Origin of the sequence: Streptomyces sp. NPDC055962 (genome assembly GCF_042270185.1) — a bacterium.
Taxonomy (GTDB): Bacteria; Actinomycetota; Actinomycetes; order Streptomycetales; family Streptomycetaceae; genus Streptomyces.
In genome coordinates, this window is sequence record NZ_JBHJYN010000002.1 from 574,719 (window position 1) to 632,389 (window position 57,671).

The 57,671-nt window shown below is 71.6% G+C and carries 50 protein-coding genes, 2 tRNA genes and 1 pseudogene (2 of these 53 cut by a window edge); 40 read left to right on the forward strand and 13 right to left on the reverse strand.

Annotation, left to right across the window (positions count from 1 at the left end):
- Positions 1–207: the beginning of a M48 family metallopeptidase gene (locus ACFC51_RS07745; RefSeq protein ID WP_376368594.1), read on the reverse strand. The gene continues 930 nt to the left of window position 1, outside the view; 207 of the gene's 1,137 nt are visible here — the first part of the coding sequence; its start codon is at positions 205–207; its stop codon lies beyond the left edge, outside the window.
- Between the two features lie 111 nt (positions 208–318).
- Between ACFC51_RS07745 and ACFC51_RS07750 the strand changes: the two genes are divergently transcribed.
- From ACFC51_RS07750 to ACFC51_RS07790, 9 genes are all read left to right on the forward strand, one after another.
- Positions 319–471, forward strand: a complete 153-nt coding sequence (locus tag ACFC51_RS07750) for a hypothetical protein (RefSeq protein WP_329228769.1) — start codon at positions 319–321, stop codon at positions 469–471.
- Positions 472–555: 84 nt separating this feature from the next.
- On the forward strand, positions 556–717 hold the full coding sequence (locus tag ACFC51_RS07755; protein ID WP_376368592.1) for a hypothetical protein: 162 nt from the start codon (positions 556–558) through the stop codon (positions 715–717).
- A gap of 38 nt (positions 718–755) precedes the next feature.
- The gene (nadD, locus tag ACFC51_RS07760) at positions 756–1,373 is read left to right on the forward strand and encodes a nicotinate-nucleotide adenylyltransferase (RefSeq protein ID WP_103514616.1); all 618 of its coding nucleotides are present in this window, start codon (positions 756–758) and stop codon (positions 1,371–1,373) included.
- 19 nt (positions 1,374–1,392) lie between these two features.
- Positions 1,393–3,144 (forward strand): LCP family protein, encoded by a 1,752-nt coding sequence (locus tag ACFC51_RS07765; protein WP_376527514.1) that lies wholly within the window; start codon positions 1,393–1,395, stop codon positions 3,142–3,144.
- Between the two features lie 60 nt (positions 3,145–3,204).
- Positions 3,205–3,636, forward strand: a complete 432-nt coding sequence (gene rsfS, locus ACFC51_RS07770; protein WP_376368590.1) for a ribosome silencing factor — start codon at positions 3,205–3,207, stop codon at positions 3,634–3,636.
- A complete protein-coding gene (locus ACFC51_RS07775) occupies positions 3,633–4,286 on the forward strand; it encodes a histidine phosphatase family protein (protein WP_376368610.1) in 654 nt (217 codons plus the stop codon). The genes rsfS and ACFC51_RS07775 overlap by 4 nt, the downstream gene beginning before the upstream one ends.
- A gap of 116 nt (positions 4,287–4,402) precedes the next feature.
- A tRNA-Ala gene (locus tag ACFC51_RS07780) sits at positions 4,403–4,475 on the forward strand.
- A gap of 443 nt (positions 4,476–4,918) precedes the next feature.
- Positions 4,919–5,152 carry a hypothetical protein gene (locus ACFC51_RS07785; RefSeq protein ID WP_033305681.1) on the forward strand — a complete coding sequence of 78 codons (234 nt, stop codon included), beginning with the start codon at positions 4,919–4,921 and terminating at the stop codon, positions 5,150–5,152.
- 156 nt (positions 5,153–5,308) lie between these two features.
- Positions 5,309–5,381 (forward strand) — tRNA-Ala (locus ACFC51_RS07790).
- Between the two features lie 88 nt (positions 5,382–5,469).
- On the opposite strand, the gene ACFC51_RS07795 is transcribed toward ACFC51_RS07790, so the two are convergent.
- Both ACFC51_RS07795 and ACFC51_RS07800 read right to left on the reverse strand, forming a co-directional pair.
- Entirely contained in the window at positions 5,470–7,044 is a 1,575-nt protein-coding gene (locus ACFC51_RS07795; protein ID WP_376527516.1) for an NADH-ubiquinone oxidoreductase-F iron-sulfur binding region domain-containing protein, read from the reverse strand.
- Positions 7,041–8,270, reverse strand: coding sequence for a hypothetical protein (locus tag ACFC51_RS07800; RefSeq protein WP_376527519.1), 1,230 nt, complete (start codon positions 8,268–8,270; stop codon positions 7,041–7,043). Before ACFC51_RS07800 ends, ACFC51_RS07795 begins: the two co-directional genes overlap by 4 nt.
- A gap of 497 nt (positions 8,271–8,767) precedes the next feature.
- On the opposite strand from ACFC51_RS07800, the gene leuS reads away from it, so the two are divergent.
- The 5 genes from leuS (at position 8,768) to ACFC51_RS07825 (ending at position 17,752) form a co-directional block, all read left to right on the forward strand.
- A complete protein-coding gene (leuS, locus tag ACFC51_RS07805) occupies positions 8,768–11,641 on the forward strand; it encodes a leucine--tRNA ligase (RefSeq protein ID WP_376527521.1) in 2,874 nt (957 codons plus the stop codon).
- 182 nt (positions 11,642–11,823) lie between these two features.
- Complete coding sequence (locus ACFC51_RS07810) at positions 11,824–12,519, forward strand: hypothetical protein (protein ID WP_376368586.1); 696 nt, start codon at positions 11,824–11,826, stop codon at positions 12,517–12,519.
- 235 nt (positions 12,520–12,754) lie between these two features.
- The gene (locus ACFC51_RS07815; RefSeq protein WP_376368585.1) at positions 12,755–13,600 is read left to right on the forward strand and encodes a DegV family protein; all 846 of its coding nucleotides are present in this window, start codon (positions 12,755–12,757) and stop codon (positions 13,598–13,600) included.
- 496 nt (positions 13,601–14,096) lie between these two features.
- Positions 14,097–15,179, forward strand: coding sequence for a helix-hairpin-helix domain-containing protein (locus ACFC51_RS07820; protein ID WP_376527522.1), 1,083 nt, complete (start codon positions 14,097–14,099; stop codon positions 15,177–15,179).
- Entirely contained in the window at positions 15,176–17,752 is a 2,577-nt protein-coding gene (locus ACFC51_RS07825; protein ID WP_376527525.1) for a ComEC/Rec2 family competence protein, read from the forward strand. The genes ACFC51_RS07820 and ACFC51_RS07825 overlap by 4 nt, the downstream gene beginning before the upstream one ends.
- A gap of 113 nt (positions 17,753–17,865) precedes the next feature.
- On the opposite strand, the gene ACFC51_RS07830 is transcribed toward ACFC51_RS07825, so the two are convergent.
- Positions 17,866–18,321 (reverse strand): pyridoxamine 5'-phosphate oxidase family protein, encoded by a 456-nt coding sequence (locus ACFC51_RS07830; protein WP_376527527.1) that lies wholly within the window; start codon positions 18,319–18,321, stop codon positions 17,866–17,868.
- 100 nt (positions 18,322–18,421) lie between these two features.
- Here ACFC51_RS07830 and ACFC51_RS07835 point away from each other — a divergent pair, with 100 nt between their 5' ends.
- Entirely contained in the window at positions 18,422–19,246 is an 825-nt protein-coding gene (locus ACFC51_RS07835) for an arylamine N-acetyltransferase (protein ID WP_376527530.1), read from the forward strand.
- A gap of 237 nt (positions 19,247–19,483) precedes the next feature.
- Positions 19,484–20,362, forward strand: a pseudogene (locus ACFC51_RS07840) (YceI family protein).
- Positions 20,363–20,632: 270 nt separating this feature from the next.
- Here ACFC51_RS07840 and ACFC51_RS07845 read toward each other — a convergent pair.
- Positions 20,633–20,878, reverse strand: a complete 246-nt coding sequence (locus ACFC51_RS07845; protein ID WP_376368580.1) for a hypothetical protein — start codon at positions 20,876–20,878, stop codon at positions 20,633–20,635.
- Positions 20,879–20,969: 91 nt separating this feature from the next.
- Between ACFC51_RS07845 and holA the strand changes: the two genes are divergently transcribed.
- Positions 20,970–21,959 carry a DNA polymerase III subunit delta gene (gene holA, locus ACFC51_RS07850; RefSeq protein WP_376527533.1) on the forward strand — a complete coding sequence of 330 codons (990 nt, stop codon included), beginning with the start codon at positions 20,970–20,972 and terminating at the stop codon, positions 21,957–21,959.
- A gap of 621 nt (positions 21,960–22,580) precedes the next feature.
- Here the strand turns inward: holA and rpsT are convergent.
- Complete coding sequence (gene rpsT / locus ACFC51_RS07855) at positions 22,581–22,847, reverse strand: 30S ribosomal protein S20 (RefSeq protein WP_014156344.1); 267 nt, start codon at positions 22,845–22,847, stop codon at positions 22,581–22,583.
- Between the two features lie 215 nt (positions 22,848–23,062).
- Here rpsT and lepA point away from each other — a divergent pair, with 215 nt between their 5' ends.
- From lepA to hemW, 4 genes are all read left to right on the forward strand, one after another.
- Positions 23,063–24,937: a translation elongation factor 4 gene (lepA, locus tag ACFC51_RS07860; RefSeq protein WP_376368578.1), complete on the forward strand. Its 1,875-nt coding sequence runs from the start codon at positions 23,063–23,065 to the stop codon at positions 24,935–24,937.
- 321 nt (positions 24,938–25,258) lie between these two features.
- Positions 25,259–27,148, forward strand: coding sequence for an AMP-dependent synthetase/ligase (locus ACFC51_RS07865; RefSeq protein WP_376368577.1), 1,890 nt, complete (start codon positions 25,259–25,261; stop codon positions 27,146–27,148).
- A 174-nt stretch (positions 27,149–27,322) separates the two neighbouring features.
- Complete coding sequence (locus ACFC51_RS07870; protein WP_376368576.1) at positions 27,323–29,278, forward strand: SpoIIE family protein phosphatase; 1,956 nt, start codon at positions 27,323–27,325, stop codon at positions 29,276–29,278.
- A gap of 11 nt (positions 29,279–29,289) precedes the next feature.
- Entirely contained in the window at positions 29,290–30,522 is a 1,233-nt protein-coding gene (gene hemW / locus ACFC51_RS07875; RefSeq protein ID WP_376527536.1) for a radical SAM family heme chaperone HemW, read from the forward strand.
- 82 nt (positions 30,523–30,604) lie between these two features.
- On the opposite strand, the gene ACFC51_RS07880 is transcribed toward hemW, so the two are convergent.
- From ACFC51_RS07880 to ACFC51_RS07890, 3 genes are all read right to left on the reverse strand, one after another.
- Entirely contained in the window at positions 30,605–33,487 is a 2,883-nt protein-coding gene (locus ACFC51_RS07880; RefSeq protein ID WP_376527538.1) for an ABC transporter substrate-binding protein, read from the reverse strand.
- 120 nt (positions 33,488–33,607) lie between these two features.
- On the reverse strand, positions 33,608–34,426 hold the full coding sequence (locus ACFC51_RS07885; RefSeq protein WP_376368573.1) for a DUF3097 domain-containing protein: 819 nt from the start codon (positions 34,424–34,426) through the stop codon (positions 33,608–33,610).
- Between the two features lie 25 nt (positions 34,427–34,451).
- Complete coding sequence (locus ACFC51_RS07890; protein ID WP_376527541.1) at positions 34,452–35,174, reverse strand: MBL fold metallo-hydrolase; 723 nt, start codon at positions 35,172–35,174, stop codon at positions 34,452–34,454.
- A 165-nt stretch (positions 35,175–35,339) separates the two neighbouring features.
- Here ACFC51_RS07890 and hrcA point away from each other — a divergent pair, with 165 nt between their 5' ends.
- The 7 genes from hrcA to ACFC51_RS07925 all read left to right on the forward strand — a co-directional run bounded on the left by hrcA (position 35,340) and on the right by ACFC51_RS07925 (position 41,852).
- Complete coding sequence (gene hrcA, locus ACFC51_RS07895; RefSeq protein ID WP_376368609.1) at positions 35,340–36,356, forward strand: heat-inducible transcriptional repressor HrcA; 1,017 nt, start codon at positions 35,340–35,342, stop codon at positions 36,354–36,356.
- Entirely contained in the window at positions 36,357–37,496 is a 1,140-nt protein-coding gene (gene dnaJ / locus ACFC51_RS07900) for a molecular chaperone DnaJ (protein WP_376368571.1), read from the forward strand.
- Between the two features lie 144 nt (positions 37,497–37,640).
- On the forward strand, positions 37,641–38,714 hold the full coding sequence (locus tag ACFC51_RS07905; protein ID WP_376368570.1) for a nitronate monooxygenase: 1,074 nt from the start codon (positions 37,641–37,643) through the stop codon (positions 38,712–38,714).
- Positions 38,711–39,457 carry a 16S rRNA (uracil(1498)-N(3))-methyltransferase gene (locus ACFC51_RS07910; RefSeq protein ID WP_376368569.1) on the forward strand — a complete coding sequence of 249 codons (747 nt, stop codon included), beginning with the start codon at positions 38,711–38,713 and terminating at the stop codon, positions 39,455–39,457. The genes ACFC51_RS07905 and ACFC51_RS07910 overlap by 4 nt, the downstream gene beginning before the upstream one ends.
- A 105-nt stretch (positions 39,458–39,562) precedes the next feature.
- The gene (locus ACFC51_RS07915; protein ID WP_376368568.1) at positions 39,563–39,922 is read left to right on the forward strand and encodes a histidine triad nucleotide-binding protein; all 360 of its coding nucleotides are present in this window, start codon (positions 39,563–39,565) and stop codon (positions 39,920–39,922) included.
- Positions 39,923–39,935: 13 nt separating this feature from the next.
- Positions 39,936–40,844, forward strand: a complete 909-nt coding sequence (locus tag ACFC51_RS07920) for a ribonuclease Z (RefSeq protein WP_376368567.1) — start codon at positions 39,936–39,938, stop codon at positions 40,842–40,844.
- Positions 40,845–40,859: 15 nt separating this feature from the next.
- On the forward strand, positions 40,860–41,852 hold the full coding sequence (locus ACFC51_RS07925) for an adenosine deaminase (protein ID WP_376527544.1): 993 nt from the start codon (positions 40,860–40,862) through the stop codon (positions 41,850–41,852).
- Here the strand turns inward: ACFC51_RS07925 and ACFC51_RS07930 are convergent.
- Complete coding sequence (locus tag ACFC51_RS07930) at positions 41,816–43,174, reverse strand: MFS transporter (protein ID WP_376527547.1); 1,359 nt, start codon at positions 43,172–43,174, stop codon at positions 41,816–41,818. The two genes, ACFC51_RS07925 and ACFC51_RS07930, sit on opposite strands and share 37 nt — an antisense overlap.
- Positions 43,175–43,564: 390 nt before the next feature.
- On the opposite strand from ACFC51_RS07930, the gene ACFC51_RS07935 reads away from it, so the two are divergent.
- From ACFC51_RS07935 to ACFC51_RS07955, 5 genes are all read left to right on the forward strand, one after another.
- Positions 43,565–44,668, forward strand: a complete 1,104-nt coding sequence (locus tag ACFC51_RS07935) for a carbohydrate kinase family protein (protein WP_376368564.1) — start codon at positions 43,565–43,567, stop codon at positions 44,666–44,668.
- Between the two features lie 127 nt (positions 44,669–44,795).
- A complete protein-coding gene (locus ACFC51_RS07940; protein ID WP_376368563.1) occupies positions 44,796–45,812 on the forward strand; it encodes a PhoH family protein in 1,017 nt (338 codons plus the stop codon).
- A 12-nt stretch (positions 45,813–45,824) separates the two neighbouring features.
- Complete coding sequence (ybeY, locus tag ACFC51_RS07945) at positions 45,825–46,322, forward strand: rRNA maturation RNase YbeY (protein ID WP_277334053.1); 498 nt, start codon at positions 45,825–45,827, stop codon at positions 46,320–46,322.
- A complete protein-coding gene (locus tag ACFC51_RS07950; protein WP_376368562.1) occupies positions 46,319–47,602 on the forward strand; it encodes a hemolysin family protein in 1,284 nt (427 codons plus the stop codon). The genes ybeY and ACFC51_RS07950 overlap by 4 nt, the downstream gene beginning before the upstream one ends.
- Entirely contained in the window at positions 47,599–47,952 is a 354-nt protein-coding gene (locus ACFC51_RS07955) for an MmcQ/YjbR family DNA-binding protein (protein WP_376368561.1), read from the forward strand. Before ACFC51_RS07950 ends, ACFC51_RS07955 begins: the two co-directional genes overlap by 4 nt.
- 28 nt (positions 47,953–47,980) lie before the next feature.
- On the opposite strand, the gene ACFC51_RS07960 is transcribed toward ACFC51_RS07955, so the two are convergent.
- Entirely contained in the window at positions 47,981–49,399 is a 1,419-nt protein-coding gene (locus ACFC51_RS07960; RefSeq protein ID WP_376527550.1) for an MFS transporter, read from the reverse strand.
- Positions 49,400–49,500: 101 nt separating this feature from the next.
- Here ACFC51_RS07960 and ACFC51_RS07965 point away from each other — a divergent pair, with 101 nt between their 5' ends.
- From ACFC51_RS07965 to era, 3 genes are read left to right on the forward strand one after another with little or no spacing between them, the layout of a single operon-like run.
- Entirely contained in the window at positions 49,501–50,424 is a 924-nt protein-coding gene (locus ACFC51_RS07965) for a helix-turn-helix transcriptional regulator (protein WP_376527553.1), read from the forward strand.
- A 49-nt stretch (positions 50,425–50,473) separates the two neighbouring features.
- A complete protein-coding gene (locus ACFC51_RS07970; RefSeq protein ID WP_376368558.1) occupies positions 50,474–50,827 on the forward strand; it encodes a cytidine deaminase in 354 nt (117 codons plus the stop codon).
- Between the two features lie 51 nt (positions 50,828–50,878).
- Positions 50,879–51,853 carry a GTPase Era gene (gene era / locus ACFC51_RS07975; protein WP_187281951.1) on the forward strand — a complete coding sequence of 325 codons (975 nt, stop codon included), beginning with the start codon at positions 50,879–50,881 and terminating at the stop codon, positions 51,851–51,853.
- Positions 51,854–52,046: 193 nt separating this feature from the next.
- Here the strand turns inward: era and ACFC51_RS07980 are convergent, their stop codons facing one another.
- A complete protein-coding gene (locus ACFC51_RS07980; protein WP_376368557.1) occupies positions 52,047–52,313 on the reverse strand; it encodes a protealysin inhibitor emfourin in 267 nt (88 codons plus the stop codon).
- 55 nt (positions 52,314–52,368) lie between these two features.
- Positions 52,369–53,445, reverse strand: coding sequence for a M4 family metallopeptidase (locus ACFC51_RS07985; RefSeq protein WP_376368556.1), 1,077 nt, complete (start codon positions 53,443–53,445; stop codon positions 52,369–52,371).
- A gap of 292 nt (positions 53,446–53,737) precedes the next feature.
- On the opposite strand from ACFC51_RS07985, the gene leuA reads away from it, so the two are divergent.
- The 4 genes from leuA to ACFC51_RS08005 all read left to right on the forward strand — a co-directional run.
- Entirely contained in the window at positions 53,738–55,531 is a 1,794-nt protein-coding gene (gene leuA, locus ACFC51_RS07990) for a 2-isopropylmalate synthase (RefSeq protein WP_376368555.1), read from the forward strand.
- A 229-nt stretch (positions 55,532–55,760) separates the two neighbouring features.
- Complete coding sequence (locus ACFC51_RS07995; RefSeq protein WP_376368554.1) at positions 55,761–56,435, forward strand: TerB family tellurite resistance protein; 675 nt, start codon at positions 55,761–55,763, stop codon at positions 56,433–56,435.
- A gap of 113 nt (positions 56,436–56,548) precedes the next feature.
- Positions 56,549–57,295 carry a DNA repair protein RecO gene (gene recO, locus ACFC51_RS08000; protein WP_376368553.1) on the forward strand — a complete coding sequence of 249 codons (747 nt, stop codon included), beginning with the start codon at positions 56,549–56,551 and terminating at the stop codon, positions 57,293–57,295.
- Between the two features lie 22 nt (positions 57,296–57,317).
- Positions 57,318–57,671: the beginning of an isoprenyl transferase gene (locus ACFC51_RS08005; RefSeq protein ID WP_376368552.1), read on the forward strand. 480 nt of this gene lie beyond the right edge of the window; 354 of the gene's 834 nt are visible here — the first part of the coding sequence; it begins with the start codon at positions 57,318–57,320; its stop codon lies beyond the right edge, outside the window.

Below are 57,671 nucleotides of genomic sequence, written 5' to 3' on the forward strand. Positions count from 1 at the left end.
CCGGACGGAGTCCGAGAGGAAGAGCAGCCGCAGGCTGCGCTCGGGCAGCAGGCCGCTCAGCGCCTTGAACACCGTGTCGAAACCGCTCAGCTTGCGCAGCGCCACCAGGGCCGAGCGGTCCGCGGGGTGTTCGTAGGCGCGGGAGGAGATACCCGGAAATCGCTTGCGGTGCCTGCTCGGCACGCTCTCGTGACTGGCGTCGGTCATGGATGGCCCCCTGTTCGTACGAGACGTCGCTCGTCCCCCTGGCAAAAGCCAGCGTATGTGCTGGCGCTACGGTGTGCGGGGGGCTGTGGATAACTTTGAGGAGCGCCCGGAATGCCGCATACCGCCGTCATGCTCGCCGCCGTGTCCGAGGACCAGGGGCCGGGCGACACACTTCGCATCGTGCTGCTCGTCTCGCTCGTCGGAGCCGCACTGCTCGCCTGGTTCCTGCTTCGTGGATACCGCAACGACGACAACAACGACTGAGTCGGCGTGAGCGTGCCCACGACGCCCGCATACGATGTGCGCGACGTCTCCCTCCTGATTCCCGATGGATAGGTCCTGCAGAAGATGAGCCTCTCGAGCACCGCGCACCAGCTGGTCACCCTCGCCGCCGAAGGCGAGCAGGGTGGGAACCACGAAAGCCTCAGCCCGTACCTCACCGGTGGTGGCGCGTTCGTCGCGCTGCTGCTCCTGCTGTGGATCACCACCCGCTTCAACCGAGACCGCTGAAGCAGAGACGAACGGTTGTGCCAGTAGGGTCTGCACGCATGGGAGAGCAGGAAGTGCCTACCGGCCGCGCCAAGCGCCGACTCGGCGTGATGGGCGGGACCTTCGACCCGATCCATCACGGACACCTGGTGGCGGCCAGTGAAGTGGCCGCCCACTTCCACCTCGACGAGGTCGTCTTCGTCCCGACCGGGCAGCCGTGGCAGAAGAGTCACAAGCAGGTGTCCCCGGCCGAGGACCGCTATCTGATGACGGTCATCGCCACCGCGTCCAACCCGCAGTTCTCGGTGAGCCGCAGCGACATCGACCGTGGCGGTCCGACCTACACGATCGATACGCTGCGGGACCTGCGCACGGCCCACGGCGACGCGGACCTCTTCTTCATCACCGGCGCCGACGCCCTGTCCCAGATCCTGACCTGGCGGGACGCCGAGGAGCTGTTCTCGCTCTCCCACTTCATCGGTGTGACCCGGCCGGGTCATGTACTGACGGACGACGGGCTGCCCGAGGGCGGCGTCTCGCTCGTGGAGGTGCCCGCGCTGGCCATCTCGTCCACGGACTGCCGTGCCCGGGTCGCGCAGGGGGAGCCGGTCTGGTACCTGGTGCCGGACGGCGTCGTCCGCTACATCGACAAGCGCCAGCTGTACCGCGGCGAATGAGCCACGCAGAGGGGCACCTGTGAACGACCGACAGAACCCGTACGACCCGTACCAGCAGCAGCCGCAGATCATCGGCTACGACGAGTACGGGCAGCCGGTCTATCAGCAGCAGGGGCAGCAGCAGTACGACCCGTACGCCCAGCAGCAGACCCAGCAGACCCAGCAGCAGTCCCAGCAGGACGGGCAAACGCAGCAGGGCTACGGCTACGACCCGTACGCCGGCACGCAGCAGCAGTACGACCCGTACACCGCCCAGCACACCCAGCAGCAGGCGCAGCAGGGGTACGGGTACGACGAGGGCTACGGCACGTACGGCACCTACGGGACGTACGGCCAGGACACCGGCGCCGCGCCCACCGTGGACGACTCCCAGCAGCAGCAGTGGAACGCACCCCAGGCCCCTGCCGCGCCGGCGGCCGCACCGCCGCCACCGGTTCCGGAACCGCGGCGCGAGCCCGAGCCGGCCGCCGACACCGCGGTCCCCGGTCCGCGCCGTGCCGACCGCGACTACCGGACCGAGCAGTTCTCCTTCATCGAGGAGCCCGACGAGGACTCCGAAGACGTCATCGACTGGCTGAAGTTCACCGAGAGCCGCAGCGAGCGGCGCGAGGAGGCACGCCGGCGCGGACGCAACCGGATGGTCGCGCTGATAGTCGTCGTGGCCCTCGTGATCGTCGGCGGAGCGGGCTACCTCTGGTTCGCCGGGAAGATCCCGGGAGTCTCGGGGCAGGACGAGCAGGGCGCCACGGCGACCGGACCGCAGAAGCGCGACGTCATCGTGGTCCACCTGCACAACACCAAGAAGGGCGGCACCTCCACGGCGCTGCTCGTCGACAACGTCACCACCGGACAGGGCACCACCGTCCTGCTCCCCAACTCGCTGGCCGTGGCCGCGGACGACGGCTCCACCACCACGCTCGGCAAGTCCGTCGACGACGACGGCTCCACCGGTACGCGTGAGTCGATCGACACCCTGCTCGGCACCAGCATCAGCGGTACGTGGCGGCTGGACACCCCGTACCTCGAGAACCTCGTCGAGCTCGTGGGCAACATCGAGGTGGACACCGACACGGACGTGCCCGACACGAAGAAGGGTGCCGCACCGCTCGTGCGCAAGGGAGAGGGGCAGACGCTGAGCGGCCAGATGGCCGTCGCGTACGCCACCTACCAGGGCGAGGGCGAACCGGAGGCCAAGCAGCTGATGCGGTTCGGACAGGTGATGCGCAGCGTGCTGCGCAAGCTGTCGGAGGACCCCAAGGCCGCGACCGTCACCATCGAGACCCTCGCGCAGATCCTCGACCCGTCCCTGCCGGAGCAGGATCTCGGCGCGTCCCTGGCGAAGCTCGCCGGACACGCCAAGGTGGGGGCCTACAAGACGGAGCTGCTCCCGGTGCAGAGCGACGGGACCCTCACCGAGCAGGCCACCGCGGACGTCGTCAAGGACGTCCTCGGCGGCAAGGTGAAGGCGCCGGACCAGGGTGCGGCCGTGCGCGTCGGCATCAAGAACGCCACGGGGAACACGAAGGGGACGGAGGCCGCCAGGGTCCAGCTCGTCAACGGTGGCTACGCCTTCGTCGACGGCGGCAAGGCGGAGGCCGCGGCCTCGTCCCAGGTGGTCTACGGCGCCGCGGAGGACAAGGCGAAGGCGGTCGAGGTCGCCAAGACCCTCGGCCTTCCCGAGAGCGCGGTGAAGAAGGGCGAGCCGGCCGCGAACGCCGACGTGTCCGTGGCCCTCGGACAGGACTACAAGATCCCCGAGCAGACGTCGTGAGGGCTGTCGGCGGTCCGTGAGACCCTAGAGGTCGATCTGACCGCCGACGAAAGCCTGCATGTGACCGCCACGGACCGCTCCATCGAGCTCATCAACGCCGCCGCCCAGGCGGCGGCCGACCGGCTCGCGCACGACATCATCGCCTACGACGTCAGCGATGTGCTGTCGATCACCGACGCCTTCCTGCTGGCCTCGGCTCCCAACGACCGCCAGGTCAAGTCGATCGTCGACGAGATCGAGGAGCGGCTCCAGAAGGAGCTCGGCGCCAAGCCGGTGCGCCGCGAGGGCGACCGCGACGCCCGCTGGATCCTCCTCGACTACGTCGACATCGTCATCCACGTCCAGCACAGCGAGGAGCGCGTGTTCTACGCGCTCGAGCGGCTGTGGAAGGACTGCCCCGAGATCGCCCTCCCCGAGGACGCCCTCAAGACCCGCGGCAAGGCCGAGGAGCACGCCCAGCTCAACGGCGGCACGGAAGGTGAACAGAGCTGAACGGCAGCAGCAGCGGCAGGGGCCGCAAGATCGTCCTCTGGCGTCACGGTCAGACTGCGTGGAACCTCGAGCGTCGCTTCCAGGGTTCCACCGACATCGAGCTGACCGGAACCGGCGTCGAACAGGCACGTCGTGCCGCCCGGCTGCTCGCCTCGCTGCAGCCGGACGCGATCGTGGCGTCCGACCTGCGGCGGGCGGCGGCCACCGCGGCCGAGCTCGCGTCGGTGACCGGTCTCGACGTCGCACACGACTCCGCGCTGCGCGAGACGTACGCAGGTGCCTGGCAGGGCCTCACCCACGAGGAGATCGTCGGGCAGTACGGAGAGCAGTACGCCGCGTGGAAGCGCGGTGAGCCCGTCCGCAGGGGCGGTGGCGAGCTGGAGACCGAGGTCGCCGACCGGGCCGCCCCGGTCGTGCTGGAACACGCCGGCAAGCTGCCCGACGCGGGCACGCTCGTCGTCGTGAGCCACGGCGGCACCATCCGGACGACCATCGGCCGTCTGCTCGGCCTCGAGGCCCACCACTGGGAGGGGCTCGGCGGGCTCTCCAACTGCTGCTGGTCCGTGCTGGGCGAAGGCGCGCGGGGCTGGCGCCTGCTCGAACACAACGCGGGGACGCTCCCCGAACCGGTGCTCGGGGACGACGATTGACGGAGGCCCGGAGATCGTCTCCGGGCGGCCGGGGCCGGATTTCACTTTCCGGCTGGTCGCAGGCTAAAGTTCTTCTTGTTCGCAGCGCGGAAACGCAGGGAAACACAGCGGACAGCGGGGCTATAGCTCAGTTGGTAGAGCGCCTGCATGGCATGCAGGAGGTCAGGAGTTCAATTCTCCTTAGCTCCACAGTTCACGATCCCGTCCCCGGCAGGGGGCGGGATCTTTTTTTGCCGACTCCGCGGATCCGGAGCCCTGGCCGGTGCCGGCAGTGCCTCAACTGCCTTGGCCCGCCTGGGACAAGGGCCGGCGGGGTGCTCAGGGGCGTTGTCGCAGGTACACCGGGCGGGTCCCATGCCCTTCGTTCCGGACAAAGGCGGGCGGCGGGGCCGTCGTCGGGCTGACCCTCTTGCGGCTCCATGGCAGAATCGGAGCGCCGGAGGGGGCGACGGACCGATCGGGAGGGAGCGCGATGCGTGCGAGCCGCGTACGGGCCCCGGGCCCGCCCCTTGTCCCCGCCGTGCCCCACTGCTCCGTCGGCGTCCACGTCCCCTTCGCGCCCCAGGTCGTCGGCACCTCGCGAGCGAGCTCCTTCGCGTGCACGGCCTGCGGCCGCCCTCGGAGCTGACCGGATGGGTGCACACAGGCGGAAGTGCGACTGGTGCGGCAGCGGTACGCCCATCGTCCGGGACATGGACCCTGTCAACGCGGAGTTCCAGTACTGGTGCGAGGAGTGCGCGCGGGCGCTGATCATAAAAGGCGACCCCATCGAGACGTACCGGGAGCTCGAAGGGGAGCCCATCTACGGCCGGCTCCTGGAGGAGCACTGCACCCTCAAGCGGTTCTACTCCTTCGCCACGGCCTGAGCGGCGTCCCGGAGCGGCCGTGCGTGACCCGGGCAACCGCTGGTCAGGGCGTCGCCGACCGGTCATTCCGGGCGCGGACGGAAACGATTTTTGATGGGCAGGGGGGACCGTGTAATGTTCTCGATGTCGCCAGGGAAACCGGGCGGCGATCAGCACGGGGCTATAGCTCAGTTGGTAGAGCGCCTGCATGGCATGCAGGAGGTCAGGAGTTCAATTCTCCTTAGCTCCACAGTGAAGAAGCGGCTCATCCGGATCGGATGAGCCGCTTCTCGTCGTGCCCGTCACCTCTGGACGGTTCGTCCCGCCGGTGTCGGCGGTCAGCCGCGTCCGCTGCCGAGTGCCCGCCGTCCCGCGCTCGGGAGTGCGGGACGCTCGGCGGGTGCCTGTTCGATACGGAGGGCCAGGGCGGGACATCGCCGTACGGCGCGCTGGGCCCGGCCCCGTAGATGCACCGGAACGGCGGCGTCGGCCAGTGCCGGATAGCCGTCCGGGCCCAGCCTGATCAGTTCGGGAACGATGTCCGCGCACAGACCGTGCCCCTGGCAGAGCGTCCAGTCCACCGCCAGCTTCTCGCCGCTCGGGATGGACTCCTCCAGGTCCGCGTAGCCGGGAGAGGGCAAGGGGAGGACCCCGAGCGTCTCCCGTCCGCAGCCGCCGTCCAGCACGTGTGCGGCGAGGTCGTCCGTGAACGCCGAGAGGGTGGATGCCAGGAAGCGGGCGGATCCGTCCGGGTGTTTGCACGCCCCGCGGCCCTTGACCGCCTGGGTCACTTCGCGAAGCGCCTCCAGCGCGGCGGGACCGCCTCCGTTCAGCACGTCGGAGAGGCCACCGGCCGCGGCAGGCAGCCCCAGCTTGCACGGGCCGCACTGGCCGGCGGTCTCGGCGGCCAGCCAGTTCGCGATCCTCAGCGACTCACCGATGGGGCAGGTCTCCGGCCCGATCGGCAGGATGGCACCGGCACCGAGTGCCCCGCCCGCCGCGGCCAGAGACGCCCGGGAGACCACTGCGTCGTGCGAGGCCATCGCGTCGATCCAGTTGCCGTGGTAGCCGCCGGTGAGCACCCCCTGGGGGAGGGGCGGAGCGCCGGCCAGTTGCAGGACGTAGCGCAGGGGCACTCCGGTGGGCACCTCGATCACCATCGGGCGCGCCACGGCCCCGGAGACGGTGAGCAGCACCGTGCCGGGCTCGTCGGGCAGGCCGGCGTGGCTGTAGCGCCGTGAGCCGAGCCGCGCGGCGACTGCGAGCTGGGCGTAGGTCTCCGCGTTCGACAACAGGGTCGGCGACCCGGCCACGCCGGATTCCGCCGCCCGTTCGCGGCGGCCCGGGGGCAGGGCGGGACCGCCGTTGACCGCCCGGATGACGGCCGAGGCCTCCCCGGAGACCATGCGCTCCGGGGTGCGCACGACCCGGGCGCGCAGGTGCTGGCCGCGGCGGTCTGACAGGCCGCGCTCGGCGAGGGCGGTCCGCACGGAGATCTCCGTGGAGTTGCGGGTGACGGCCACGACCAGCGTGCGTGCGCCGAGTGCCTCCGCGGCGAGCAGGGCGCCGTCGAGGATGAGGTGCGGGGCACGGTTGAGGAGCACGGTGTCCTTGCGGCAGGCCGGCTCGCCCTCGCTGCCGTTGATCACGACGACGGGCCGTACCCCGCGGCGTATGGACGCCTTGGCGACGGCGCGCAGCTTCTTCCCGAAGGGGAACCCCGCGCCCCCGCGGCCGCGCAGGGAGACGGACTCGGCCAGTTCGGCCAGCCGCTCACCCGTCATCGGTTCGAGGGGGCCGTGCACCTTCAGGTGCATGGCGAGGTCGAGCCGTTCCACCAGGTCGAAGCCGGTGGTCAGCTGGGGGAGGCCGACGACGCGGACCTCGGGCACATCGGAGAGGGGGACGTTCACGGTCGGTCTCCTGCGGGTGCGTGCCAAGGCTCTCCCGCAGAGGGCGGGAAGAGCGGACCCGGCAGCTGTTCGGTCTCCTGGCCGGAGGCGGAGGCGGAGGCGGAGGTGGGGACGGGCGGCTGGTACGGGCTGTCGGCGGCCCTGAGCGTCTGCGCGGGCGGGGCGGGGGACGGGGCGGGCCAGCGGCCGTCCGGCGTCCGGGCCGGGCCGGCGGAGGGGCGGGCGACGGCCCGGTACGCGGCCGAGAACCCCGTCCGGGTGTCCGCCGAAGGCGCCGGGGCGGGAGCCGGGGCGTGTTCCGGGGCCAGCCGGTCGGAACCGCGCGGCGGAGGCTCGTACAGCGGGGGGTCGTACGGGTCGTACACCGGCTGCCGGTAGGGCTGCGGGCCGTACGCCGACAGGTCGTGGGCGGGGGGCACCGGAGCGGCCAGCGTCCGGGGGCGGACCGGGGTGCCGCGCATCCCGCGGTCGTCGTCGCCCCAGCCCGGCGCCTCGGGCGGCAGGCCGTGGCCGGACGGCGTGGGCAGGTGCTCCGGGCCCGGGGGCGGGGAGGCGCGTATGACCGGGTCCGAGACCGGCGGAAGGGTGTCCGGGGCGAAAAGGGCGGCGACCAGACCCGTGAGCCGGCGCTTCAGGTGGCCGGGCAGAAGACGCAGGGCGAGCGCGGCGGCCACCCCCGTCAGACAGAGCATGTACATCACGACGACCCAGGCCGCGGGTTGCCTGCCCGCGTACAGCCCGTGCACCAGGGCGGCACACCAGGCCGGGTAGGCGAGTGCGTGCAGCGTCCGCCAACGGCCGGCGATCCGGCCCGGGGTGGCGAAGGCGCTGCGCATGGCGCCGGTCGCCGCAGTCGTGATCATCAGCAGCCCGGCCAGTGAACCGAAGCCGATGAGGCCGGCGGTCCCGCTCACACCGGTGCCGAACGGTATGAGGGCCCCGATCAGGCCGACGTGCCCGAGGGCCACCTTCACGGTGCCGTGCAGCAGGAGGAAACCGAGCGAGGTGACGGCGGCCGCGCGGTGGATGCCCTGGCAGGTCAGCCGCTGACGGGTCGAGAGGAACACGCGGTCGGTGGCCAGCAGGCCCCAGGCGACCGCCGCGGTGAGGGAGACCAGCGTCAGGACGCCGGTGGTGAAGTCGAACGCGGCACGCATGGCGTCGCTCCCGGCGACGGCCAGGAGCGGGATGAGGACGAGCGCCGCGGCAGTCAGTCCACCCTGCACCGGGCGGCTCATTCCTTGGCCGGGGCTCAGAGCGGGGGACGAACGGATCCTGCGATGAGGCTTCATGGGGGGGCGACTCCGAATGGTTCGGCAAAGCGGTCCCGTTGCCGCATGCTAGGTCGCCGTATACCGGCCGGTACGAGGTTTGAGTTGTTGCCCCGATAGGGGGCAGTACGCGGAGTAACCCCCGGAGTGTGTGGGTCATGTGGAAGGTTCGCGCGGATGGCGTGCCTGTCGATTCCGGTGCGGGGAGACCCGTGCGCCTCGTCGTGCCGCCCATGTGCCGGGCCGGGCTCCGGGCCCGTGCGGTACCCTGACGCCATGCGTGCCGTACGCCTTCTGCTTAGCGAGCCGCGCTGATCATTTCCGACCGGTGAGAATGCCTGGTCGGACTCGGCGCGGCGTCCCCTCCTGTGCGAGGGGATTTTTCGTTTCCGTAGACGTGTGTCCGTAGACGTGGGCGCCGGCAGATGACGATCGATGGAGCTTTGAGGATCATGAGCGAGACGAACACCGCGGCCGAGGTGGCCGCGCCGCACCGCTACACGGCAGCGATGGCCGCCGACATCGAGGCACGCTGGCAGGACTTCTGGGACGCCGAGGGGACGTACGAGGCTCCGAACCCGACCGGTGACCTGGCGGACGGCTCCGAGCTGGCCGCCAAGCCCAAGAAGTTCATCATGGACATGTTCCCGTACCCCTCGGGTGCGGGTCTGCACGTCGGCCACCCGCTGGGCTACATCGCCACCGACGTCTACGCCCGCCACCAGCGGATGACCGGGCACAACGTCCTGCACACCCTGGGCTTCGACGCCTTCGGCCTGCCGGCCGAGCAGTACGCCGTGCAGACGGGCACACACCCGCGCGCCTCCACCGAGGCCAACATGGAGAACATGAAGGTCCAGCTGCGCCGGCTGGGCCTGGGCCACGACAAGCGCCGCTCCTTCGCCACGATCGACGCGGACTACTACAAGTGGACCCAGTGGATCTTCCTGCAGATCTTCAACTCCTGGTACGACACCGAGGCCGACCGGGCACGCCCGATCGCCGAGCTGGTCACCCAGTTCGAGAGCGGTGAGCGCCCGGTCCCCGGCGGCGGCGAGTGGGGCGCGCTGAGCGCCGCCGCGCGTGCGGACGTCCTGGGGCAGTACAGGCTGGCGTACGCCTCGGACGCCCCGGTCAACTGGTCGCCCGGGCTGGGCACCGTGCTGGCCAACGAAGAGGTGACGGCCGACGGCCGCTCCGAGCGGGGCAACTTCCCCGTCTTCAAGGCCAAGCTGCGCCAGTGGAACATGCGCATCACCGCGTATGCCGACCGCCTGCTGAACGACCTGGACGGGCTGGACTGGCCCGAGGCCATCAAGCTGCAGCAGCGCAACTGGATCGGCCGGTCCGAGGGCGCACGCGTCGACTTCCCCGTCGACGGGGCCGGTGACATCACCGTCTTCACCACCCGCCAGGACACCCTGTTCGGCGCCACCTACATGGTGCTGGCGCCCGAGCACGAGCTGGTCGAGCGGATCATCCCCGCCGCCTGGCCCGAGGGCACCCACCCCGTGTGGACGGGCGGCCACGCGAACCCGGCGGAGGCCGTCACCGCGTACCGCAAGCAGGCCGCCGCCAAGTCCGACGTGGAGCGTCAGGCGGAGGCCAAGGACAAGACCGGTGTCTTCACCGGCGCCTACGCGACCAACCCGGTCAGCGGCGAGAAGGTCCCCGTCTTCATCGCCGACTACGTCCTGATGGGCTACGGCACCGGCGCGATCATGGCCGTACCGGCGCACGACGCGCGCGACTTCGCCTTCGCGCGCGCCTTCGAGCTGCCGATGCGCTGTGTCGTCGAGCCGTCGGACGACCGCGGTCTGGACCCCTCGTCCTGGGACGACGCCTTCGGCTCGTACGAGGCGAAGCTGGTCAACTCCGCCAACGACGAGATCTCGCTGGACGGCCTGGGCGTCGTCGAGGCCAAGGCGAAGATCACCGAGTGGCTGCAGGGACGCGGTGTCGGCGAGGGCACCGTCAACTTCCGGCTGCGCGACTGGCTGTTCAGCCGTCAGCGCTACTGGGGCGAGCCCTTCCCGATCGTCTACGACGAGGAGGGCATCGCGCACCCGCTGCCCGAGTCGATGCTGCCGCTGGAGCTGCCCGAGGTCGAGGACTACTCGCCGCGGACCTTCGACCCGGAGGACGCCGACACCCAGCCCGAGACCCCGCTGTCCCGGAACGCCGACTGGGTCGACGTCACCCTGGACCTGGGCGACGGTGCCGGTCCGCGCAAGTACCGCCGCGAGACCAACACCATGCCGAACTGGGCGGGTTCCTGCTGGTACGAGCTGCGGTACCTGGACCCGAACAACGACCGGCGGCTGGTCGACCCGGCGATCGAGCAGTACTGGATGGGACCGCGCGAGGGACAGCCGACCGGCGGTGTCGACCTGTACGTCGGCGGCGCCGAGCACGCGGTGCTGCACCTGCTGTATGCGCGCTTCTGGTCCAAGGTCCTGCACGACCTGGGGCACATCTCGTCCGCCGAGCCGTTCCACAAGCTGTACAACCAGGGCATGATCCAGGCCTTCGTCTACCGGGACAGCCGCGGCATCGCGGTCCCGGCGGCCGAGGTCGAGGAGCGTGACGGTGCGTACTACCACGGTGGCGAGAAGGTCAGCCGCGTGCTGGGCAAGATGGGCAAGTCGCTGAAGAACGCGGTGACGCCCGACGAGATCTGCGGCGAGTACGGCGCGGACACGCTGCGGCTGTACGAGATGGCCATGGGGCCGCTGGACGTCTCCCGTCCCTGGGACACCCGGGCCGTGGTCGGCCAGTACCGGCTGCTGCAGCGTCTGTGGCGCAACGTCGTCGACGAGGAGACCGGCGAGGTCACCGTCGTGGACACCGAGCCCGACGTCGACACGCTGCGCGCGCTGCACAAGGCCATCGACGGTGTCGGCCAGGACATGGCCGGGATGCGCTTCAACACCGCCATCGCCAAGGTCACCGAGCTGAACAACCACCTGACCAAGGCGGGCGGCCCGCTGTCCCGGTCGGTCGCGGAGCGGCTGGTGCTGCTGATCGCCCCGCTGGCGCCGCACGTGGCGGAGGAGCTGTGGCGCCGTCTGGGCCACACCGGGTCCGTCGTGCACGAGGACTTCCCGGTCGCCGACCCTGCGTACGTCGTGGACGAGACCGTGACCTGCGTGGTGCAGGTCAAGGGCAAGGTCAGGGCGCGCCTGGAGGTCGCCCCGTCGATCTCGGACGGCGACCTGGAGGCGATGGCCCTGGCCGACGAGAACGTCGTCGCCGCGCTGGGTGGAGCGGGGATCCGCAAGGTGATCGTGCGGGCGCCGAAGCTGGTCAACATCGTTCCCGCGTAACGGCACCCAGGGGGTGTGTGCCGTCCTGTGGTCCGGGTGACGGGAGCGCGTGCCGTCCCGTGCCAGGGCTTTCCCCTACGGGCAGGTTGGGGGTTCCGATGGAACCCTCGGCCTGCCCGTTCCGTTTACGGTAGAAGGGGCGGCCGCACGCGGGCGGCCGAACCGACGACCGAGGGGCGTTCATGGAAGCCGTGATCCTGATCCTGACGCTGCTGTTCGTCGCGTTCATGGCGCTCGGGGTGTACGCAGGCGTCAAGACGGTGCGCGCGGCCAAGCGCGGCGTGGACCGGACGATCACGCAGGCCCGTCGTTCCGTGGAGGACACCGCCCTGCGGGCCAAGAGCTACGGTCAGCCGGGTGTGCCGGGGGAGCTCGCGCAGCTTCGGCTCGCCCTGCGTACGTCGATGAGGGCCACCCAGGAAGCGCTGGACGCCCAAGCCGTCGAGGATGCCTCCCTCTCCGAGTCGGTGGGCCTCTTCCAGCGCCTCAGCGCGCACGGGCGCGAGCTCGACAACGACCTCAAGCGGCTGGAACGTGAGCCGGACCGGGCGACGGTGGCCACGCTGCTGCCCGGCCTGAGGGAGCGCACGGAACGCATCACGCACTCGGCGGAGTCGCTGCGCTGGGCGGCGCGCGATCGTGCGAGGCAGTTCGCCGACGACGATCTGGCCTCGCTGAACGCGCAGATCGACCTGGAGGCCGGGGCACTGCGTCACTGGACGACCGAGGAGCCCGAGGCGGAACAGGGGACGACGGCCGGGCACAGCTGGAGCGGGCCGGCCGACGACGCGCCGGCGTCGCTCACCCCACCCCCGGACCCACGGCTGCGCGCGCGCCACCCGTGGGAGAAGTCCGCCCGTCCGGAGACCACGAACTGACCCGCACAGGCTGCGGGGAGGCCGTACCCGGACTGCGGGACCGCCGTCCTCGCGAGAGGCGTGAGCGGTGACGCTGCACGGGTGAGGCCACGGTGCGCGGGATCTGCCGGCTCGCGTCCGGAAGGGCCCCGGGGAGTCCGATGGGTGTCAGGGACGAAGGCCGGACCGACCGGAAATGATCAGCAGGGCGGTCCCGGGCTGCCGCGTCCCCGCCGTGGAAGGTAATCTCCGGCTCATGTCCCGCCATGTCGCGATCGTCACCGATTCAACGGCCTACCTGCCACCCCGGGCGATGGAACGGCACGGCATCACCGCGGTGCCGCTGACCGTCGTCCTCGGCGATCAGGCTCTGGAGGAGGGCACGGAGATCTCGGCGAGGTCGCTGGCGACCGCCCTGCAGAAGCGCCGCTCCGTCACCACGTCGCGGCCCAGCCCGGAGGTCTTCGCCGCCACGTATCGCGCCGTGGCCGAGCAGGGGGCCACCCACATCGTCTCCCTCCATCTGTCGGCCGAGTTCTCGGGGACCTACGACGCCGCGGTGCTGGCCGCGAAGGACGCGCCCGTACCGGTGCGGGTCGTCGACACCGGCATGGTGGCCATGGCCCTGGGATTCTGCGCACTCGCGGCGGCCGAGGCGGCCGAGGGCGGCGGCGGACCGGACGAGGCGGTCGCGGCCGCGGAGAAGCGGGCGGCGGGCACGAGGGCGTTCTTCTACGTCGACACGTTGGACTACCTGCGCCGAGGTGGGCGCATCGGTGCCGCGCAGGCGCTCCTCGGTTCGGCTCTTGCCGTGAAGCCGCTGCTCCAACTCGACGACGGCCGTATCGAGATGCTGGAAAAGGTCCGGACGGCGTCCAAGGCGATCGCGCGGCTCGAGGAGATCGTGACCGCACAGGCCGGGGCGGGAGCCGTGGACATCGCCGTGCACCATCTGGCCGCCCCGGACGGGGCGGAGAGGCTCGCGGAGCGCCTGCGGGGCCGGATTCCCGGGCTCGTCGACCTGCATGTGAGCGAGGTCGGTGCGGTGATCGGAGCGCACACCGGGCCAGGACTGCTGGGAGCGGTGGTCTCACCGCGGTGAATTTCACTCCGCGGGGTGATGTGGTTATCCACAACTGGGCAGTTATCCACTGGAATCGGTCCTGCTCGGCGGATTTCCGCCGAGGTGTCTAGCGTCATGTGGCATGACCTTCCGATCACTCTCCCCATCGAGCCCTGCGACCGGCCGACCGGAATCGAGCCCTGCGACCGGCCGACCGGAATCGAGCCCTGCGACCGGCCGACCGGAATCGAGCCCTGCGACCGGCCGACCGGACCTGACCGGCGAATCGGCTGACCCCTCCGCGTACCGGCCCGCGGATCTGCCCGCACACGCGGCGATGGACCCACCCGCGCGCAGGGCCACCCACCGCGGCGCCCACCGTGTGCCCCGTGCCCGTTCCGGTGTCCGCCCCGGCGGGGCGGCGGGCACCGCGCCAGGGGCGGCGTCCGCAACCGGGCACAGGCGGGGGCGGCGAGTCGGGCGTGGACCGGCCGCCGAGGTCGCGGCGGCCGCCCGCCTCCGCGCGGAAGCGCTCATGGCCGGCGAGCGTTCGTCGACCGAGACCGAGACCGAGACCGAGACCGAGACCGAGACGAAGACCGGGGCCAGGGCCGGGGCTGCGACTGCGTCGATGGCCGGAGTCGCGGCCGGGGCGGTGGGTGGCGGGGCGGGCAGGACCGCCGCCCCGCCCGGCGGGCCCGTGCGCTCCCGCGTGGCACCGTCCTGGGCCCAGGTTCCGTTGCCGGTGGCGGAGCCCCCTCGGGCTCAGGCTTCGGTTCCCCCTGCGTGCCCGGCACCCGTCGTGGGTGTCGCGGGCGTCGCGGCAGCACCCCCGGCCGGGCCGGCTCTCCTGCCGCGCCTCGGGGTGACGGACGGCGCCGCCGGGCGGTCGCGGTGGCGGAGGGAGGTCCTGCCTGCTCTGCGGGACCGGTTACCCCTGTGGTTGCAGCCGCGATGCGGCCTGGAGCCACGCGCCCTCGCCGCCCTCGCCGTCGTCCTGGTCGGGGCCGCGGTGTTCGCGGCGGCACACTTCTGGTCGGCCCGCCCCGAGCCCGTACACGCCCCCGACCGGGTCACGGAGGCCGCGGCGGTCCAGGTGGGCGGGCAGGAGTCCCCGAGCGCTCAACAGCCCGGTCTCACGCCGGGACCGGCAGTGGGGCCGCAGACCGGCGCCGCACCCGGCGGACAGATCGTCGTCGACGTGAGCGGCAAGGTGCGTCGGCCGGGGATCCAGCACCTGCCGGCCGGCTCCCGGGTCGCGGACGCCCTGCGCGCCGCCGGAGGTGTGCGGGAGGGCGCAGATGTCAGCATGCTCAACCGGGCGCGCGTCCTGACGGACGGCGAGCAGGTGGCGGTCGGCCTCCCCGGTGCTCCGCCACCCGGGGGCGGGTCGGTGGCAGACGCCGGCCCGGGGGCGGGCCCGGCGGCTCCGTTGAGCCTCGGTACGGCCACCGTCGAACAGCTCGAGACCCTGCCGGGGGTGGGACCCGTGCTCGCCCAGCACATCATCGACTACCGCACCGAGCACGGGGGATACCGCTCGGTCGACGAACTCCGTGACGTCGACGGCATCGGTGACCGCCGGTTCGCGGACCTGCGCCCACTGGTCACGCCGTGAACACCCCTGACGTGCACGCGGATTCGGGGCGGCGTCTGGGCGTTGCCGACCCTCGTCAGGAGGCTCCGGCCGACCTGCGGCTTGTTCCTCCTGCCCTGGCGGCCTGGGCGGCGGCCGCACTGGCCCTGGACGCGCCTGCCGAGTGGGTGGTGGCGGGGGTGGCGCTCTGCGCGTGCGGCGGTCTGTGCCTCATTGCCGTACCCGGGTTCGTGGTGCGAGCAGGACCCCGGGCGGCCGCAGTTCCGGTGCCGGCACGGCGGACCGGACCACCGGGCGGGGCGCCGGGGCGCGTCGGGCGCTTCAGGTCTGTGGGTCGTGCGGGGGTCCGCACCACGGTCGCTGCCGGGGCGCTGCTCTGTGCGGCGGCAGGGGCGACGGCGGCCGGGCTCCACGGCGCGGATTCCCGTACCGGTCCCGTGCCGGGACTGGCCGGGGCGTACGCGCGGGTCGAGGCGGAGGTGACCGTCACGTCCGATCCCCGGCAGACCAGGCCCCGCGTGCGGGGCGACCACAGCACACCCGTGTCCCTGCTCCTGGATGCGGAGGTCAGGAAGCTGACCGCACCCGACGGCACGGTCACACGCCTCCGCACCCCTGTGCTCGTCATGGTCGCACCGGGGGAGGCGGCGGAGCGGTGGCAACGACTTCTGCCCTCGACGGGGCTCCGCGTCAGCGGCAGGCTCGCGCCACCGCGCCACGAGGGGGAGCGGATCGCCGCCGTGCTCGGCACCGATGCGGACGCGCCGCCCCGGATCGTCTCGGAGCCCACTCTTCTTCAGCGCACCGCAGGGCAGCTGCGGTCGGGCCTCCGGGCGGCAACGGAGGGGCTCGACGCCGACGCACGCGCGCTTCTGCCGGGGCTGGTCGTCGGCGACACGTCACGGGTCCCGCCCGACCTGCACGACGCTTTCAAGGCCACCGACCTCACCCATCTGCTCGCTGTTTCGGGCGCGAACCTGTCCATCCTGCTGTTCCTCCTCATCGGTCCACCGGGCACGGCATCGCGCAGTGAACGCCGCGGTCTGGCACCCAGGCTGGGCATCTCCCTCCGGGCGACCGCCCTGGCCGGCGGCGGGATCGCGCTCGCCTTCGTGATCGTCTGCCGTCCCGAGCCGAGCGTCCTGCGTGCGGCTGCCTGCGGCCTGATCACCTTGCTCGCCATCGGGACGGGCCGGCGCAGATCGCTGATCCCCGCGCTGGCCGCGGCCGTTCTGCTGCTGGTGCTGTACGACCCATGGCTGGCCCGCAGTTATGGGTTCCTCCTGTCCGTACTCGCCACCGGAGCGCTTCTCGTCCTGGCCCCGAGGTGGAGCGGTGCTCTCCAGCGGCACGGTGTCCCGGAGAGACTCGCCGAGATGCTCGCCGCCGCGGGCGCCGCCCAGGCGGTCTGCGCGCCCGTGGTCGTCGTGCTCGCATCGAGGGTGAGCCTGGTGGCGATCCCCTGCAATCTGCTCGCCGAGTTCGCGGTGGCCCCCGCGACGGTGCTGGGGTTCGCCGCGCTTGCTGCGGCCCCGGTCTCCATGGGGGTGGCGGAGCTGCTGGCCGGGGTCGCGGGCTGGCCCGTCGGATGGATCGCGTCCGTGGCCCGCACCGGGGCCGCTCTCCCCGGGGCGGAGGCCGACTGGCCGGGAGGCTGGCGTGGTGCGGCTCTCCTGGCAGTCCTCACGGCCCTGCTGGTGCTGTCCGCCCGGCGTCTGGCCCGTCATCCATGGGTGTGCTCCGCCGCCGCGCTCCTGCTGGTGCTCGCCGTGCTGAGGCCGGTGCCTCTCACCCGGTTCATGACGGGGTGGCCGACGCCGGGATGGTCCTTCGCCCTGTGCGACGTGGGTCAGGGGGACGCCATGGTGCTCGCCGCGGGTGAGGGCACGGGAGTGGTCGTGGACACCGGCCCCGAACCCCGCCTCGTGGACCGGTGCCTGCGGGATCTGGGCATCACCCGCGTGCCCCTGCTGCTGTTGACCCACTTCCACGCCGACCACGTACGCGGACTGCCGGGTGTACTGCGTGGCCGCGAGGTCGGTGCCGTCCAGACGACGAGTCTCGACGAACCGCCGGAGCAGGTGGCGTTCGTGAGGCGGACAGCCGCAGAGGCGCGGGTCCCGATGGTCCGGGCGGTGCCGGGGGAGAGGCGCCGTGCGGGACCCGTGGACTGGCAGGTGCTGTGGCCGGCCTCCGCCGCCCCGGGCATGGCGCCGGTCCCGGTGACCGAAGAGCCGAACGACTCCAGTGTCACCCTCCTCGTCCGGTCCGGCGGGCTGACCCTGCTCCTCCTCGGGGATCTCGAACCACCGGCGCAGCAAGGGGTGCTGCGCAGCCATCCCGCGCTGCCCCGGGTGGACGTCCTCAAGGTCGCGCACCACGGCTCCGCCCGTCAGGACACCGCACTCCTGCGCAGCACCCGCCCGAGGCTCGCGCTGATCAGCTGCGGTGCGGACAACCCGTACGGCCATCCGGCCGCCCGTACGCTCCAAGCGCTCGAGGCAGCGGGGGCCAAGGTGCTGCGTACCGACATCCACGGTGCGATCGCGGTGTCGGGCGCCGGCGCGGGCCTGCGGGCGGAGGGACGCTCATGAACACGGCGAACGACCGTTGCCACGCCCCGCTGTCGGCCCAGCCACCGCTGCCTCCCCTGCCGACCCGTCGCCGGCTGCCGACCCGTCGTTCCCTGCCGGGTCCGTGCGCGGCGTCAGACCAGCCAGGTCCCGTCGAGCATGAGGTCGCGCCCTGCCTGTTCGTTCACCTCGCGCCATGCCCTGACGGTGTACGGCGTGACCCGCAGATACACCCAGGCGGGACGTCCGCGCACGTCCCAGTGGAGCTTCCCGGCGAACGCGTCACCCGAATCGGCAGGGAGGTCCGCCCCCTCCACCGCCTCGGCCGTTCCCTCGATGAGCACCACATCACGCGTGTGCCCCAGGGTGATCCGGACCTGCCCTGCGGGAGTCAGGTTGACAGCCGTCGGGTTGGTGCGACGGGTGGCCAGCAGCAGCGTGTGCCCGTGCCACACGAAGGACAGCGGGACCAGGCACGGCACACCGTCGGGCGACGCCGTCGCCACCCAGGCGTCCTCGTCCCTCTCCAGGCGATCGAGTGCGTCCTGCTTGCGCTGTTCCGGATCGCGTGCCGGCTCTCGCTCCGTCATGGCCCACACGCTAGCCAGCGGCTCCCGTCCCCACATCCGTCGCCGGTCCTAGGCCCAGGGGCTCATGGCGCCGCCCGGTGTACCGCGACAGACTTCCGGTATGAACGAGGAGCTTCCGCAGCCGTCCCGCACGCTCGCCCCTGCTCGGGTGGACGCCTACCTGGAGCACATCGGTGCCGCCCGTCCCACCCTCCCCGACTCGGAGGCCCTGCGGGAGCTGCAGCTCCGCCACCTGACGACCGTTCCCTTCGAGAACCTCTCGATCCACCTCCTCCAGGACATCGTCCTGGAGGAGGGGAAGCTCGTCGACAAGATCGTTACGGACTGTCGCGGCGGCTTCTGCTACGAGCTCAACGGCGCCTTCGCCTCGCTGCTGCGCGCCCTCGGATTCCGCGTCACCCTGCTCCAGGCGCGGGTCTTCGGCGACGGAGGGCACCTCGGCGTCCCGTACGACCACGTCGCGCTGCGTGTGGAGACCGATGACGGCACAGGGCCATGGCTCGCCGATGTCGGGTTCGGAGATCACGCGCTGCACCCGCTCCAGCTGGACGTCCGCACCGAACAGGACGATCCCTGCGGCAGGTTCCGCTTCCGGGAGGCGCCGCAGGGAGACCTCGACCTGCTGCGTGACGGCTCCCGACAGTTCCGCCTGGATCTGCGGCCGCGCGTACTGGCGGACTTCCGGGCAGGAGCGTGGTACCACCGCACCTCACCGGACTCCCACTTCACCCGGTCCCTCATCTGCTCCCGGCGTACCGAGGACGGCCGGGTGACGCTGCGGGACCACACCCTGATCACCACCGTGCGGGGCGTACGGCACGAGGAGGAGTTGGGCGACGACACCGAGGTGCTCGCCGCCTACCGTGATCACTTCGGGATCGTCCTCACCCAACCGCCCACGCGGCGAATCCCTCTGACCGGGTGACAGTTCTCGACGCGCGCACGGGTCTGCACCTGCCTTACGGGCAATAGGGGCCTACAGGCATACCTGTGTACAGCGCCGCACAGGTGGGTACAGCTCGCCACAAACCCCGTTGAGCTGCGGCGTTTGTCTCGAACGTCGCAATGAGGAACGAATGCGTATTCGTCGGCGGGCCGCTGTTCCGACAACGACGTCCGGCTGTCAGGGTCCGAGGTGGGAACTGCCCTGGGGAGTACGCGCATGTTCGGCCGTTGGCGAGACAGCAGAGCGAAGTCCGGCACCACTCAGAGCGGTACCGCTGTCGGCCAACTCCTGCCGCCCAACGCCGGAATGCTGAGCTGCCGGGTGCTGGACCCGGTCTCCGAGCCCGTGCGCCAGGCCGATTTCGTCCTCACCGACAGGGTGGGCCGAGGGTGCTCGGCGGGGAGACGGATCCCTTCGGGAACCTGGTCGTCACGGTCCCGGCGGGCGACTATCGCCTGGGTGTCACGGCTGACGGCTTCACCCCCTTCCACGGTTCGGTCACCGTGGGGGAGGGGGATCACGCGAACCTCGGCGACGTCTCCCTCCAGGCATCCCACCCCCCGCAGCTCCCCGACCCGGGCGAATGGGAGATCGAGCCGACACACAGCCAGATCGAATTCACCGCGCGTCGTATCGGGATGGCCCGTATCCACGGAAGGTTCAACACCTTCGCCGGCGCCGTGCGGATCGCGGACCGTATGGAGGATTCCGCCATGCCGTCGTCATCGACGCCTCGTCGATCGACACGAACGTCCGGATACGCGACGACCACCTGCGGTCCGGCGACTTCCTCGACGTCGAGCGGTTTCCGGCCCTGGAGTTCTACAGCGAGCGCTTCGTCCACCGCGGCGGCACACGCTGGGGTGTCACTGGAGCGCTCACCCTGCACGGGGTGAGCCGCACCATCACGCTGGACACCCGGTACCTGGGCCTCGGCAACGGCCTGGCGAGACCAGGGCCGCCTGCCGGGTGACCACCGAGCTGCACCGCGAGGACTTCACCCTGACCTGGCAGACGATGCCGGCACGCGGCATCGCCGTGGTCGGACCGAGCATCAAGATCGAGATGGGCATCCAGATCGTCCCCAAGAGCTGATCGTCCCCACGAGCCGACGAGCTCCCACATGCTGACGCCCGGATCCGGTTCATCGGGTTCATCCGGTTGATCGGACGCCCCAGGTGCCCAGGTGCCCAGGGCCCCAGGTGCCCCGGACGACCCAGGATCCCCGCTCCTCCCACGATCCCCGGCCCCCACGATCCCCGGCCCCCACGATCCCCGGCTCTCTCAGGAGCCCAGGGCACCCCAGGCGCCCCGGACCGCCACCCGGTGCCCGCCGACCGCGCGTACAGGAGTGCGACCGCGTGCCTACGGGGCTTCGAGCCATCCCTCGTACTCCGCGGCGAACGCGTCGAGCGCCGCGGAGTCCAGCCGTGCCGCCGGGTCCTCGACCACGACCAGCCACTGGGCGTCCTCGGCGTCGTCCTCACCGGCCAGGGCGTCCCGGACCAGCTGCGGCTCCTCGGTGACCCCGAACCGGTCGTGCAGTTCCCCCGCGACCTCCTCGGCCGTGTCCCGGTCGGGCAGCACCAGTACATGTCTCACATCGCTCACCCGCTCATTCTCCGGTACGCCCGGCCACGGGAGGTACGCCGGGGCGGCGGCCCCGCAGCGATGTCACAGGGCCGTGGGATGCTGGACCGCGATGGCCACCAGACGCAGTTCCACCGACGATCCGCTCGCCCCCGTCACGCTCGCCGTGGGCCAGGAAGACCTGCTCCTGGACCGTGCCGTGCAGCAGGTGGTGGCCGCGGCGCGTGCTTCCGACGCCGACACCGACGTCCGCGACCTCACCCCGGACCAGTTGCAGCCCGGCACGCTCGCCGAGCTCACCAGCCCCTCGCTCTTCGCGGAGCGCAAGGTGGTGATCGTGCGCAATGCGCACGACCTCTCCGCCGACACCGTCAAGGACGTCAAGGCTTACCTGGGCGCACCCGCCGAGGAGATCACCCTCGTGCTCCTGCACGCGGGCGGAGCCAAGGGCAAGGGTCTCCTCGACGCGGTACGGAAGGCGGGCGCGCGTGAGGTGGCGTGCCCCAAGACGACCAAGCCGGCCGAGCGGCTGTCCTTCGTACGGTCGGAGTTCCGGGCCCTCGGGCGCTCCGCGACCCCCGAGGCGTGCCAGGCCCTGGTCGACTCCATCGGCAGCGATCTGCGGGAGCTGGCGAGCGCCGTCTCGCAGCTGGTCGCGGACGTCGAGGGAACCATCGACGAGGCCGTCGTCGGCCGCTACTACACGGGCCGGGCGGAGGCGTCGTCCTTCACCGTCGCCGACCGGGCTGTCGAAGGACGTGCCGCGGAGGCGCTGGAGGCGCTGCGGTGGTCGCTGTCCACCGGTGTCGCGCCCGTGCTGATCACCAGCGCCCTCGCGCAGGGTGTCCGGGCGATCGGCAAGCTCTCCTCGGCCCGGGGCGGACGTCCCGCGGACCTGGCCCGTGAGCTCGGGATGCCGCCCTGGAAGATCGACCGGGTCCGTCAGCAGATGCGGGGATGGACACCGGACGGGGTGGCGGTGGCGCTGATCGCGGTCGCGACGGCCGACGCGGGTGTCAAGGGAGGCGGGGACGACCCCGAGTACGCCCTGGAGAAGGCCGTGGTCGCCGTCGCCCGCGCGGCCCGCTCAGGCGGCCGCTGAGGCCCGGGCGGAGCGCCCCGCTCACCCGGATTTCCGGCGAGGCCGCCGAGAGCCGGGTCAGGCCCCGCGCCGGCCCTTCCCCGCGGCCGACGAGGCGCGCGGCCCCTCTCGCCGTGGCCGACGACCGCAGCCGCCCTCCCGCCGCAGCTGGCGCCTGCGCGGCCCCTCTCGCCGTGGCCGACGACCGCAGCCGCCCTCCCGCCGCAGCCGGTGCCTGCGCGGCCCCTCTCGCCGTGGCCGACGACCGCAGCCGCCCTCCCGCCGCAGCCGGTGCCTGCGCGGCCCCTCTCGCCGTGGCCGCTTTCCCCTGCGCAGCCGACGACACGCGCGGCCCTTCCTGTGCACGGCCGATGCTCGCCGTCGCCCGCCTCGGCACGGCCGACGACCGCGGACGCCTTCCCCTGCCCGGCCCATGACCGCCGCCGTCCCCCACCTCCCACCCCCGAGCACGAACGAAGGCCCCGGCCGTCGTCCTGGGGAGGACGAGGGCCGGGGCCTTCGATTCACGCTTGGTTGCGCCGCACCCGCGTGGCGAACGCAGGTTCGGTGTGCGGCGCGGGGTGCCGGTCAGGAGCGGGAGAGAGGGCCCGCTGGGTCCGTACCGGCGATCACATCAGTAGCTCAGCCCTGGAGGGCGGCAACCTTGAGCGCCAGCGCCGACTTCTTGTTGGCGGCGGCGTTCTTGTGGATGACACCCTTCGAGACAGCCTTGTCGAGCTGGCGCGACGCGTCACGGACGGCCACAGTGGCCTTCTCGACGTCACCGGCAGCGGCAGCCTCACGGGCCTTGCGGATCGAGGTCTTGAGCGAGGACTTGACGGCCTTGTTGCGCAGGCGCGCCTTCTCGTTCGTCTTGTTCCGCTTGATCTGGGACTTGATGTTCGCCACGAAAGAGCCTTTTCAGGTTCGTTGGATCTCCTATGTGCGCCACGCCGCTTCTGAGGGCCACGAGGCACAGCTGCCCACGGTAGCAGTCACCCTCGGACCGGCCCAAACCGGTCCCGGCCCCGCGGGCGTGGGACCATGGAGGCTACGTATCGATCCGTCCGACCCGACATCGACCCGAGACACGGCGTCCGGCGTCTCAAGAATCAGGACCCTGCGTGCCCGCGACTCCTACCAACGTGCCCGAGCCGAGCCGTACCGACCCGGCGCTGATCCGCAATTTCTGCATCATCGCGCACATCGACCACGGCAAGTCGACTCTTGCCGACCGGATGCTCCAGCTGACGGGAGTGGTCGACCAGCGGCAGATGCGCGCCCAGTATCTCGACCGGATGGACATCGAGCGCGAGCGCGGCATCACCATCAAGTCCCAGGCGGTCCGTCTGCCGTGGGCGCCCACCGAGGGCGAGGACAAGGGCGCGACCCACATCCTCAACATGATCGACACCCCGGGCCACGTGGACTTCACCTACGAGGTCTCCCGCTCCCTGGCGGCGTGCGAGGGCACAGTCCTCCTGGTCGACGCGGCCCAGGGCATCGAGGCGCAGACGCTGGCCAACCTCTACCTGGCGATGGAGAACGACCTCACCATCGTCCCGGTGCTCAACAAGATCGACCTGCCCGCCGCGCAGCCCGAGAAGTTCTCCGAGGAGCTGGCCAACCTCATCGGCTGCCAGCCGGAGGATGTGCTCAAGGTCTCCGCGAAGACCGGCGTCGGCGTGGACGCGCTGCTCGACCGGGTCGTCCGGGACGTCCCGGCCCCGGTCGGCCAGGCGGACGCCCCCGCCCGCGCGATGATCTTCGACTCGGTCTACGACGCCTACCGCGGCGTCGTCACCTACGTCAGGGTCGTGGACGGCCAGCTCAACAAGCGCGAGCGCATCAAGATGATGTCGACGGGCGCCACCCACGAGCTGCTGGAGATCGGTGTCTCCTCCCCGGAGATGACCCCGGCCGACGGCATCGGCGTGGGTGAGGTCGGCTACATCATCACCGGTGTGAAGGACGTCCGGCAGTCCAAGGTCGGTGACACCATCACCTCCCTGAACAAGGGGGCGACCGAGGCCCTGGGCGGCTACAAGGACCCCAAGCCGATGGTGTTCTCGGGGCTCTACCCCCTGGACGGGTCCGACTACCCGGACCTGCGCGAGGCCCTCGACAAGCTCCAGCTCAACGATGCCGCCCTGGTGTACGAGCCGGAGACCTCCGCCGCGCTCGGCTTCGGCTTCCGCGTGGGCTTCCTCGGCCTGCTGCACCTCGACGTCATCCGTGAGCGCCTGGAGCGCGAGTTCGGTCTGGAGCTCATCGCCACCGCCCCCAACGTGGTCTACCGCGTGGAGATGGAGGACGGCTCCGAACACGTCGTGACCAACCCGAGCGAGTTCCCCGAGGGCAAGATCGACAAGGTGCACGAGCCGGTCGTCAGGGCCACGGTCCTGGCGCCGAGCGAGTTCATCGGCGCGATCATGGAGCTCTGCCAGAACCGGCGCGGCACCCTGATCGGCATGGACTACCTCTCCGAGGACCGGGTCGAGATCCGCTACACCCTGCCGCTCGCCGAGATCGTCTTCGACTTCTTCGACCAGCTGAAGTCCAAGACCCGCGGTTACGCCTCGCTCGACTACGAGCCCACGGGGGAGCAGTCCGCCCAGCTCGTCAAGGTCGACATCCTGCTGCACGGCGACAAGGTCGACGCCTTCTCGGCGGTCACGCACAAGGACAAGGCGTACGCGTACGGTGTCCGGCTCGTCGCCAAGCTGCAGAAGCTCATCCCCCGGCAGAACTTCGAGGTGCCGATCCAGGCGGCCATCGGCTCCCGGGTCATCGCCCGTGAGACCGTCCGCGCCATCCGCAAGGACGTCCTCGCCAAGTGCTACGGCGGTGACATCTCCCGTAAGCGGAAGCTGCTGGAGAAGCAGAAGGAAGGCAAGAAGCGGATGAAGATGGTCGGCAACGTGGAGGTGCCGCAGGACGCGTTCATCTCCGTCCTGTCGACCGACGAGTCGGCCGGTGAGAGCAAGGCCAAGAAGTAGCCCTCACCCGGGGCGGGGCGAGGCCGGGAAGCGGCGCCCCGCCCCGTCCGGACCGGACCACCCGGGCGTACGTTTTCGTGCGTACCCGGGAGTAGCCCAACTGGCCCCTGTGCCGCGGACATCCGCCGCGCAGGGGCCCGGTTCGTTATCAAGCGGCGGCCCGTTGCCTCTTACGTGACGGTCCCGCGCGCTCTACTCTGATCACCACCCGTTAGTTACTCGCCAGTTAAACAAGCAGGCCGAGCGGGCACGAGAAGCAGGACATACAAGCAGCAGCACCCATAAGCCGGTCGTAGCAATGCCGCAGGCCCGGAGGACGTCGTGAGCGACACACAGACCTTGATCGATAGCCGACCGCCCTCCGTGGCGGCCCTCTTCATCGACCGGGTGAAGGCCACCCCGGACGGAGAGGCGTACCGCTTTCCCGTGCCGGCCGCCTCGGGGCAGGGTCCGGACGAATGGAAGTCGCTGACCTGGGCGCAGGCCGCCGAGAGGGTCGACGCCATCGCGGCCGGTCTGATCGGTCTGGGTGTCCGTCCGGAAGAGCGTGTCGCGCTCGCCTCCTCCACCCGCGTCGAGTGGATCCTCGCCGACCTCGGGGTGATGTGTGCGGGCGCCGCGACGACGACGGTCTACCCGTCGACGAACACCGAGGAGTCCGCCTTCATCCTCGCCGACTCCGACAGCCGTGTGCTGATCGCCGAGGACGCCGCGCAACTGGCGAAGGCCCGCGAGAGCCGGGCCTCGCTGCCGGACCTGGCCCATGTCGTCGTCATCGACCCCGCCGGAGCCGGGCCGGCGGAGGGCGATCCGGAGGGATGGGTCCTCACGCTGGCCGAGCTCGAGGCCCGGGGCGCCGAGTACCTCGCCGAGCACCCGGACGCGGTCACCGAGCGGGTCGCGGCCATCACGGCCGACCAGCTGGCGACCCTGATCTACACCTCGGGCACCACCGGCCGCCCCAAGGGCGTACGGCTGCCGCACGACAACTGGTCGTACATGGCCAAGGCGACCGTCTCGACCGGGATGATCAACTCCGACGACGTCCAGTACCTCTGGCTGCCGCTCGCCCACGTCTTCGGCAAGGTCCTCACGTCCGGCCAGATCGAGGTCGGCCACGTCACCGCGGTCGACGGCCGCGTCGACAAGATCATCGAGAACCTTCCGGTGGTCAGGCCGACCTACATGGCGGCCGTGCCCCGCATCTTCGAGAAGGTCTACAACGGGGTCGCCGCCAAGGCGCGGGCGGGCGGCGGCGCCAAGTACAAGATCTTCCAGTGGGCGGCGGAGGTCGCCCGCGAGCACGCGAAGGTCTCGCAGGACAACTTCCGCCGGACCGGCAAGGCTTCCGTCCCCTTCGCCCTCGGGGCCAAGCACAAGGTCGCCGACACCCTGGTCTTCGCGAAGATCCGGGAGGCCTTCGGAGGCCGCCTCCGCGCCTGCATCTCGGGCTCCGCCGCGCTCGCCCCCGACATCGGCCTCTTCTTCTCCGGCGCGGGCATCCACATCCTGGAGGGCTACGGGCTCACCGAGTCCAGCGCCGCCTCCTTCGTCAACCCGGGCGAGGCCTACCGCACCGGAACCGTCGGCAAGCCGCTCCCCGGCACCGAGGTCCGGATCGCGGACGACGGCGAGATCCTGCTGCGTGGCCCCGGCCTCATGGAGGGGTACCACCGGCTGCCGGAGAAGACCGCCGAGGTGCTGGAGTCCGACGGCTGGTTCCACACCGGCGACATCGGCGAGCTCTCCCAGGACGGCTATCTGCGGATCACCGACCGCAAGAAGGACCTGATCAAGACGTCCGGCGGCAAGTACATCGCCCCGGCGGAGGTCGAGGGCCAGTTCAAGGCCGTGTGCCCGTTCGTCTCCAACATCCTGGTGCACGGCGCGGACCGTAACTTCTGCACCGCCCTCATCGCACTCGACGAGCCGACCATCCTCGGCTGGGCGCAGGAGAACGGCCTGGGCGGCAAGCCGTACGCCGACGTGGTCGCCTCCCCCCAGGCCGTGGAGCTCATCGAGGGCTATGTGAAGCGGCTCAACGAGGGCCTCCAGCGCTGGCAGACCATCAAGAAGTTCCGGCTGCTCCCGCGCGACCTCGACATCGAGCACGGTGAGCTGACGCCCAGCCTCAAGCTCAAGAGGCCGGTCGTGGAGCGCGAGTACAAGGACCTCATCGACGACATGTACGCGGGCTCCCGCGAGGCGTGACGGCCGACGAGCACGTCGGAGCGGGGCCGGTGGGCGCGGGTGCGCGCACCGGCCCCGCCGCCGTTCCTGTTCGACTCCGGCCACTTGCGTCACTCGGCGCTTATGGGCACGCCCGGTCTGTCACTCTGTCGGGATACGTCAGCGGCGTTTCGCGAGACTGTCAGGAGCCGCACCGTGGGGCCCATTCCCTTGCAGCGGGACATCGTCCAGCGTCCCGGCACCGTCGTCGCAGGTCAGGGCGAGGGCGCGCGTCCGGTCGCGCGCACGAGCCTGCCCGGCATCCCGCAAGCCTCGGCCGCGGCCCGCAGATTCGTCCGGGCGGCGCTCGGCGACTGGACGGGCCGCGGTCTGCCGTCCACCGGCGAGTTCGGTGAACGGCTCACCGACGACGCGCTGACGGTGGCCAGCGAACTGGTCACCAACGCGGTCGTCCACGCAGGTACGACGGTCGAGCTGCTCCTCAGGCTGGAGGACTCGGCCGGACCCGAGCCGGCCGCCCTGGTGCTGGAGATCACCGACCACCACCCCGCCCGGTCGGTGCGCGACGGCCGTGCCGAGCGCCCCGACCCGGCCGAGTACGGCCGGGGGCTGCAACTCGTCGCCACGCTCGCCGAGTCCTGGGGCATCACCTACCGCACCGGGCTCAAGACCGTCTGGGCCCGGCTCCTGGGCGACGACCGCTACGGCATGCCCGACGTCCAGGCCGTCGACGGCGCCACCCGCGCGCGGGGCGCCGGCGGGACCGCCACCCCCGCGGCCGGGCACGCCGCACGCGACGACGCGGAGTGGGCCGGACGCGGAGGACCCGCCTTCCTGGCCGAGGCCTCCGGGCTGCTCGCGGGCCAGCTCGACGAGGACCTGGTGGCCTCGACGGCGGGCCCCCTCCTGGTGCCCCGCCTCGCCGACTGGTGTGCGATATGGCTGGAGAGCGAGGGCGGCGGCCCGTCGGCGGTGCCCCGCCTCGCGGGCGTCTGGCACAGCGACGAGGCGCGGACCGCGCTGCTGCGCCCCGCACTGGAGAAGGAGCCCCTCCGCTTACCCGGGAGCGTCGGTACCGGCCCGGTGCCCATGCCCTGGCCCGGAGGCACCGCACCGGGGCGCGGCGACGGCGCAGGGGCCGCTCTCGCCCACCGCATCGTCTCGGGGGGCCGGACGCTGGGCGCGGTCCTCGTGGGCCGTGAGGGCACCGACCACATCCCCGACGAGGTGGCCGCCCTCCTCGCGGACTTCGTGCGCCGCGTCGGCCTCGCGGTCGGTGCCGCCCGCGCCTACACCCGCCAGGCCACGATCAGCCGCATCCTCCAGCGTGGCCTGCTCCCCAGCAAGGTCGCCGAGATACCCGGTGTCACCAGCGCGCTCGTGTACGAGCCCGGGGACGACGGCGTGGTCGGCGGCGACTTCTACGACCTGTTCCCGTGCCCAGGCGGCCGCTGGTGCTTCGTGCTCGGGGACGTCCAGGGCAGCGGCCCCGAGGCCGCCGTCGTCACGGGCCTGGCCCGCCCCTGGCTGCGCCTGCTGTCCCGGGAGGGCTTCCGCGTCGGCGAGGTCCTCGACCGCCTCAACCGGCTCCTCCTCGACGACGCGATGGAAGCGGCGGAGGCCGCGGCCCTCATGGTCGCGGCGGCGGGCGGCCAGCAGCTCCAGGGCGGCGGGGAGATGCAGGACGGATCCCAGTCCCGCTTCCTGTCGCTGCTGTACGGCGACCTCGTGCCGCTTCCCGACGGCGGTGTGCGCTGCACCGTGGCGAGCGCGGGCCACCCGCTCCCGCTGCTGCTGCGCCCCGACGGCTCCGTACGCCCGGCCGCCGAGTCACAGGTGCTGCTCGGAGTCGTCGAGGACGTCGCGTACGACAGCCAGAGCTTCGACCTGGAACCCGGCGACAGCCTGCTCTGCGTCACCGACGGGGTGACGGAGCGGCGGTCGGGGCGGCTGATGTTCGACGACGGCGACGGCCTGGCGCGGGTCCTGGCCGGCTGCGCGGGGCTTCCGGCCGCCGGGATAGCCGACCGCATCAAGCGGGCCGTCCACACCTTCGCCGAACGGCCGCCCGACGACGACCTGGCCCTGCTGGTGATCCAGGTCGACGAGGGCCGTCGCGCGGATGTGCGGGGCAGCTCCGCCGGCGAGTGACAATGGACGGTATGCCTTCCGTACTGCCCGATGGTGAGCCCGTGCCCGACGACGGGGCGCTGCCCCGCCATGCCCTGGAAGGCGCCGCCGGCCGTCCGCTCGGCTTCTACCTGCACGTGCCCTACTGCGCCACCCGCTGCGGCTACTGCGACTTCAACACCTACACCGCGACCGAGCTGCGCGGCTCCGGCGGCGCCCTCGCCTCCCGGGACAACTACGCGGCCCACCTGGTCGAGGAGGTGCGCCAGGCCCGCAAGGTCCTCGGCGACGACCCCCGTCCGGTCCGCACGGTCTTCGTCGGCGGCGGTACGCCGACGCTGCTGCCCGCCGCCGACCTCGTCCGGATGCTCGCGGCGATCCGGGAGGAGTTCGGGCTGGCCGAGGACGCCGAGATCACCACGGAGGCCAATCCGGAGTCCGTGGATCCGGCGTACCTGGCGGCGCTGCGGGAGGGCGGCTTCAACCGTGTCTCCTTCGGCATGCAGAGCGCCCGGCAGCACGTCCTGAAGGTCCTGGACCGCACCCACACCCCGGGCAGGCCCGAGGCCTGTGTCGCCGAGGCCCGCGAGGCGGGCTTCGAGCACGTCAACCTCGATCTGATCTACGGGACCCCCGGCGAGTCCGACGACGACTGGCGGGCCTCCCTGGACGCGGCGATCGGCGCCGGGCCCGACCACGTGTCGGCGTACGCGCTGATCGTCGAGGAGGGGACCCAGCTGGCCCGACGGATCCGCCGGGGCGAGGTCCCGATGACGGACGACGACGTCCACGCGGACCGCTATCTGATCGCCGACGAGGCGATGGCCGCGGCCGGCTTCTCCTGGTACGAGGTGTCGAACTGGTCCCGTACGCCGGAGGGCCGCTGCCTGCACAACGAGCTGTACTGGCGCGGGGCGGACTGGTGGGGCGCCGGGCCAGGGGCGCACAGCCACGTCGGCGGGGTGCGCTGGTGGAACGTCAAGCACCCCGGCGCCTATGCGCAGGCCCTCGCCGAGGGCCGTTCGCCCGGGGCCGGCCGCGAGATCCTCGGCGACGAGGACCGGCGGGTCGAACGCATCCTGCTGGAGCTGCGCCTCGTCGAGGGCTGCCCGCTCTCGCTGCTCGCGCCCGCCGGGCTCGCCGCGGCCGGCCGTGCGGTGGCGGACGGGCTGCTGGAGCCCGGGCCGTACACCGAGGGCCGCGCCGTGCTCACCCTGCGCGGCCGCCTGCTGGCCGACGCCGTCGTACGGGACCTGGTGGACTGACCCGGCGGAGGACAGGAGCCCTCACGGCACGGCTATCGCACGGCACCGCACGGCACCGCACCGCAGGCACCGCACCGCACGGCTACGGCACCGCGCACTCGGCGCGGGTGAGCGGTTCGCCGTCACCCGCAGCCCGGCCGCACACGATCCGGCTGCGCGCGTCCGGCCCCGGCTGGGTCACCTCGACGACGTTCAGGCCGTGCACCTTCTGGTCGGCGTACGGGATCGTCCCCCGGAAGGTGATCGTCCCGGTCGGCATGTCGTGCAGGGCGACCGAGTAGAGCGTCGCCCAGGTCTCCGCCGCGCTCTGCGGGGTGTCGCCCCGGGTCGCGGCGGCGTAGAGGGCCGCGGTCGCCTGGTAGGAGATGACGGTCTGCCCGCTGGTGAAGAGCTTGTCCTCGTACGGGCGCTCCTTCGGCAGCGCGGGCAGCTCCCGGCCCTCGGGGAGCAGCGACTGCAGGGTCTTGCGGGAGTCCGACCAGAACGCCCTGCCACCGCCCCGGCTCATGGGCGCGAGGGCGCCGTAGTACAGCGTGACCTTGTCCGCGAGCTTCGTCGAGTCGTCGAAGCGCGCCTTGGCCAGGTCGTCCCCGGTGAACACCGTGATGGCCTTGTCCGAGCAGCCGGCGGTCTGTCCCAGGCCGGACATCAGCGTGTTGACGTCCTCGACCCGGCCCGCGAAGTACAGGGCGTCGGGCACGCGCTCCGCACCGCAGATCGCGTGCAGCGGTGTGTCGAGATTGGCGGAGCCGCCGTCCCTGGAGAGGGAGTACTGGGTGTCGGAGGCCACGGTGAAGCCGGTCCGCTTCAGCATCTCCAGGCCGACCCTGCGCTGTTCGGTGGTGTACCGGTCCTTGTCCTCGTTGGCCACCTTCCTCGACAGGACGACCGCCTGCGGATCGTCCAGCCGGTCCGCCAGCTGCCCGGCGATCAGCCCGACGGCGTCCGCCTGCTCCTCGTCGGTCGCGGCGAGTCCGAAGTAGTTCGGGTAGGAACGGGCCAGGTCGCTGCCGGAGTTCGTGGTGTCCACCAGGGGCAGCCCGGCGCGCTGGAGGAGTCCCGTGGCGGCCGCGCTCTCCGTGGTGTTGCGGCCGAGGCCCACCACGCCGACGACGGACGGGTCCCGCCGGGCGACCTCGACGATCTTCCTGACCGCCGTGGTCTGGCGCAGCATGTCCTGGCCGCCGTTGGCCGTCAGGACCCGGAGCTTGACGGAACGATTCGCCGTGTCGTTGACGAACCGCTGATGGAGATAGACACCGGTCAGCTCCTCCAGGCCCTTACGCGTGTCCTCCCTGTTCGCGTCGGTTCCGGTGAGCGGGCCCGCGTAGACGACGGTGACCCGCGGCTCGTCCGCGCCTATGCCCGCGTTCTGCTCCCGTATCGCCTGCTCGATCCGCTCGAAGGTGACGCCTTCGCCCGCCCCGTTCAGCTGGAGGGTGTTGCCCTCGGCGAACCGCACCTGCGAGGCCGTCGCCACCCCGATGCACTCCTTCGCGCCGCTCGGACCGGCCAGGCGCACCGCGTCCGTGCTGCGCCCGGTGAGCGGGCCGTAGCAGTACGTCTCCTTCCAGTGCTGGCTCCACAGGAAGGTCCCCAGCAGGGCGCAGACCAGCACCAGGGCCATCGCCTTCCCCGACATCACCCACCAGGCCCACGTGCGGCGGACCCGGTGCGTGACGAGCTGGGCGTGCGCGTGCTCGTGGGTCAGCTGGCCGGTGGACAGGGGGAGCCGCAGCACCCAGGCCAGCCGTACGGCCGCCGCCGGAGCCTGGCCGACGCTCAGGTCGTCGACCCATGCCTCGTACCGCGCGCGGGCCCCCGACCGGATGCCGCCGTGCGCGGGCGGTTCCGGGGGGAGCGGCGGGGTGTGCCGCATGATGCGGTCGGCCGGGAGGGACGCCAGGAGCAGCAGCGGGTCCACCTCGCTGCGCCGCGAACGGACGTTGTTGACGGCGTTGATCAGCAGGATGCCGCCGTTGTCCTGGGTGGCGGTCGGCAGGAAGACCACGGGCGGGACCGTGCGCTTGCTGCGCCGCCAGTCCAGGGCGTGCGGCCGGTAGCAGTCCAGCAGGTCCTCCAGCAGTGCCTGGACCCGCAGCTCCAGATGGAACTGGCGCGCGTGCTCGTCGCCGGCCCCCGCGTCGGCGACCCGCTCCGCGACGGCGGCTGCCCGCGCCCGGATCACCCGCCACGAACGGCTCGGCGAGAAGCGCGACCAGCCGTCCGAGGGGTACGCGGTGCTCGACGCGGCCAGGGACGAGGTCGTCGCCAGCCACCTGCTGGCCGGGCGCAGCCACAGCAGCGGCGGCGCCGCCCTGGTCAGCAGCCGTACGACCGCCAGCCCGAGCAGCGCCACGGCGGCGACCACGGCGGTGAGGAGCCAGCCGATCTCGCCCAGCAGCACGCTGAGCACGGCGATGAAGACGGCCCCCAGGAACGTCTCCGGCCGGACCGACGCGCGCAGCGAGTCCCACCAGGTGTGCTCCGACCGGTTGGCCCGCCAGCGCAGGCTGCCCAGCTGTTCGAGGATCCGCTCGTCGCGTTCACGGGCCGAACCCCAGTCCGGCTGCGCGACGACCGTGGCCGTGGCCTGCTCGATGGCGGCGAGCAGCCGGGAGCGGGGAAAGGCGAAGGGCTTGTACTGCGAGGTGCGCCGGGTCTCCCAGGGCCGCCCGGTGAGGGTGCGGACCATGGAGAGCGCCGCGTCGTACGGGGTGGCGCCCCGGCCCTCGACCAGCTTCACCGGCACCCGGCGCAGCTGGTTCGCCCGGTGCACCTGGTGGACGATCTGCTCGACCCTGCCGTCGATCTCCTGGCCGGCGGACGCGTCCTCCGCCTGCGCCACGACCAGCGGCATCACCGGCCGGTTGACGCGGTACTGGTCGATCAGCTCCTGCATCAGGTGGAAGACGGCGGAGGCCGCCTCGTTCTCCGCGCTGTCCCGCCACACTTCGCGTGTCATCCGGCCCCCGTGCCTTCCCACCGCCTGCCCGGCGGTCACCCCTCAATAACGGATGGCGTGCGGGCGGCGCAGGAGTTCACGGGGATCGGTACCGGATCCTCCTCGACCCGTACCGGTACATCAGGAAGGAAGGGTGACGAAGTCGATCAATTCCTCCACGCGGCCCAGGAGCTGCGGCTCCAGGTCCTTGTACGAGCCGACCCGGGAGAGGATGTGCTGCCAGGCCGCACCGGTGTTCTCCGGCCAGCCCAGGGCCCGGCACACGCCCGTCTTCCAGTCCTGGCCGCGCGGCACCGCCGGCCACCCGGGGATGCCCACGGACGACGGCTTCACCGCCTCCCAGACGTCGATGTACGGGTGCCCGACCACCAGCACGTGCCCGTCGGTGACCTGCGCGGCGATCCGGGACTCCTTGGAGCCGGGCACCAGGTGGTCGACGAGCACCCCCAGCCGGGCGTCCGGGCCGGGCGCGAACTCCCGCACGATCGCCGGGAGGTCGTCGATGCCCTCCAGGTACTCCACCACGACGCCCTCGATGCGCAGGTCGTCGCCCCAGACCCGCTCGACGAGCTCGGCGTCGTGCCGTCCCTCCACGTAGATCCGCCCCGCCCGCGCGACCCGTGCCCGCGCCCCGGGCACGGCCACCGAGCCTGAGGCGGTCCGCGTGGGGCGGGCGGGCCCGCCCGCCGAGGGGCGCACGAGCGTGACCACCTTCCCCTCCAGCAGGAAGCCGCGCGGCTCCATGGGGAAGACCCGGTGCTTGCCGAAGCGGTCCTCCAGCGTGACCGTCGGCCCCTGGGCCGTCTTCTCGCACCGGATCACCGCCCCGCAGAAGCCGGTGACGGCCTCCTCGACGACCAGGTCGGGCTCGGCGGGGACCTCGGGGGCCGGGGCGGACTTCTTCCACGGCGGAGTCAGATCCGGCTGGTAGCTGCGCATGGCACGACGATAAACGGGGGCCCTTTCACGACACGCCGAAGCGGGAAGCCAGCTGATCGCGCTGGGCCCGTACGAACGCCGCGTCCACCACCGCCCCGTGTCCGGGCACGTACAGCGCGTTCTCGCCGCCCAGCTCCAGCAGCCGGTCCAGTGCGGCCGGCCAGTGCGAGGGGACGGCGTCGCGGCCCGCCTGCGGTTCACCGGACTCCTCGACCAGATCGCCGCAGAGCACCACGACCGGGGAGCCCGGCACCAGCACCGCGAGATCATGGCCGCTGTGCCCGGGGCCCACGTTGGCCAGCAGCACCTGGAGCCCGCCGCCGAGATCGAGCGTGGACTCGCCGCTGACCTGGTGCCGCGGTGCCACCAGGGCGTCCGTGGCCGCCGTGGCGTCCGCCTCGCCCATCCCGTGCCGCAGCGCGTCCGCGCGCAGCTCCTCGGCGCCGCGCTCCAGCAGCTCCGCCGTACCGACCGCGCCGTGGACCGCCGTCCCGGAGAAGGCCGCGGTGCCGAGTACATGGTCGAAGTGCGGATGGCTCAGTGCGATATGCGTCACCCTCCGGCCCAGCAGCGCCTCCGCCTGGGTCCGCAGCTCGACCCCCTCCCGGAGCGTCGAACCGGTGTCGTACAGCAGCACGCCGTCCGCCCCCGCCACCAGCGCGACGGTGGCGTCCCAGACGGGAAGGCGCCGCCGTCCCGTACCGTTGCCCAACCGCTCCCAGCCGAACTCTTCCCAACTGACGTCCATACGGCGACGCTATCCGCAACGACCTGCGTACTCCTGCGAAGGCGTGGCCGGTCGCCCTTGCCCCGGGCCCACCCCGCCCCCGTACACTGACCGGGGGGATTGCTGGCACTCGAACGCACAGAGTGCCAGGCGGAAGCCGAAGAACCACAGCTGGAGGTGTGCGCGGTGCTCAGCGAACGCAGACTCGAAGTGCTGCGCGCCATCGTCCAGGACTATGTCGGCACCGAGGAGCCCGTCGGCTCCAAGGCGCTCACGGAGCGGCACAGCCTCGGAGTCTCCCCGGCGACCGTCCGCAACGACATGGCCGTGCTGGAGGACGAGGGCTTCATCGCCCAGCCGCACACGAGTGCGGGGCGCATTCCGACGGACAAGGGCTACCGGCTCTTCGTCGACAAGCTCGCGGGCGTCAAGCCCCTGTCGTCGCCGGAGCGCCGGGCCATCCAGAACTTCCTCGACGGCGCGGTCGACCTCGACGACGTCGTGGGCCGCACGGTCCGGCTGCTCGCGCAGCTGACCAGGCAGGTCGCCGTCGTGCAGTACCCCTCGCTGACCCGGTCGACCGTGCGGCACGTGGAGCTGCTGTCGCTGGCCCCGGCCAGGCTGATGCTCGTGCTGATCACGGACACGGGCCGGGTCGAACAGCGTATGATCGACTGTCCTGCACCGTTCGGTGACACGTCACTGGCCGATCTCCGGGCCCGGCTGAACAGCCGGGTCGTCGGACGACGGTTCGCGGACGTCCCGCGGCTCGTGCAGGACCTGCCGGAGTCCTTCGAGGCCGAGGACCGGGGAACCGTGTCGACGGTTCTCTCCGTCCTTCTCGAGACCCTGGTCGAAGAGACGGAGGAGCGGCTGATCATCGGCGGCACCTCCAACCTCACCCGTTTCGGACACGACTTCCCTGTGATGATCCGGCCGGTGCTGGAAGCGCTGGAGGAGCAGGTCGTGCTGCTGAAGCTGCTCGGTGAGGCAACGGATTCGGGCATGACCGTACGGATCGGGCACGAGAACGCCCATGAGGGCCTCAACTCCACGTCCGTCGTCGCGGTCGGCTACGGTTCGGGCGACGAGGCAGTCGCCAAACTCGGCGTGGTCGGACCGACCCGCATGGACTACCCCGGAACGATGGGAGCGGTACGCGCAGTGGCACGTTACGTCGGACAGATCCTGGCGGATTCGTAAGTGGCCACGGACTACTACGCCGTACTAGGCGTGCGCCGCGACGCATCTCAGGACGAGATCAAGAAGGCATTCCGCAGGCTCGCCCGCGAGCTGCACCCGGATGTCAACCCGGATCCGAAGACCCAGGAGCGGTTCAAGGAGATCAACGCCGCTTACGAGGTGCTGTCGGACCCGCAGAAGAAGCAGGTCTACGACCTCGGCGGCGACCCGCTGTCCGCCTCGGGCGGCGGCGGTGGCGCGGGAGGCTTCGGAGCCGGCGGCTTCGGCAACTTCAGCGACATCATGGACGCGTTCTTCGGCACGGCGTCGCAGCGCGGACCCCGTTCGCGCACCCGGCGCGGCCAGGACGCGATGATCCGGCTGGAGATCGACCTCTCCGAGGCGGCCTTCGGCACCACCAAGGACATCCAGGTCGACACGGCGGTCGTCTGTACGACCTGTAGTGGCGAGGGCGCCGCACCCGGCACCTCCGCGCAGACCTGTGACATGTGCCGCGGCCGCGGCGAGGTCTCCCAGGTCACCAGGTCCTTCCTCGGCCAGGTCATGACCTCGCGGCCCTGCCCGCAGTGCCAGGGCTTCGGCACGGTCGTGCCGACCCCGTGCCCCGAGTGCGCCGGTGACGGACGCATCCGCTCGCGGCGCACCCTCACCGTGAAGATCCCCGCCGGTGTCGACAACGGCACCCGGATCCAGCTCGCGGGCGAGGGCGAGGTCGGCCCCGGCGGCGGCCCCGCCGGCGACCTCTACGTCGAGATCCACGAGCTCTCGCACGGCGTGTTCCAGCGCCGCGGCGACGATCTCCACTGCACGGTCACCATCCCGATGACCGCCGCGGCGCTCGGCACCCAGGTGCCGCTGGAGACGCTCGACGGCCTGGAGGAGATCGACATCAGGCCGGGCACCCAGTCCGGACAGTCGGTCCCGCTGCACGGGCGGGGCATCACGCACCTGCGCGGCGGCGGACGCGGCGACCTGATCGTGCACGTCGAGGTCATGACCCCGACGAAGATGGACCCGGAGCAGGAGCGCCTCCTGCGGGAGCTGGCCCAGATGCGCGGCGAGGAGCGGCCCACGGGGCAGTTCCAGCCGGGACAGCAGGGGCTGTTCTCCCGTCTGAAGGACGCCTTCAACGGCCGCTGAGCCTGCCGCGGCACCGTCCGCGGACCCTGTCACCGCACCGCCCGCCGGCCTCGTACCGGCGGGCGGTGCGCTGTGTGCGGCGGCCCGTCCGCCGTGTGAAAGGGCTGATTCGGCACGATCCGTCGGACGTGGCACGATGCGGTCATGTCCTTGGCGCTGACCGGTCTCTGCCGCTACCCGATCGTGCAGGCTCCGATGGCGGGCGGCACGTCCCGCCCGGAGCTCGCCGCGGCCGTCGGCGAGGCCGGGGGGATCGGTTTCCTCGCCGCCGGATACAAGACGGCGGACGGCATGTACAACGAGGTGAAGCAGGTCCGGAGGGCGACCGCCCGGCCCTTCGGCGTCAACCTCTTCATGCCGCAGCCCCTGGTCGCCGACCCGGGCGCCGTCGAGATGTACCGCAACCAGCTCGCCGGCGAGGCCACCTGGTACGAGACGCCCCTCGGCGACACCGACGCAGACGGTGACGACGGCTACGAGGCCAAGGTCGCCATCCTGCTGGAGGACCCCGTGCCTCTGGTCTCCTTCACCTTCGGCTGCCCCACCCGTGAGGTCCTCGACGGCTTCGCCGCCGCCGGCACGCTCACCGTCGTCACGGTCACCTCGGCCCAGGAGGCGCGGAACGCCCGGTGGGCGGGCGCCGGTGCGCTCTGCGTCCAGGGGACCGAGGCGGGCGGCCACCAGTCCACCCACCGCGACGACGCCCAGGCCGGTCTCACCGGCACCGGACTGCTCGCCCTGCTCGCCGAGGTCCGCGCCTCCGTGGACCTCCCGGTGATCGCGGCCGGCGGACTGATGCTCGGCTCCCAGATCACGGCCGTGCTGGCGGCCGGTGCCGACGCGGCGCAGCTCGGCACGGCGTTCCTGCCCTGCCCCGAGTCGGGGGCGCACCCGCTGCACAAGCAGGCACTGACCAACCCGCTGTTCGTGACCACGACCCTGACCCGGGCGTTCTCCGGCCGCCCCGCGCGCGGGCTGGTCAACCGGTTCGTGCGGGAGCACGGCCCGTACGCCCCGGCCGCCTACCCGCAGGTGCACCAGATGACCAGCCCGCTGCGCAAGGCGGCCGCCAAGGCCGGGGACGCCCAGGGCATGGCCCTGTGGGCGGGCCAGGGCCACCGGCTCGCGCGGGAGCTGCCCGCCGGGGAGCTCGTCGGCCTGCTCGCCGCCGAGATGGAAGCCGCGCGTGCGGCCGTGAGTGTGAGGAGTGCCCAGTGACGGCACCGGTCTTCGTCGTCGAACAGCTCCCCGGCGGAAAGGAGTTCGTCCTGGACGGGCCCGAGGGACGGCACGCCGTCTCGGTGAGGCGGCTGACCCCGGGCGAGGACGTGGTCCTCACCGACGGGCGGGGCCACTGGGCGGAAGGTGTCGTACGGGCGGCCGAGGGCAAGGACCGCCTCCTCGTCACCGGCCTGGAGACGGTGCACGAGGAGCCGCCTCCCGCCCCCTTCATCACCGTCGTCCAGGCGCTGCCCAAGGGGGACCGGGGCGAGGTCGCCGTGGAGACGATGACGGAGACGGGCGTCGATGCGATCGTGCCCTGGCAGGCGGCGCGCTGCATCACGCAGTGGAAGGGCGACCGCGGGCTCAAATCCCTCACGAAATGGCGCAACACGGCTCGCGAGGCCGGCAAGCAGTCGCGCCGGGTGCGGTTCCCCGAGGTGGCGGATGCCATGACGACCAAGCAGGTCGCCGCCCTGCTCGCCGCGGCGGACTTCGCGGGCGTCCTGCACGAGGACCGGGAGACCGCCGGCGAGCCGCTGGCGACCGCCGCACTCCCCGCCACCGGCACGATCGTCCTCGTCGTGGGCCCGGAGGGCGGGGTGTCGCCCCAGGAGCTGGCCGCCTTCGCCGAGGCGGGAGCGCCCCCGTACAGGCTCGGACCCAGCGTGCTGCGCACCTCGACCGCGGGGACGGCTGCGGTCGCCCTGCTGATGGGGCGCACCGGGCGCTGGAGCTGAGGCACTGCGCTCCCCGTGCCCGCCGCAGGTCCGTCCGACCGCCCCGGCCGGATAGCATGCCGGAGTACTGATCACGAGGACCGAACGGACCGAGGAGGCCGGGCCATGGCGGGAGAGCCGCAGACCGACTGCCTGTTCTGCAAGATCGTCACGGGCGACATCCCGGCGACCATCGTCCGCGAGAGCGAGACGACCGTCGCCTTCCGTGACATAAACCCCCAGGCCCCGACCCACGTCCTGGTCATCCCCAAGGCGCACTACCCGGACGCCGCCGCGCTCGCCGCCGCGGAACCGGGGACCGCCGCGGACGTGCTGCGCGAGGCCGGTCTGGTCGCCGCCGACGAGAAGATCACCGAGAGCGGCTACCGCATCGTCCTCAACACCGGTGCCGGCGCCGGGCAGACCGTCTTCCACGCGCACGCCCACGTCCTGGGCGGACGCGGGATGCAGTGGCCCCCCGGCTAGGCAGGCCGCACCCGTGTCCGTACGAGAACTCGTGGTCCTCGGCACCGCAAGCCAGGTGCCGACCCGTCACCGCAACCACAACGGCTACCTGCTGCGATGGGACGGCGAGGGCATCCTCTTCGATCCCGGCGAGGGAACCCAGCGCCAGATGCTGAGGGCGGGCGTCGCCGCGCACGACATCGACCGGATCTGCGTCACCCACTTCCACGGTGACCACGCGCTGGGGCTGGCCGGTGTGATCCAGCGGATCAACCTCGACCAGGTCCCGCACCCCGTCACCGCCCACTTCCCGGCGAGCGGACAGCACTTCTTCGACCGGCTGCGGTACTCCACCGCCTACCGCGAGTCCGTCGAGCTGACCGAGGCCCCGGTCTCCGCCGACGGCGTCCTCGCCACCACGGGCGCGTACACCCTCGACAGCCACCGGCTCTCGCACCCCGTCGAGTCCTACGGCTACCGCCTGACCGAGCCCGACCGGCTGCGCATGCTGCCCGCGAAACTGGCCGAGCACGGCATCGGCGGTCCGGACGTCGGGCGGATCCAGCGGGACGGCGCCCTGCGCGGCATCCCGCTGGAGGAGGTCTCCGAGACCCGCCGCGGACAGCGCTTCGCCTTCGTCATGGACACCCGGCTCTGCGACGGCGCGTTCGCGCTGGCCGAGGGATGCGACATGCTGGTCATCGAGTCGACGTTCCTCGACGAGGACGGCCGGCTCGCCGCCGACCACGGTCACCTCACCGCCGGCCAGGCGGCCCGGGTGGCGAAGGAGTCGGGCGTACGGCACCTCGTGCTGACGCACTTCTCCCAGCGCTACTCCGACCCGGAGGCCTTCGAGAGGCAGGCCAGGGCAGCCGGCTTCGAAGGCGAACTGACCATCGCCCAGGACCTGATCAGGGTCCCGGTACCCACCCGCCACACGTAACGTAACGAGAACCCCGTGCACCTCCCCAAAGCCGAACTCCACCTCCACATCGAAGGGACCCTCGAACCCGAGCTGGCCTTCGCCCTCGCCGCACGCAACGGCGTGGAGCTGCCCTTCGCGGACACCGAAGAGCTGCGCAAGGCCTACCTGTTCGAGGACCTCCAGAGCTTCCTCGACCTCTACTACGCCCTGATGGCGGTGCTGCGCACCGAGGAGGACTTCGCCCAGCTGGCCGATGCCTACCTCGCCCGCGCCGCCGCCCAGGGCGTCCGGCACGCCGAGATCTTCTTCGACCCGCAGGCCCACACCGACCGGGGCGTCCCGATCGGCACGGTCATCGAGGGGCTCGGCAGGGCGCTGGACCGCAGCGAGGAGACGCACGGCGTCTCCACCCAGCTGATCATGTGCTTCCTGCGCGACAAGTCCGCCGAATCGGCCCTGGAGACGCTGGAGGCCGCGAAGCCGTACCTGCGCCGCATCAGCGGCATCGGCCTCGACTCCGCGGAGGTCGGCCACCCGCCCGCGAAGTTCCGCGAGGTGTACGCGGCGGCCACGGCCCTCGGCCTGCGCAAGGTCGCCCACGCCGGCGAGGAGGGCCCGCCGGAGTACATCCGGGAGGCCCTGGACGTCCTCGGCGTCGAGCGGATCGACCACGGTCTGCGCTGTATGGAGGACCCGGAGCTGGTGGACCGGCTGGTCTCCGAACGGATCCCGCTGACGCTCTGCCCGCTCTCCAACGTGCGGCTGCGCGCCATCGACGTCCTGGAGCAGCACCCGCTGCGGGCCATGATGGACGCGGGCCTGCTCTGCACGGTGAACTCCGACGACCCGGCCTACTTCGGCGGATACGTCGGAGACACCTTCCACGCCGTGCACGAGGCGCTCGGCCTGGACCAGGAGCATCTGCGCACCCTGGCCCGCAACTCCTTCGAGGCGGCCTTCCTCGACCACGACGAGGAGCGCAGGGCGCGCTACCTCTCCGAGGTCGAGGCGTACGCGTTCGACTGACCGGCACCTCCGGCCGGCCCCGCCGTACGGAACGCGCTCCGCACCAGCCGCCTGCGCCGCAGCGCGGGCACGCTGATCTCCGCCACCGCCTGCTCCGGCGCGCCCAGCTTGGGCACCGCGCCGGACAGGCTGTTGGTGGTGGCGGCGAGCAGAGCCGCCGGGGCACCGCCCCTGCGCCGTACGGAGCCCGGCACCAGCGGGCGTCCGCCGGTGTGCAGGGCCACGGCGGTGACGGGGGCCGCGACCAGGAGTGTGGCGGTTCCCAGGACGAGGCCCATCACCGCGTAACCCGCCTGCTCGGAGAGCACGCTGCCGAGCAGGGGGCCGCAGGCCGTACCGACGGAGGACGCCGAGCCTGCGAGGACCGCCCAGCGGCCGCGTACATCCAGGGAGGCCGCCAGACCGATCAGGTAGGACAGGACCACCGGGTAGAAGGTGTTCCACGCGATCTCGCCGGTCGCGAACGACCCCAGGTCGTCGGCGGAGGAGCTGAGCACGATGCTCCCGGCGATGATCATCGTGCCGAGACCGATCGGCACCGCGCGCCCGAGCCGGGCGCCCAGCATCCCTGCGCCCATGACGCCGAGCAGTCCCGCCCCCAGCGCGGCGGCGAAGACCGCCCCGATGGTCACCTCGGAGAGGCCGACCTGGACGGCGCCGATGCGGCTGCTCACACCCCACAGGGCGTTCTGCGCCATGGACCAGACGAGCATGCCGCCGGCCAGCACCAGTCCCGACCGCCGGTGCGGCAGCCGTCCCTGGACCGACGACGACCCGCTGACGGGCGCGGGGCCTCCCAGCCGGGAGGTGGCGGGCCAGACGAGCAGGGCGACCAGCGCGATGGAGGCGAACGGGAGCCGGTGTCCGCCGCCCAGGTGAGGGATCGTCAGGTAGAGGGCACCCGCCGTCGCCGAGACGCTGAGCAGCCCGAGCGACGAGGTCCGGTGCGGATCGTGCTGCGCCGCGATGCCCGACGCGGCGACGGCGGTCGCCGCACCCGAGCCGAATCCGCCGACCACGACGCCCGCGACGACCAGCGGCACCGAGGTGGTCAGTGCCGCACAGCCGTACCCGAGTGCGGCGAGCAGCAGTCCCGCACGCGCCGGTCTCCGCGAACCGAGTCTCTCGACGCGTCCGGCCAGCGCGAAGCCGGCCGACGCCGAGCTGAGGAGGAGGGCGCTGCCGACCAGGCCGCCCTGGGCCGAGCTCAGCCCCAGATAGGTGCTGAGGCGGCCGACGATGGTGGGGAGCAGATAGGCGGCGAGGTAACCGGCGGTGAACACGGCGACCAGGGGCCACGCGGCGCGAGGGCGCGAGGACATGGGCGTTCCTGAAGACATGCCAGAGGAGGCAGAAGAAGGCAGGGGAGGGCGGAGCAGGGGTGGGGCAGGGGAGGGTGCGGCGAATCGACGCAGGGGAGGGTACGGCGGGAGGAGCGAGGGAATGCGGGAGAAGCGGCACTCGTCGTCCACTGTCCCGAACGGTGCTCGCGGGGCAATTTGTATCAAGCGCGCCCAGGCGACGGAAAGCCGACTCGATGTGATCTGGGTCACGTTAAGGTTTATGCAGGATCCAGCCGGGTACCAGCGCATGTTTATGCAGGTGGGAGTGAGTATCCGTGCGGCGGCGCGGGCCCTCCGGAAGCGGGAACCGATCCGGCACACTGGCCGGATCCCGCACTGTCCAGATCTGCCACGGCCGGGGAGCGCACGGTGAGCACAGCTAATCCAGGCATCGACCCGCTGCTGGGGCTGCGTGCCCCGCAGGACCCGGCCTGCGACGTCTTCCTGACCGGCACGGTCTTCCTGGACATCATCTTCACCGGGCTGGACAGCGCCCCGGTGCGCGGGACCGAGTCCTGGGCCCGGGGGATGGGCTCCAGCCCCGGGGGCGTCGCCAACATGGCGACCGCCCTGGCACGGCTCGGCCTGCACACCTCACTGGCCGCCGCGTTCGGTGACGACCACTACGGCGAGTACTGCTGGGACGCCCTCCAGCAGGGCGAGGGCATCGACCTGTCGATGTCGCGGACGGTCCCCGGCTGGCACTCGCCCGTCACCGTCTCCATGGCGTACGAGGGCGAGCGCACCATGGTCTCTCACGGCCACGAGGCTCCGGCCCCCGCCCCCTCCGCGGTGCCCGGCCGCACCCTCCCGTACTGCCCGCCCCGCGCCCGCGCCGCCGTCGCCTCGCTGACCCCGGGCCGCAGCGAACCCTGGGTCGCCGGGGCTGCGCGGAACGGTGCGACGATCTTCGCCGACGTCGGCTGGGACGAGACGGGCCGCTGGGACCTGGACGCCCTGCCCGACCTCGGGCACTGCCTCGCCTTTCTGCCGAACGCCGAGGAGGCCATGCGGTACACCCGCACCGACTGCCCGCGCGCCGCCGCCCACGCCCTGGCCGAGCGGGTGCCCCTGGCCGTCGTCACCCTCGGGGCCGAGGGCGCCTACGCGGTGGACGGGGCGACCGGTACGGCCGCGGAGGTGCCCGCCATCGCGGTGGAGGCCCTGGACCCCACCGGGGCGGGCGACGTCTTCGTCGCCGGATTCGTCACCGGGACACTGGCCGGCTGGCCCCTCGCCGACCGCCTCGCCTTCGCCGGGCTCACGGCCGCCCTCTCCGTGCAGGAGTTCGGCGGATCACTCTCCGCTCCCGGATGGGCGGAGATCGCCGGGTGGTGGCAGCAGGTGCGCACCTGCGCCGGCCAGGACCCGGCGGCACTGGAGCGCTACGCCTTCCTGGAGGAGCTGCTGCCCGCGACGAGCCGGGACTGGCCCCTGCGCCGGGCCGTCCCGACCATCGGCTTCCGCCAGTGAAGGGCTGATGATCACCGGGTAAAACCTCTCGGCGTTGTCGGTGCGGAGTCGTACGCTGGTACTCCAGAGGCCGTCGAGCAGCGACGACCCGGCAGCGGGAGGTATGCGCAGGCCCGAGGGCCGGCCCATGACTCAGTCACCCACACAGCCGCAGGCGGCGGCCCGCATCAGCATCCCCCCGGCACACCCCATGGTGATGCTCCTGGGATCGGGCGACTCGCTGCTGCGCGTGATCGAAACGGCGTTCCCGGCCGTCGACATCCATGTCCGGGGCAACGAGATAAGCGCGACTGGAAGCGCGGCCGACGTCGCTCTGATCCAGCGCCTTTTCGACGAGATGGTGCTGGTGCTCCGCACCGGGCAGCCGATGACGGAGGACGCTGTGGAACGCTCGATCGCCATGCTCAGGGCGGCCGGCAACGGGGACGGCGCCGAGACCCCCGCCGAGGTGCTCACCCAGAACATCCTCTCCAACCGCGGCCGCACGATCCGCCCCAAGACGCTGAACCAGAAGCGGTACGTCGACGCGATCGACAAGCACACCATCGTCTTCGGCATCGGCCCCGCGGGCACCGGGAAGACCTATCTCGCCATGGCCAAGGCCGTCCAGGCCCTGCAGTCCAAGCAGGTCAGCCGGATCATCCTGACCAGGCCCGCCGTCGAGGCGGGGGAGCGGCTCGGCTTCCTGCCGGGCACGCTCTTCGACAAGATCGACCCGTATCTGCGCCCGCTCTACGACGCCCTGCACGACATGCTCGACCCCGACTCCATCCCCCGGCTCATGGCCGCGGGCACCATCGAGGTCGCGCCTCTGGCGTACATGCGTGGACGGACCCTGAACGACGCGTTCATCATCCTCGACGAGGCGCAGAACACCAGCGCCGAGCAGATGAAGATGTTCCTCACCCGTCTCGGCTTCGACTCGAAGATCGTCATCACCGGTGACGTCACCCAGGTGGACCTGCCGACCGGCACCAAGAGCGGTCTGCGTCAGGTCCAGGAGATCCTCGACGGCGTCGAGGACGTCCACTTCTCCAGGCTCACCTCCCAGGATGTCGTCCGGCACAAGCTCGTCGGCCGTATCGTCGACGCGTACGAGAAGTACGACAACGCAGAGGGCCGTACCGGCCGCAACGGGAAGTAGTCGCAGCGCACCATGTCGATCGACGTCAACAACGAGTCCGGAACCGAGGTCGACGAGCAGGCGATCCTCGACATCGCCCGCTACGCCCTCGCCCGGATGCGGATCCATCCGCTGTCCGAACTCTCGGTGATCGTGGTGGACACCGCCGCCATGGAGCAGCTCCACATCCAGTGGATGGACCTCCCGGGGCCGACGGATGTCATGTCCTTCCCGATGGACGAGCTGCGTCCCCCGGCGAAGGACGACGAGGAGCCCCCGCAGGGGCTCCTCGGTGACATCGTGCTCTGCCCGGAGGTCGCGAAGAAGCAGGGAGAGGACGCCGAGACGCAGCACTCCATGGACGAGGAGCTCCAGCTCCTCACGGTCCACGGGGTGCTGCACCTCCTCGGGTACGACCACGAGGAGCCGGACGAGAAGGCCGAGATGTTCGGGCTCCAGGCGGCCATCGTCGACGGCTGGCGCGGTGAGCGCGGGCTGACCGGTCCGTCCCCCGCCCCCACCGTCTCGTGAGCGTCCCCCTCGTCACCGGCGCCGTCCTGCTGATCGTCGTGGGCTGGCTCGCGGCCTGCGCCGAGGCCGGGATCGCGCGTACGTCGAGCTTCCGCGCTGCCGAGGCCGTGCGGGCGGGGCGCCGCGGCAGCGCCAAGCTGGAACAGGTCGCCGCCGACCCCACCCGCTACCTCAACGTGGCGCTGCTGGTCCGGGTGGCCTGCGAGATGTCGGCGGGCGTGCTCGTCACGTACGCCTGCCTCAAGGAGCTGAGCGAGACCTGGCAGGCCCTGGCCCTGGCCATGGGCGTCATGGTCCTCGTCAGCTACGTCGCCATCGGGGTCTCGCCGCGCACCATCGGCCGGCAGCACCCGCTGAACACCGCGACGGCGGCGGCGTACGTCCTGCTGCCGCTGGCCAGGGTCATGGGCCCGGTCCCGCAGCTGCTGATCCTCCTCGGCAACGCGCTGACCCCGGGCAAGGGCTTCCGCAAGGGCCCCTTCGCCAGTGAGGCCGAACTGCGGGCGATGGTCGACCTCGCCGAGCAGGAGTCGCTCATCGAGGACGACGAACGCCGCATGGTGCACTCGGTCTTCGAGCTCGGCGACACCCTCGTGCGCGAGGTCATGGTGCCCCGCACCGACCTGGTCTGCATCGAGCGCTACAAGACGGTCCGTCAGGCGCTGACCCTCGCACTGCGCTCCGGCTTCTCCCGCATCCCCGTCACCGGGGAGAACGAGGACGACATCGTCGGGATCGTCTACCTCAAGGACCTGGTCCGCAAGACGCACATCAACCGGGACGCGGAAGCGGACCTGGTCTCCACGGCGATGCGTCCCGCCGCCTTCGTCCCCGACACGAAGAACGCCGGGGACCTGCTGCGCGAGATGCAGCAGGACCGCAGCCACGTCGCCGTCGTCATCGACGAGTACGGCGGCACGGCGGGCATCGTCACGATCGAGGACATCCTCGAGGAGATCGTCGGCGAGATCACCGACGAGTACGACCGCGAACTCCCGCCGGTCACGGAGCTGGAGAACGGCTGCTTCCGGGTGACCGCCCGGCTCGACATCGGAGACCTCGGGGAGCTGTTCGGCCTCGACGCCTACGACGACGAGGACGTGGAGACGGTCGGCGGGCTGCTGGCCAAGGCGCTCGGGAGGGTCCCGATCTCCGGTGCCTCCTCGATCGTCGACCTCCCCGACGGGCGCAAGCTCCGGCTCACCGCGGAGTCACCGGCGGGCCGCAGGAACAAGATCGTCACGGTACTGGTCGAACCGGAGGGATCGGAGGCGGCATGACCCCCGAGCAGCTGCGCGCGTTCTGCCTGGAGTTCAACGCGAGCACGGAGGAGTTTCCCTTCGGGCCCGAGGCCTCGGTCTTCAAGGTCCTGGGCAAGATGTTCGCCCTCAGCGCGCTCGACGCGCCGCCTCTGAAGATCAGCCTCAAGTGCGATCCGGACGAGGCGCTGCGGCTCCGCAAGGAGCACCCCCAGATCGTCCCCGGCTGGCACCTCAACAAGCGCCACTGGAACACCGTGACGGTCGCCGAGCTCCCGGACCGCATGGTCCGGGAGCTCGTGGAGGACAGCTACGACCTGGTGGTGGCCGGGCTCCCGAAGGCGGAACGGCTCCGCCTGGACCGGCCCTAGCGGCCGCCGGGGGCCTGGGGGAGGGCACTCAGGAGGCCCGCCGCAGGCCCGCTCCGACGACGAGACCCGTCGCGACGAGGACCACCGCGGCGGCGGTCACCACCAGCCGTACGCCGTCGAACAGCGAACCCTGCGTGGTCGCGAGGACTCCCAGCAGCGGGATGCCGATCGTGATGCCGACCTGCTGCGTCGTGGTGACCAGCCCGGTCGCCAGGCCCTGCTCCTCGTCGGGGACACCGGAGGTCACCGTCAGCCCGTAGGCGATGATGGCGCCCAGGTGGCAGACGCTCGCCAGCGACACCGCCACGGTGGCCAGCCAGACACCCGAGTCCTCGCCGAGGCCGAGCAGCGCTGCGATGAACAGGCCCTGGCCGAGCAGGGAGAGCACCAGCACCCGGCGGGCGCCGAACCTGCCGATCACCTTCGGGGCGAAGACCCCGGCGGCCACCGACGCCAGGCCCTGGACCCCGAAGACCAGCCCCGTACCGAAGGCCGAGAGGTCAAGCAGGTCCTGGAGGTAGAGCGTCAGGACGAAGACGATGGTGCTCATCATCGAGAACGTCACCAGACCGCCCAGATTGCCGAATGCGACCGTACGGCGCCGCAGCATCGGCAGGGAGACCAGCGGGGCCGCCGACCGGGACTCGACGACGACGAACGCCGCCAGCAGGGCCACGCCCAGGACCAGGGTGATCCGCACGTCCGCACCGCCGAAGCCGCGCTCGGCCGCCGTCGACAGCGAGTAGATCAGCGCGAGCAGACCGCCGGTGACGGTGACGGCGCCGGGCGCGTCGAGCTTGGGGCGGTCCGGGGTGCGCGACTCGGTCAGCAGCTTCGGCGCCAGGGCCAGGACGGTCACCGCGGCGACGCTCAGCAGGCCCATCGTGGAGCGCCAGCCCAGGGTGTCGGTGAGCACGCCGCCCGCCACCATGCCGGTGGTGAAGCCCAGCGAGAGCAGCGTCCCGCTGATGCCCAGGGCGCGGTCCCGCAGCGGGCCCTCCGGGAAGGTGGTGGTCAGCAGGGACATGCCGGTCGGCACGATCACGGCCGCCCCGAGTCCCTGCAGTGCCCGCCCGGCCAGGAAGGACGCCGGGTCCCAGGCCATCGTCGCCAGGAGTGAGGACGCCCCGAAGACGGCGAGCCCGGAGAGGAACAGCCGCCGCCTGCCGAAGAGATCGGCGATCCGGCCGAAGAGCAGCAGGAAGCCGCCGGAGGGCAGCGCGAACGCGGTGACGGCCCACTGGAGCCCGGACCGGCTCAGCCCCAGGTCCTCACCGAGGACGGGCAGCGCGACGTTCAGCACGGAGAAGTCGAGCGCCACCATGAACTGGGCGGCGCAGAGCACGAAGAGGACCAGCCGGGCCCGGCCGGAGAGGCTGGGCGGGGCCGGGGCGGCAGCGGTGCCGGCGGTGCCGGCGGACACGGGAGTCGGGGTTTCGATCGCCATGTCCCACAGACTGGATGCGCCGGAACAACGCTGGGGAGCGGGCACTTATCCTGTTGGCCGCACCACCAGGCAGGCACGCACACGCACACCAGGGGGAGTACGTGGCTTCACCGGCCCAGAACAACGGAGCGGTCCGGACCACCACGGTCCGGGCGGGCGCCGACGAGAAGGCGCACCGCCTCGCCGAACTGCGCGAGTTCCTGATGAGCCGACGGGCCCGGGTCACCCCGGCCGAGGCGGGCCTGCCGGACGGCGGGGCACGCCGGCGCACGCCCGGGCTCCGCCGGGAGGAGGTCGCCGTCCTCGCGGGCGTCGGCGTCTCCTGGTACCAGTGGCTGGAGCAGGGCCGCGACATCACCGTCTCGCCGCAGGTCCTGGACTCCGTCGCCCGGGTACTGCGGCTCAGCAGCGCGGAGCGCCGCCACCTCTACGTGCTGGCCGGGCTCAACCCGCCCGCCCTGGAGGTCGACCCGGCCCACACGGACATGTGCGAGGGGCTGAGCAGGCTCATCGACGCCTGGATGCCCTTCCCGGCGCACATCATGGACCGCTACTGGAACACCGTGCTCTACAACGACGCTGCGTCGGCGGTCCTCGGCATGCGCCCCGGGATCGTGCAGAACTGCATGATCGCCTTCTTCACCGACCCGGTGTACCGGGCCCGGTCCACGCACTGGGAGACCATCGCCTCCCAGGTCGTCGCCCAGTACCGGGCCGCCTGCTCGGACTTCCCCGAGGACGAGGGCTTCCGCGCCGTGGTCGAGGAGGCCAGGGAGCTCAGCCCCGAGTTCGCCGCCCTCTGGGACCGGCGCGACGTCGTCCCCGGCGGGCAGGTCCGCAAGGAGCTCCAGCATCCGCTCGTCGGCACACTGATGGTGGAGTCCACCCAGCTGCGGGTGCCCGCCCGCCCGGACCTGGTGATCGTGCTGCACACCCCCCTGCCGGACACCGGCACGGAGGCCAAGCTCCAGTGGCTGGACTCGCCCGAGGGCCGGCGCGGCTCGATGTACCCCGTCCCCGGATGAGCGGACCCCGTCGTACGGCACCTGCCCGCCCTCTTCGTATGCTCAGCACATGACTGAGAGCACCGGCCTGGGCCCCGAGGACCGCAAGATCGTCACGCTGGCGCGCAGCGTCCGCGCCCGCAACGGCGTGCCGGAAGGCGCGGCGGTACGGGACGAGACCGGACGCACGTACGCCGCCGGCACGGTTGCCCTGGAGTCGCTGAAGCTCAGCGCGCTGCAGACCGCCGTCGCCATGGCGGTGGCGAGCGGCGCCACGTCCCTGGAGGCGGCGGCCGTCGTCTCCGAGGCCGGTGCCGTCGCGGACGCCGACCGCGCCGCCGTCCGTGACCTGGGAGGTCCTGACACACCCGTGCTGCTCGCGGGACCCGACGGCACGCTCCGGTCGACGGTCGCCGCGGGCTGATTCGGGGCGGCCGCGCCCTGCTGTGCAACGCCGCCGCCCGGATCGGGGAGAATGGGCGCCATGAGCGCTCGACCGAACACAGAAGCTGCTGCGCAGCAGGCTGAGAACACCGCCCCCCACCGGGCCGGCTTCGCCTGCTTCGTGGGCCGCCCCAACGCGGGCAAGTCCACCCTCACGAACGCTCTGGTCGGTCAGAAGGTGGCGATCACCTCCAACCGCCCCCAGACCACCCGTCACACGGTGCGGGGGATCGTGCACCGCGACGACGCCCAGCTGATCCTGGTGGACACGCCCGGCCTCCACAAGCCGCGCACCCTGCTCGGTGAGCGGCTGAACGACGTCGTGCGGACCACCTGGGCCGAGGTCGACGTCATCGGCTTCTGCCTGCCCGCCGACCAGAAGCTCGGGCCCGGCGACAAGTTCATCGTCAAGGAACTCGCCGGGATCAAGAAGACCCCCAAGATCGCGATCATCACCAAGACCGACCTGGTGGAGTCCAAGGCGCTGGCCGAGCAGCTGCTCGCCGTCTCCGCGCTGGCGGACGAGCTCGGCTTCGAGTGGGCGGAGATCATCCCGGTCTCCGCGGTCAAGGACCAGCAGGTGAGCCTGCTCGCCGACCTCATCGCCCCGCTCCTGCCCGAGAGCCCCCCGCTCTATCCGGAGGGCGACCTCACCGACGAGCCCGAGATGGTCATGGTGGCCGAGCTCATCCGCGAGGCCGCGCTGGAGGGCGTGCGGGACGAGCTGCCGCACTCCATCGCGGTCGTCGTCGAGGAGATGCTCCCGCGCGAGGACCGGCCGGCGGACAAGCCGCTGCTGGACATCCACGCGAACGTCTACATCGAGCGGCCCAGCCAGAAGGGCATCATCATCGGCCCGAAGGGGAAGCGGCTCAAGGACGTCGGCACGAAGTCGCGCAAGCACATCGAAGCGCTGCTGGGCACGCCGGTCTTCCTGGACCTGCACGTGAAGGTCGCCAAGGACTGGCAGCGCGACCCCAAGCAGCTGCGCAAGCTCGGATTCTGAGCGGGGCCCCGACCGGCGGCCTGCGCAGGCCGCCGATGCCCCGGGGCCGAGTGGGGCGCGAGTGGGGCGTGGCCCCGAAGCAGCTGCGCGCCGGGCCTCCAGCTGAGCCCGGACCGGGCGGCGCCCCGGGCCCTGCCCACCCCACGGGGCGGGGCCGTGCCCGGGACTACGCGCCCCCTGTCAGGTCCTGGTACTACGCGCCCTCTTTCAGGACCCGGGAGATCAGCGTCCGCTGCGCCTCGGTCAGCCGGGGATCCGCGCAGTCGACCGTCCGGTCGCCGACCGTGATCCGGTAGCGGAAACCGTCCGGCACCCCCGCGGGGGTGCCGCCCCGGCCGGCGGCGAGCGCCGTCTCGGCCAGGGCCTCCCACTCCTCGGCGTCGGCCCGCCCCGAGGTCTCGACCTCGCCGCGGCGTGCGATGCCGGCGAACCCGCCGGTCCGGCTCACCTGAATGCGCATGTCTGCTGGCTCCTGACTGACCCCGCCCGGACGGCCCCGCGTCTGCCTACCCCGGTCAACGGGTCGGCACGCCCACCTCCGACCAGGCCTTCAGCACCGCCTCGGCCTCGTCGCCCTCGCCGAACCTGTGCTGCGCGGCCGCGACCGTCAGCTTGGCGAAGTCCGTGAACGACGCGTCCTGGGTCAGCTCGCCGCCGGTCAGCACGTCGAACCAGATCCGGCCGGCCCGTTCCCAGGCGTTGCCGCCGAGCGCGGTGGCCAGCAGGTAGAAGGCGCGGTTCGGGATGCCGGAGTTGATGTGGACCCCGCCGTTGTCGTCGTCCGTCTCGACGTAGTCGTCCATCGACGCGGGCTGCGGGTCCTTGCCGAGCACGTCGTCGTCGTACGCCGTGCCCGGGGCCTTCATCGAGCGCAGGGCGACGCCGCTGACCCGGGGGGCGAGCAGCCCCGCGCCGATCAGCCAGTCGCCCTGGTCCGCGCTCTGGCCGAGCGAGTACTGCTTGACCAGGGAGCCGAAGACGTCCGACACGGACTCGTTGAGCGCGCCCGACTGGCCCTGGTACGCCAGGTTGGCGGTGTACTGGGTGAGTCCGTGGGCCAGTTCGTGGGCGATCACGTCGATGGCGACGGTGAAGTCGAGGAAGATCTCCCCGTCGCCGTCCCCGAAGACCATCTGCTCGCCGTCGAAGAAGGCGTTGTTGTACTTCTCGTCGTAGTGCACGGAGCCGACGAGCGGCAGTCCCTTGCCGTCGATCGAGCTGCGGCCGTACTCCGTGAGCAGGAGGTCGAAGGTGGCGCCGAGCCCCGCGTACGCGCGGTTGACGCTGGCGTCCTGGGTGGGCTCGTCGCCCTCGTCACGGACCTTGACGCCCGGCAGGTCCGTGCCGTGACGGCAGTCGTACAGGGTGCGGTGGGGCTTGGCGGGAACCGGGGCGGAGGTGCGGGGGGCCTGGGGTGTCCAGGCGAGCGCGGTCACCCGCCGGTGGTGGCGACGGGCCCCGTCGGCCTCCAGGGTCCGCCGCGCGGGATCGGCCAGGGCCGGGTCGTCGGCCTGGGACAGCTTGTCGAGGACGTGGGGCGGCACGATGGTGCAGAAGACGGGCTGGAACCCGTTGTTCGGTCGAGGCTGCATGCAAATGACTGTGGCACTCCGTCACCACGCTGTCACTGGTTGCGATCATGATTGACGAAATGGAGTGATGTATCACCGTTCTGCCTTCACACCGGCCCGATCCCGCATACTGATACGGACCGACGTATCAGGCGTCCCTCGGTTAGTGTTGCCGCATCATGCGTTTCGGGCTGCTCCTTCTTAGCTGCCGCGGCGAGGGCCTGTAGTCGTAGGCCGGCTCCCTCCCCGCGGAGTTCGCTGTTGCAGCGACACAGTCGGCCGCCCCTGCTGGACCTCAGAGGAGCCGCACGCCATGACCGCAGTGAATCCCCCCGTGCACACCGATGCCGTCCCCACCCCTGTAGGTGGTCCCACGCCGGTGACGAACGCGAAGCAGCTGCAGAAGCCTTCCGGGATGCCGGTCCACAAGTACCGCGGTTACGAGGCCGTGGACATCGCCGACCGCACGTGGCCGGACAACCGCATCACCGTGGCGCCCCGCTGGCTGTCCACCGACCTGCGTGACGGCAACCAGGCCCTGATCGACCCCATGTCGCCGGCCCGCAAGCGCGAGATGTTCGACCTGCTCGTACGTATGGGCTACAAGGAGATCGAGGTCGGCTTCCCGTCCTCCGGCGAGACCGACTTCGCCTTCGTCCGCTCGATCATCGAAGAGGGCGCGATCCCCGAGGACGTGACGATCTCCGTCCTGACGCAGGCCCGTGAGGAACTGATCGAGCGGACCGTCGAGTCACTGGTCGGTGCCCGCCGGGCCACCGTCCACCTGTACAACGCCACCGCACCCACCTTCCGCCGCGTGGTCTTCCGCGGCTCGAAGGAGGAGGTCAAGCAGATCGCCGTGGACGGCACCCGCCTGGTCATGGAGTACGCGGACAAGATCCTGGGCGACGAGACGATCTTCGGCTACCAGTACAGCCCGGAGATCTTCACCGACACCGAGCTGGACTTCGCCCTGGAGGTCTGCGAGGCGGTCTGCGACGTCTGGCAGCCCGAGGAGGGCCGCGAGATCATCCTGAACCTGCCCGCCACCGTGGAGCGTTCGACGCCGTCCACGCACGCGGACCGCTTCGAGTGGATGTCGCGCAACCTGAGCCGCCGCGAGCACGTCTGCCTGTCGGTCCACCCGCACAACGACCGGGGCACCGCCGTCGCCGCCGCCGAGCTGGCGATCATGGCGGGCGCCGACCGCATCGAGGGCTGCCTGTTCGGCCAGGGCGAGCGCACCGGCAACGTCGACCTGGTCACCCTGGGCATGAACCTGTTCTCGCAGGGCGTCGACCCGCAGATCGACTTCTCGCAGATCGACGAGATCCGCCGCACCAGCGAGTACTGCAACCAGATGGAGGTCCACCCGCGCCACCCCTACGCGGGCGACCTGGTCTACACCGCCTTCTCCGGCTCCCACCAGGACGCCATCAAGAAGGGCTTCGACGCCATGGAGGCCGACGCGGCCTCGCAGGGGAAGACCGTCGACGACATCGAGTGGGCGGTGCCGTACCTGCCGATCGACCCGAAGGACGTCGGCCGCTCCTACGAGGCCGTCATCCGGGTCAACTCGCAGTCCGGCAAGGGCGGGATCGCCTACGTCCTGAAGAACGACCACAAGCTGGACCTGCCGCGCCGGATGCAGATCGAGTTCTCCCGGATCATTCAGGCCAAGACCGACGCCGAGGGCGGCGAGGTCACTCCCACCCAGATCTGGTCCACCTTCCGGGACGAGTACCTGCCGAACCCGGAGAACGCCTGGGGCCGCGTCCAGATCCGCTCCGGCCAGACGACGACCGGTTCCGACGGCCAGGACACGATCACCGTCGAGGCCACCGTCGACGGCTCCGACACGGTGCTGACCGGCACGGGCAACGGCCCGATCTCCGCGTTCTTCGACGCGCTGCAGGCCATCGGCATCGACGCCCGCCTGCTGGACTACACCGAGCACACGATGAGCGAGGGCGCGAGCGCGCAGGCCGCCTCCTACATCGAGTGCGCGATCGACGGCAAGGTGCTGTGGGGCATCGGTATCGACGCCAACACCACGCGTGCCTCGCTGAAGGCGGTCGTCTCCGCGGTCAACCGGGCGACCCGCTGACACCGTCGCACGGCATTGCGGACAAACGTCCGATACGCCGCTGAACCTCTCGGTCCGAGAACCCCGTCCACCCGTCAACGGTGGGCGGGGTTCGGCCATATCCCGGTGTTGTGACGTCCAGAATGCTGACGCCGCAACACGCATGTGGCTAACATCACGTCCAACGCGGCAATGTTGCCGTGGCGTTACGGAGGTGTGCGACGTGCGGACAGCCAAAGGACAACGCCCCATGAGGCTGCGCATCTACGGCGTCCGTACCGTCTGGGACACCGTCGGTGACGGCGAGTTCTTCTGCCCGTGCTGCGGCGGCGACCGCAACTACCGCCGTCTCACCGGCCGTCACCGCCTCACCGTCCTCGGCCTGCCCCTGCTGGCCCGGGGCAGCGCGGGGCCCGTCGTCGAATGCGCCGCCTGCGGGACGCGCTGCGCGCCCGACGCCCTCGACCACCCCACCACCACCCGCTTCTCCGCCATGCTGCGGGAGGCCGTGCACACCCTCACGCTGGCCGTGCTCGCCGCGGGCGGCGCCACCTCCCGCACGGTCCTGGAGACCGCCGCCGCCGTCGTCCGCGACGCGGGACTCGACGACTGCTCCCAGGAGCAGCTCTTCACCATCGTGGAGGTGCTGGCCGCCGACACCGGGCCCGGCGGCGGGAACGAACCCGCCGCCGAGGCGTGCGGCGCCGCCCTCGCCATCGAGCTCCACGAGGTCCTGAAGCCGCTCGCACCCCACCTGGCCGTCGCCGGCCGCGAGGCGGTGCTGCTGCGGGGCGCGAGGATCGCGCTCGCCGACGGCCCGTACACCCAGGCCGAGCGCGAGGTGCTGACCACGGTGGGCGGCGCGCTCCAGCTCTGCCCCGCCGAGACGGCGAAGCTGCTCGAAGCGGCACGTACGCCGTCCTAGGAGTCCGGAGGTCTCCCCGGGCGGCCCCTGGGGCGGCCGACCGCCTCCCGGGCCCCGCACGGGCCCTGGGAGCCCCTTCCCGGGCGGGTGCCCGGGTGCGCGACAATGGGCGCATGAGCTTGTTCCGGGACGACGGCGTCGTGCTGCGTACGCAGAAGCTGGGCGAGGCCGACCGGATCATCACGATCCTGACCCGCGGCCACGGGCGGGTGCGTGCCGTGGCGCGCGGGGTGCGCCGCACCAAGTCCAAGTTCGGGGCGCGGCTCGAACCCTTCTCCCACGTGGACGTGCAGTTCTTCGCGCGCGGCAGCGAGCTCGTCGGCCGCGGCCTCCCCCTGTGCACCCAGAGCGAGACGATCGCCCCGTACGGCGGCGGGATCGTCTCCGACTACGCCCGCTACACCGCGGGCACCGCCATGCTGGAGACCGCCGAGCGGTTCACCGACCACGAGGGTGAGCCCGCGGTCCAGCAGTACCTCCTGCTCGTCGGCGGACTGCGCACCCTCGCCCGCGCCGAGCACGCCCCGAATCTCATCCTGGACGCGTTCCTGCTGCGCTCCCTCGCCGTCAACGGCTACGCACCCAGCTTTGACGACTGCGCCAAGTGCGGAATGCCCGGACCGAACCGGTTCTTCTCCGTCGCGGGGGGAGGCGTCGTGTGCGGCGACTGCCGGGTGCCCGGCAGCGTCGTACCCTCGGCGGAGGCCGTCGAACTGCTGAGCGCCTTGCTCACCGGTGACTGGGAGACGGCGGACGCGTCCGAGGCGCGTCATGTCAGGGAGGGGAGCGGGCTCGTGTCCGCGTACCTGCACTGGCATCTGGAGCGCGGTCTGCGCTCGCTGCGGTACGTAGAGAAGTGACACAGGGAGACGAGAGAAGCCCATGGCAGTACGCGGGATGCTCGGCGGCCGTAACAGGCGTGAGTACAAGACCCCCGAGCCGCACCCCTCCGGCGCCACCCCGCCGAAGATCCCCGGTGAGCTCGTTCCCAAGCACGTCGCCGTCGTGATGGACGGGAACGGCCGCTGGGCCAAGGAGCGGGGCCTTCCGCGGACCGAGGGCCACAAGGTCGGCGAAGGCGTCGTCATGGACGTCCTCAAGGGCTGCATCGAGATGGGCGTCAAGAACCTCTCGCTGTACGCGTTCTCCACGGAGAACTGGAAGCGCTCGCCGGACGAGGTGAAGTTCCTCATGAACTTCAACCGGGACGTCATCCGGCGCCGCCGCGACGAGATG

Bases quoted from the DNA above. Each gene is read 5' to 3' on its own strand.
- ACFC51_RS07985 (WP_376368556.1), bottom strand. From the start codon at position 53,445: ATGCAGCCTCGACCGAACAACGGGTTCCAGCCCGTCTTCTGCACCATC.
- leuA (WP_376368555.1), top strand. From the start codon at position 53,738: ATGACCGCAGTGAATCCCCCCGTGCACACCGATGCCGTCCCCACCCCT.
- ACFC51_RS07890 (WP_376527541.1), bottom strand. From the start codon at position 35,174: ATGGACGTCAGTTGGGAAGAGTTCGGCTGGGAGCGGTTGGGCAACGGT.
- hemW (WP_376527536.1), top strand. From the start codon at position 29,290: ATGCCTTCCGTACTGCCCGATGGTGAGCCCGTGCCCGACGACGGGGCG.
- ACFC51_RS07810 (WP_376368586.1), top strand. From the start codon at position 11,824: ATGGAAGCCGTGATCCTGATCCTGACGCTGCTGTTCGTCGCGTTCATG.
- ACFC51_RS07880 (WP_376527538.1), bottom strand. From the start codon at position 33,487: ATGACACGCGAAGTGTGGCGGGACAGCGCGGAGAACGAGGCGGCCTCC.
- recO (WP_376368553.1), top strand. From the start codon at position 56,549: ATGAGCTTGTTCCGGGACGACGGCGTCGTGCTGCGTACGCAGAAGCTG.
- ACFC51_RS07905 (WP_376368570.1), top strand. From the start codon at position 37,641: ATGTCCTTGGCGCTGACCGGTCTCTGCCGCTACCCGATCGTGCAGGCT.
- ACFC51_RS07835 (WP_376527530.1), top strand. From the start codon at position 18,422: ATGAACGAGGAGCTTCCGCAGCCGTCCCGCACGCTCGCCCCTGCTCGG.
- leuS (WP_376527521.1), top strand. From the start codon at position 8,768: ATGAGCGAGACGAACACCGCGGCCGAGGTGGCCGCGCCGCACCGCTAC.
- ybeY (WP_277334053.1), top strand. From the start codon at position 45,825: ATGTCGATCGACGTCAACAACGAGTCCGGAACCGAGGTCGACGAGCAG.
- nadD (WP_103514616.1), top strand. From the start codon at position 756: ATGGGAGAGCAGGAAGTGCCTACCGGCCGCGCCAAGCGCCGACTCGGC.
- ACFC51_RS07995 (WP_376368554.1), top strand. From the start codon at position 55,761: ATGAGGCTGCGCATCTACGGCGTCCGTACCGTCTGGGACACCGTCGGT.
- ACFC51_RS07955 (WP_376368561.1), top strand. From the start codon at position 47,599: ATGACCCCCGAGCAGCTGCGCGCGTTCTGCCTGGAGTTCAACGCGAGC.
- ACFC51_RS07820 (WP_376527522.1), top strand. From the start codon at position 14,097: ATGGCCGGCGAGCGTTCGTCGACCGAGACCGAGACCGAGACCGAGACC.
- ACFC51_RS07885 (WP_376368573.1), bottom strand. From the start codon at position 34,426: ATGCGCAGCTACCAGCCGGATCTGACTCCGCCGTGGAAGAAGTCCGCC.
- ACFC51_RS07755 (WP_376368592.1), top strand. From the start codon at position 556: ATGAGCCTCTCGAGCACCGCGCACCAGCTGGTCACCCTCGCCGCCGAA.
- ACFC51_RS07970 (WP_376368558.1), top strand. From the start codon at position 50,474: ATGACTGAGAGCACCGGCCTGGGCCCCGAGGACCGCAAGATCGTCACG.
- era (WP_187281951.1), top strand. From the start codon at position 50,879: ATGGGCGCCATGAGCGCTCGACCGAACACAGAAGCTGCTGCGCAGCAG.
- ACFC51_RS07830 (WP_376527527.1), bottom strand. From the start codon at position 18,321: ATGACGGAGCGAGAGCCGGCACGCGATCCGGAACAGCGCAAGCAGGAC.
- ACFC51_RS07960 (WP_376527550.1), bottom strand. From the start codon at position 49,399: ATGGCGATCGAAACCCCGACTCCCGTGTCCGCCGGCACCGCCGGCACC.
- holA (WP_376527533.1), top strand. From the start codon at position 20,970: ATGGCCACCAGACGCAGTTCCACCGACGATCCGCTCGCCCCCGTCACG.
- ACFC51_RS07750 (WP_329228769.1), top strand. From the start codon at position 319: ATGCCGCATACCGCCGTCATGCTCGCCGCCGTGTCCGAGGACCAGGGG.
- ACFC51_RS07815 (WP_376368585.1), top strand. From the start codon at position 12,755: ATGTCCCGCCATGTCGCGATCGTCACCGATTCAACGGCCTACCTGCCA.
- ACFC51_RS07785 (WP_033305681.1), top strand. From the start codon at position 4,919: ATGGGTGCACACAGGCGGAAGTGCGACTGGTGCGGCAGCGGTACGCCC.
- ACFC51_RS07930 (WP_376527547.1), bottom strand. From the start codon at position 43,174: ATGTCCTCGCGCCCTCGCGCCGCGTGGCCCCTGGTCGCCGTGTTCACC.
- ACFC51_RS07940 (WP_376368563.1), top strand. From the start codon at position 44,796: ATGACTCAGTCACCCACACAGCCGCAGGCGGCGGCCCGCATCAGCATC.
- ACFC51_RS07915 (WP_376368568.1), top strand. From the start codon at position 39,563: ATGGCGGGAGAGCCGCAGACCGACTGCCTGTTCTGCAAGATCGTCACG.
- ACFC51_RS07980 (WP_376368557.1), bottom strand. From the start codon at position 52,313: ATGCGCATTCAGGTGAGCCGGACCGGCGGGTTCGCCGGCATCGCACGC.